General features: G+C 69.9%; 48 protein-coding genes and 3 pseudogenes (2 of these 51 cut by a window edge). 32 read left to right on the top strand and 19 right to left on the bottom strand.

Annotated features, from left to right (window positions below):
* From ACGFSB_RS20290 to ACGFSB_RS20270, 5 genes are all read right to left on the bottom strand, one after another.
* On the bottom strand, nt 1-1,082 hold the 5' portion of the coding sequence (locus tag ACGFSB_RS20290) for an LLM class flavin-dependent oxidoreductase (RefSeq protein ID WP_393400901.1). 127 nt of this gene lie to the left of the window's left edge; the window shows 1,082 of its 1,209 coding nt (coding positions 1-1,082); its start codon is at nt 1,080-1,082; its stop codon lies beyond the left edge, outside the window.
* Nucleotides 1,083-1,084: 2 nt separating this feature from the next.
* Nucleotides 1,085-2,125: an ABC transporter substrate-binding protein gene (locus ACGFSB_RS20285; protein WP_393400898.1), complete on the bottom strand. Its 1,041-nt coding sequence runs from the start codon at nt 2,123-2,125 to the stop codon at nt 1,085-1,087.
* Between the two features lie 45 nt (nt 2,126-2,170).
* Nucleotides 2,171-2,959, bottom strand: coding sequence for an ABC transporter ATP-binding protein (locus ACGFSB_RS20280; RefSeq protein ID WP_393400895.1), 789 nt, complete (start codon nt 2,957-2,959; stop codon nt 2,171-2,173).
* Nucleotides 2,932-3,828, bottom strand: a complete 897-nt coding sequence (locus ACGFSB_RS20275; RefSeq protein WP_393400893.1) for an ABC transporter permease — start codon at nt 3,826-3,828, stop codon at nt 2,932-2,934. Before ACGFSB_RS20275 ends, ACGFSB_RS20280 begins: the two co-directional genes overlap by 28 nt.
* Nucleotides 3,829-3,959: 131 nt before the next feature.
* On the bottom strand, nt 3,960-4,046 hold the full coding sequence (locus tag ACGFSB_RS20270; protein WP_393401191.1) for a putative leader peptide: 87 nt from the start codon (nt 4,044-4,046) through the stop codon (nt 3,960-3,962).
* 101 nt (nt 4,047-4,147) lie between these two features.
* On the opposite strand from ACGFSB_RS20270, the gene ACGFSB_RS20265 reads away from it, so the two are divergent.
* Nucleotides 4,148-4,570: a secondary thiamine-phosphate synthase enzyme YjbQ gene (locus ACGFSB_RS20265; RefSeq protein ID WP_393400891.1), complete on the top strand. Its 423-nt coding sequence runs from the start codon at nt 4,148-4,150 to the stop codon at nt 4,568-4,570.
* A gap of 308 nt (nt 4,571-4,878) precedes the next feature.
* Here ACGFSB_RS20265 and ACGFSB_RS20260 read toward each other — a convergent pair whose 3' ends face one another.
* On the bottom strand, nt 4,879-5,784 hold the full coding sequence (locus ACGFSB_RS20260) for an NADP-dependent oxidoreductase (protein WP_393401189.1): 906 nt from the start codon (nt 5,782-5,784) through the stop codon (nt 4,879-4,881).
* Between the two features lie 263 nt (nt 5,785-6,047).
* On the opposite strand from ACGFSB_RS20260, the gene ACGFSB_RS20255 reads away from it, so the two are divergent.
* A complete protein-coding gene (locus tag ACGFSB_RS20255; RefSeq protein WP_393400889.1) occupies nt 6,048-6,404 on the top strand; it encodes a MerR family transcriptional regulator in 357 nt (118 codons plus the stop codon).
* Between the two features lie 474 nt (nt 6,405-6,878).
* Nucleotides 6,879-8,351 carry a hypothetical protein gene (locus ACGFSB_RS20250; protein ID WP_393401186.1) on the top strand — a complete coding sequence of 491 codons (1,473 nt, stop codon included), beginning with the start codon at nt 6,879-6,881 and terminating at the stop codon, nt 8,349-8,351.
* Here the strand turns inward: ACGFSB_RS20250 and ACGFSB_RS20245 are convergent.
* Nucleotides 8,332-10,794, bottom strand: a complete 2,463-nt coding sequence (locus ACGFSB_RS20245; RefSeq protein WP_393400887.1) for a tetratricopeptide repeat protein — start codon at nt 10,792-10,794, stop codon at nt 8,332-8,334. The genes ACGFSB_RS20250 and ACGFSB_RS20245 overlap by 20 nt on opposite strands.
* A gap of 181 nt (nt 10,795-10,975) precedes the next feature.
* On the opposite strand from ACGFSB_RS20245, the gene ACGFSB_RS20240 reads away from it, so the two are divergent.
* Complete coding sequence (locus ACGFSB_RS20240) at nt 10,976-11,431, top strand: carboxymuconolactone decarboxylase family protein (RefSeq protein WP_393400884.1); 456 nt, start codon at nt 10,976-10,978, stop codon at nt 11,429-11,431.
* Nucleotides 11,432-11,504: 73 nt separating this feature from the next.
* On the opposite strand, the gene ACGFSB_RS20235 is transcribed toward ACGFSB_RS20240, so the two are convergent.
* Entirely contained in the window at nt 11,505-12,968 is a 1,464-nt protein-coding gene (locus ACGFSB_RS20235) for an NCS2 family permease (protein ID WP_393400882.1), read from the bottom strand.
* 345 nt (nt 12,969-13,313) lie between these two features.
* Between ACGFSB_RS20235 and ACGFSB_RS20230 the strand changes: the two genes are divergently transcribed.
* The 4 genes from ACGFSB_RS20230 (at nt 13,314) to ACGFSB_RS20215 (ending at nt 18,397) form a co-directional block, all read left to right on the top strand.
* Entirely contained in the window at nt 13,314-14,009 is a 696-nt protein-coding gene (locus ACGFSB_RS20230; protein ID WP_393400880.1) for a helix-turn-helix domain-containing protein, read from the top strand.
* Between the two features lie 153 nt (nt 14,010-14,162).
* Complete coding sequence (locus ACGFSB_RS20225; RefSeq protein WP_393400877.1) at nt 14,163-15,947, top strand: bifunctional metallophosphatase/5'-nucleotidase; 1,785 nt, start codon at nt 14,163-14,165, stop codon at nt 15,945-15,947.
* 103 nt (nt 15,948-16,050) lie between these two features.
* On the top strand, nt 16,051-16,608 hold the full coding sequence (locus ACGFSB_RS20220; RefSeq protein ID WP_393400875.1) for a PadR family transcriptional regulator: 558 nt from the start codon (nt 16,051-16,053) through the stop codon (nt 16,606-16,608).
* Nucleotides 16,609-16,675: 67 nt separating this feature from the next.
* Nucleotides 16,676-18,397, top strand: coding sequence for an acyl-CoA dehydrogenase family protein (locus tag ACGFSB_RS20215; RefSeq protein ID WP_393400872.1), 1,722 nt, complete (start codon nt 16,676-16,678; stop codon nt 18,395-18,397).
* Nucleotides 18,398-18,489: 92 nt separating this feature from the next.
* On the opposite strand, the gene ACGFSB_RS20210 is transcribed toward ACGFSB_RS20215, so the two are convergent.
* Nucleotides 18,490-18,906: a Fur family transcriptional regulator gene (locus ACGFSB_RS20210; RefSeq protein ID WP_393400869.1), complete on the bottom strand. Its 417-nt coding sequence runs from the start codon at nt 18,904-18,906 to the stop codon at nt 18,490-18,492.
* A 271-nt stretch (nt 18,907-19,177) separates the two neighbouring features.
* On the opposite strand from ACGFSB_RS20210, the gene katG reads away from it, so the two are divergent.
* The gene (gene katG / locus ACGFSB_RS20205) at nt 19,178-21,391 is read left to right on the top strand and encodes a catalase/peroxidase HPI (RefSeq protein WP_393400867.1); all 2,214 of its coding nucleotides are present in this window, start codon (nt 19,178-19,180) and stop codon (nt 21,389-21,391) included.
* 54 nt (nt 21,392-21,445) lie between these two features.
* Here katG and ACGFSB_RS20200 read toward each other — a convergent pair whose 3' ends face one another.
* Nucleotides 21,446-21,766: a hypothetical protein gene (locus ACGFSB_RS20200; protein ID WP_393400865.1), complete on the bottom strand. Its 321-nt coding sequence runs from the start codon at nt 21,764-21,766 to the stop codon at nt 21,446-21,448.
* Nucleotides 21,767-21,872: 106 nt separating this feature from the next.
* Here ACGFSB_RS20200 and ACGFSB_RS20195 point away from each other — a divergent pair.
* From ACGFSB_RS20195 to ACGFSB_RS20180, 4 genes and pseudogenes are all read left to right on the top strand, one after another.
* Nucleotides 21,873-22,130 (top strand): annotated as a pseudogene (locus tag ACGFSB_RS20195) (Gfo/Idh/MocA family oxidoreductase); the annotation flags it as partial.
* Nucleotides 22,121-22,267 (top strand): annotated as a pseudogene (locus ACGFSB_RS20190) (DUF6807 family protein); the annotation flags it as partial. The pseudogenes ACGFSB_RS20195 and ACGFSB_RS20190, both read left to right, overlap by 10 nt.
* Nucleotides 22,261-23,007, top strand: a complete 747-nt coding sequence (locus tag ACGFSB_RS20185) for a cupin domain-containing protein (protein ID WP_393400863.1) — start codon at nt 22,261-22,263, stop codon at nt 23,005-23,007. The pseudogene ACGFSB_RS20190 and the gene ACGFSB_RS20185, both read left to right, overlap by 7 nt.
* A gap of 122 nt (nt 23,008-23,129) precedes the next feature.
* Nucleotides 23,130-23,267, top strand: coding sequence for a hypothetical protein (locus ACGFSB_RS20180; protein ID WP_393400861.1), 138 nt, complete (start codon nt 23,130-23,132; stop codon nt 23,265-23,267).
* On the opposite strand, the gene ACGFSB_RS20175 is transcribed toward ACGFSB_RS20180, so the two are convergent.
* Together ACGFSB_RS20175 and ACGFSB_RS20170 are read right to left on the bottom strand one after the other, a co-directional pair.
* The gene (locus ACGFSB_RS20175; RefSeq protein WP_393400858.1) at nt 23,268-24,002 is read right to left on the bottom strand and encodes a class I SAM-dependent methyltransferase; all 735 of its coding nucleotides are present in this window, start codon (nt 24,000-24,002) and stop codon (nt 23,268-23,270) included. It lies immediately after the preceding gene.
* A 53-nt stretch (nt 24,003-24,055) separates the two neighbouring features.
* Nucleotides 24,056-26,755 carry a discoidin domain-containing protein gene (locus ACGFSB_RS20170; RefSeq protein ID WP_393400855.1) on the bottom strand — a complete coding sequence of 900 codons (2,700 nt, stop codon included), beginning with the start codon at nt 26,753-26,755 and terminating at the stop codon, nt 24,056-24,058.
* A gap of 175 nt (nt 26,756-26,930) precedes the next feature.
* Between ACGFSB_RS20170 and ACGFSB_RS20165 the strand changes: the two are divergent.
* Both ACGFSB_RS20165 and ACGFSB_RS20160 read left to right on the top strand, forming a co-directional pair.
* A pseudogene (locus tag ACGFSB_RS20165) lies at nt 26,931-27,291 on the top strand (helix-turn-helix transcriptional regulator); the annotation flags it as partial.
* 75 nt (nt 27,292-27,366) lie between these two features.
* Complete coding sequence (locus ACGFSB_RS20160) at nt 27,367-28,626, top strand: PucR family transcriptional regulator (RefSeq protein WP_393400852.1); 1,260 nt, start codon at nt 27,367-27,369, stop codon at nt 28,624-28,626.
* A 17-nt stretch (nt 28,627-28,643) separates the two neighbouring features.
* Here ACGFSB_RS20160 and ACGFSB_RS20155 read toward each other — a convergent pair whose 3' ends face one another.
* Nucleotides 28,644-30,089 (bottom strand): serine/threonine-protein kinase, encoded by a 1,446-nt coding sequence (locus ACGFSB_RS20155; protein ID WP_393400849.1) that lies wholly within the window; start codon nt 30,087-30,089, stop codon nt 28,644-28,646.
* Between the two features lie 228 nt (nt 30,090-30,317).
* Entirely contained in the window at nt 30,318-31,763 is a 1,446-nt protein-coding gene (locus tag ACGFSB_RS20150) for a glyceraldehyde-3-phosphate dehydrogenase (protein WP_393400846.1), read from the bottom strand.
* A 254-nt stretch (nt 31,764-32,017) separates the two neighbouring features.
* Here ACGFSB_RS20150 and ACGFSB_RS20145 point away from each other — a divergent pair, with 254 nt between their 5' ends.
* Together ACGFSB_RS20145 and ACGFSB_RS20140 are read left to right on the top strand one after the other, a co-directional pair.
* On the top strand, nt 32,018-33,382 hold the full coding sequence (locus ACGFSB_RS20145) for an FAD-dependent oxidoreductase (protein WP_393400843.1): 1,365 nt from the start codon (nt 32,018-32,020) through the stop codon (nt 33,380-33,382).
* A 297-nt stretch (nt 33,383-33,679) separates the two neighbouring features.
* Entirely contained in the window at nt 33,680-33,883 is a 204-nt protein-coding gene (locus ACGFSB_RS20140) for a hypothetical protein (RefSeq protein ID WP_393400840.1), read from the top strand.
* On the opposite strand, the gene ACGFSB_RS20135 is transcribed toward ACGFSB_RS20140, so the two are convergent.
* Nucleotides 33,864-34,331: a DUF1348 family protein gene (locus ACGFSB_RS20135; protein WP_393400837.1), complete on the bottom strand. Its 468-nt coding sequence runs from the start codon at nt 34,329-34,331 to the stop codon at nt 33,864-33,866. The two genes, ACGFSB_RS20140 and ACGFSB_RS20135, sit on opposite strands and share 20 nt — an antisense overlap.
* Before the next feature lie 184 nt (nt 34,332-34,515).
* On the opposite strand from ACGFSB_RS20135, the gene ACGFSB_RS20130 reads away from it, so the two are divergent.
* A complete protein-coding gene (locus tag ACGFSB_RS20130) occupies nt 34,516-35,067 on the top strand; it encodes a TetR/AcrR family transcriptional regulator (protein WP_393400834.1) in 552 nt (183 codons plus the stop codon).
* A 384-nt stretch (nt 35,068-35,451) separates the two neighbouring features.
* Here the strand turns inward: ACGFSB_RS20130 and ACGFSB_RS20125 are convergent, their stop codons facing one another.
* Nucleotides 35,452-36,093: an NAD(P)-dependent oxidoreductase gene (locus ACGFSB_RS20125; protein ID WP_393400831.1), complete on the bottom strand. Its 642-nt coding sequence runs from the start codon at nt 36,091-36,093 to the stop codon at nt 35,452-35,454.
* Nucleotides 36,090-37,046: an EamA family transporter gene (locus ACGFSB_RS20120; RefSeq protein WP_393400828.1), complete on the bottom strand. Its 957-nt coding sequence runs from the start codon at nt 37,044-37,046 to the stop codon at nt 36,090-36,092. The genes ACGFSB_RS20125 and ACGFSB_RS20120 overlap by 4 nt, the downstream gene beginning before the upstream one ends.
* A 78-nt stretch (nt 37,047-37,124) precedes the next feature.
* Between ACGFSB_RS20120 and ACGFSB_RS20115 the strand changes: the two genes are divergently transcribed.
* The gene (locus ACGFSB_RS20115; protein ID WP_393400825.1) at nt 37,125-38,015 is read left to right on the top strand and encodes a LysR family transcriptional regulator; all 891 of its coding nucleotides are present in this window, start codon (nt 37,125-37,127) and stop codon (nt 38,013-38,015) included.
* 33 nt (nt 38,016-38,048) lie between these two features.
* Here ACGFSB_RS20115 and ACGFSB_RS20110 read toward each other — a convergent pair whose 3' ends face one another.
* Nucleotides 38,049-39,428, bottom strand: coding sequence for an alpha-amylase family protein (locus tag ACGFSB_RS20110; protein ID WP_393400822.1), 1,380 nt, complete (start codon nt 39,426-39,428; stop codon nt 38,049-38,051).
* 325 nt (nt 39,429-39,753) lie between these two features.
* Here ACGFSB_RS20110 and ACGFSB_RS20105 point away from each other — a divergent pair, with 325 nt between their 5' ends.
* Nucleotides 39,754-40,668: a diiron oxygenase gene (locus ACGFSB_RS20105; protein WP_393400819.1), complete on the top strand. Its 915-nt coding sequence runs from the start codon at nt 39,754-39,756 to the stop codon at nt 40,666-40,668.
* Nucleotides 40,669-40,755: 87 nt separating this feature from the next.
* On the top strand, nt 40,756-42,321 hold the full coding sequence (locus ACGFSB_RS20100; protein WP_393400817.1) for an FAD-dependent oxidoreductase: 1,566 nt from the start codon (nt 40,756-40,758) through the stop codon (nt 42,319-42,321).
* A gap of 15 nt (nt 42,322-42,336) precedes the next feature.
* Here ACGFSB_RS20100 and ACGFSB_RS20095 read toward each other — a convergent pair whose 3' ends face one another.
* A complete protein-coding gene (locus ACGFSB_RS20095) occupies nt 42,337-42,549 on the bottom strand; it encodes a DUF4287 domain-containing protein (protein WP_393400814.1) in 213 nt (70 codons plus the stop codon).
* A 260-nt stretch (nt 42,550-42,809) separates the two neighbouring features.
* On the opposite strand from ACGFSB_RS20095, the gene ACGFSB_RS20090 reads away from it, so the two are divergent.
* From ACGFSB_RS20090 to ACGFSB_RS20040, 11 genes are all read left to right on the top strand, one after another.
* Entirely contained in the window at nt 42,810-44,354 is a 1,545-nt protein-coding gene (locus ACGFSB_RS20090; RefSeq protein ID WP_393401183.1) for an MFS transporter, read from the top strand.
* Nucleotides 44,355-44,543: 189 nt separating this feature from the next.
* On the top strand, nt 44,544-47,639 hold the full coding sequence (locus ACGFSB_RS20085; protein ID WP_393400811.1) for a BTAD domain-containing putative transcriptional regulator: 3,096 nt from the start codon (nt 44,544-44,546) through the stop codon (nt 47,637-47,639).
* Between the two features lie 357 nt (nt 47,640-47,996).
* On the top strand, nt 47,997-48,653 hold the full coding sequence (locus ACGFSB_RS20080; protein ID WP_393400808.1) for a M15 family metallopeptidase: 657 nt from the start codon (nt 47,997-47,999) through the stop codon (nt 48,651-48,653).
* A gap of 349 nt (nt 48,654-49,002) precedes the next feature.
* On the top strand, nt 49,003-50,001 hold the full coding sequence (locus tag ACGFSB_RS20075) for an alpha/beta hydrolase family esterase (protein WP_393400806.1): 999 nt from the start codon (nt 49,003-49,005) through the stop codon (nt 49,999-50,001).
* Between the two features lie 53 nt (nt 50,002-50,054).
* Nucleotides 50,055-51,497 (top strand): 3-hydroxybutyrate oligomer hydrolase family protein, encoded by a 1,443-nt coding sequence (locus tag ACGFSB_RS20070; RefSeq protein ID WP_393401180.1) that lies wholly within the window; start codon nt 50,055-50,057, stop codon nt 51,495-51,497.
* A 210-nt stretch (nt 51,498-51,707) separates the two neighbouring features.
* The gene (locus ACGFSB_RS20065) at nt 51,708-53,165 is read left to right on the top strand and encodes an ATP-binding protein (protein WP_393400804.1); all 1,458 of its coding nucleotides are present in this window, start codon (nt 51,708-51,710) and stop codon (nt 53,163-53,165) included.
* Nucleotides 53,162-53,608 (top strand): roadblock/LC7 domain-containing protein, encoded by a 447-nt coding sequence (locus ACGFSB_RS20060; protein ID WP_393400802.1) that lies wholly within the window; start codon nt 53,162-53,164, stop codon nt 53,606-53,608. Before ACGFSB_RS20065 ends, ACGFSB_RS20060 begins: the two co-directional genes overlap by 4 nt.
* On the top strand, nt 53,605-53,967 hold the full coding sequence (locus tag ACGFSB_RS20055) for a DUF742 domain-containing protein (protein WP_393400799.1): 363 nt from the start codon (nt 53,605-53,607) through the stop codon (nt 53,965-53,967). The genes ACGFSB_RS20060 and ACGFSB_RS20055 overlap by 4 nt, the downstream gene beginning before the upstream one ends.
* The gene (locus tag ACGFSB_RS20050) at nt 53,945-54,586 is read left to right on the top strand and encodes an ATP/GTP-binding protein (RefSeq protein ID WP_393400796.1); all 642 of its coding nucleotides are present in this window, start codon (nt 53,945-53,947) and stop codon (nt 54,584-54,586) included. The genes ACGFSB_RS20055 and ACGFSB_RS20050 overlap by 23 nt, the downstream gene beginning before the upstream one ends.
* Nucleotides 54,583-55,887 (top strand): cytochrome P450, encoded by a 1,305-nt coding sequence (locus ACGFSB_RS20045; protein WP_393400793.1) that lies wholly within the window; start codon nt 54,583-54,585, stop codon nt 55,885-55,887. Before ACGFSB_RS20050 ends, ACGFSB_RS20045 begins: the two co-directional genes overlap by 4 nt.
* A protein-coding gene (locus tag ACGFSB_RS20040) for a cytochrome P450 (RefSeq protein ID WP_393400790.1) crosses the window boundary here: on the top strand, nt 55,884-56,717 show its 5' portion. The gene runs 429 nt beyond the window's last position; the window shows 834 of its 1,263 coding nt (coding positions 1-834); its start codon is at nt 55,884-55,886; the stop codon falls past the right edge of the window. The genes ACGFSB_RS20045 and ACGFSB_RS20040 overlap by 4 nt, the downstream gene beginning before the upstream one ends.

Genomic DNA, 56,717 nt, shown 5'->3' with positions numbered 1-56,717 from the left:
GGGATCACGCCCTCGCCGAACCAGTACGCCTCCTCCAGATGGGGGTAGCCGGACAGGACGAAGTGCTCGACGCCGAGCGCGTGATACTCCTCGATGCGGTCGGCGACGTCCGCGTGGCTGCCGACGAGCGCGGTGCCCGCGCCACCCCGCACAAGACCGACACCCGCCCACAGATTCGGCGAGATCTCCAGGTCGTCGCGGGAACCGCCGTGCAGCGCCAGCATCCGCTGCTGGCCGACGGACTCGCTGCGGCCCAGCGCCTGCTGGGCGGCGGCGATGGTGTCCGGGTCGAGGTCGTCGAGCAGCCGGTTCGCGGTGGCCCACGCCTCGGCGGCGGAGTCGCGCGAGATCGTGTGCAGCCGGATCCCGAAACGCACCGTCCGCCCCTGCTCCTCGGCGAGCCCGCGAATCCAGTCGATCTTCTTCTTGACCTGCTCCGGCGGCTCACCCCAGGTCAGATACACATCCGCGTGCCGCGCCGCCACCGGCCCGGCCGCAGCCGACGAACCACCGAAGAAGACCTCGGGCAGCGGGTCCGGCGGCAGCGCGGTAAGACCGCCCTCGACGTTGTAGTGCTCGCCACGGAAGTCGAAGGGCTTTCCGCCCCACGCGCCCCGCACGACGGACAGGAACTCATCGGTACGTTCGTAACGGCGATCGTGATCGAGATGGTCGCCGAAGCGCCGCTGCTCGGTCGAGTCGCCGCCGGTGACGACGTTCAGGAGCAGCCGACCGCGCGTGATGCGCTGGTAAGTGGCCGCCATCTGCGCGGCGAGCACAGGGGAGATGACGCCCGGCCGGAACGCCACGAGGAACTTCAGCCGCTCCGTGTGCTGGGCGAGCGCGACCGTCGTCAGCCAGGCGTCCTCGCACCAGGTGCCGGTCGGGGTCAGCACGGCCTCGAAGCCCAACTGCTCGGCGGCCTTGGCGATCTGGATCAGATAGTCGATGTCGGGGGCCCGTATCCCGCTCACCGGCGTGACACGGGAGCGGGTGATGCCGCCGTCGGTGTAGGCGTGCCGGTCGACAAGGGTACGGCCGTCGCCGCCGGTCGGCAGGAACCAGTTGAGGTGGACGGTCATCGTCAGGACTCCTTGTTGTACGTACGCGGCTTGCTGGTCGAGGGCGGCAGGCTGCCGTTGAAGCGGGTGTCGACGAAGTCACCGAAGTCGATGCGGCGCGGAATCAGCTTCAGGCCGGTGAAGGTGTCCGCGATCTCCTGCTCGGACGTGACCGCGTTCTTGTCCACGGCCACCGGGACACGCGTGCCGTTGGTGCGCTTGACGGAGGCGAGGGCCACCTCGTAAGGCAGTCCGGTGTCCTTCGCCCAGACCTTCGCCCATGCCTCCGGGTGCTCGTAGACCCAGGCCTGTGCCTTGCGCAGCCGCCTGAGGTAGTCGTCGATCGCCGCGGACTTCTTCTTGTCCTTCAGCGCGTCCGGCGCCGCCACCTGGAAGCTGAGGCCGTTCACCACCCCGTCCCCATCGGTCAGGACGCGCCCCGTCTTCCCTTCGAGCACCTGCGAGGTGTATGGGTCCCAGACGGCCCAGGCGTCCACCTTGCCGCTGGTGAACGCGGCAAGCGCGTCAGCCGGCTGCAAATACTTGACCTTGACGTCCTTGAAGCTGAGCCCCGCCTTCTTGAGGGACGCGACCAGCTGGAAGTGCGCCGACGAACCCTGCGCGACGGCGACGGACTTGCCCTTGAGGTCCTTGGCCTTCTTCAGGGACGAGTCGTTCGGGACGAGGATCGCCTCGCCCGTCGCGGTGCCATGGCTCGCGGCCACCACGGAGATCTTCGAGTTCGCCCCGGCGGCGAAGACGGGCGGCGTGTTGCCGACCGCGCCGACGTCCACGGCCTTGGCGTTGACAGCCTCCAGGAGTGGCGGCCCGGAGGTGAAGGTGGACCACCGGATCTTGTACTTCAGGTCGTCGAGCTCCCCGGCCGCGCGCAGCACGGCCTCCGAACCACCCTTCTGGTCACCGACGTTGAGGGTCAGTGACCCCTTCCCGTCGGTCCGGCCACCACCGCCGGATGAGCTGTTGGCAGAGGAGGAGCCGGAGCAGGCGGCGAGGAGCAGGGCCAGGGGGAGGAGCAGGGCGGGGGCGGCGAGGTGTCGTCGCATGGAGAGTCCGATCGGTGTGGTCGTGCTGTTCAGGGGAGGGGGTTTTCAGGCGGCGGCGGGTGCGTCGCGTGTTGCGTCATGCGTGTCGGGCGGATCGACGCCGAGGCGCAGCAGAAGCTCGGCGCGCAGCTCTGCGAAGCGCGGATCGGAGATGTCGCGCGGCCGGTCGAGATCGATCTCGGTCTCGTACGCGATGCCCCCCTCGTCCATGACCAGCACGCGATCAGCGAGAAGTACGGCTTCCTCGACGTCATGTGTGACAAGCAGGACGGCGCACCCGCGCCGCTGCCACAGTTCATCGACAAGACGCTGGGCCTTGACGCGGGTGAGCGCGTCGAGCGCGCCGAACGGCTCGTCGAGCAGCAGCAGATCGGGCTCGCGCACCAGGGCGCGGGCCAGCGAGGCACGCTGGGCCTCTCCGCCGGAGAGTGTCTTGGGCCATGCGTTCGTACGATGCTTAAGACCGACCTCCTCCAACGCCCGCTCGGCGACGCCCCGTTCGGGCTTTCCCTGCAGGCCGAGCAGGACGTTGCGCCATACGCGCTTCCAGGGCATGAGCCGCGGCGCCTGGAACGCGACGGCCTTGCGGCGCGGCACGAGGACGGTGCCCTCGATGTCCCGGTCGAGCCCGGCCAGGATGCGCAGGAGGGTCGACTTCCCGCATCCGCTGCGTCCGAGCAACGCGACGAACTCACCCGGTTTCACATCGAGGTCGAGCTGGTCGATGACGGCGCGCCCGTCGAAGGAGCGGGTCAGGCCTTGGACGCGTACGGCCGAAGGGGTGCGCGTCGTGGACGTCTTGGGGGTCACCGGCCGGTGAACGTCGGTCGCCATTGCAGCAGCAGCCTTTCGAGGGTGCGGACGATGAAGTCGGCGATGAGGCCGAGGAAGGCGTAGACGATCAGGCAGACGACGATCACGTCGGTCCGCAGGAAGTCACGCGCCTGGACCATCAGGAAGCCGATCCCGGAGTCCGCGTTGATCTGCTCGGCGAAGACGAGGGCGAGCCAGGCGATGCCGAGGGAGTAACGCAGGCCGGTCATCGCCCCCGGCAGCGCGCCCGGCAGGATGACGTGCCGCACGAGCCCCCACCGGGAGAGCCCGAGGGACTCCCCGGCCTCGATGAGCTGCGAGTCGACCCCGCGGATGCCTGCGTAGACGTTCAGATAGAGCGGGAACGAGACACCCAGTGTGATGATGGCGATCTTGGGCGCCTCACCGATGCCGAACCAGATGATGAACAGCGGGATGAGCCCGACGAACGGCACGGTGCGAAGCATCTGCACGCTCGCGTCGACGAGGTCCTCGCCGACGCGAAAGAGCCCGGAGACCAGCGCGAGCGCTGTCCCGACGACGGTGCCGAGCAGCAGCCCCACCGCGACGCGCTGAAGCGACACGCCCATGGCGGAGGTCAGCGACCCGTCCCCGATGAGGTCACCCGCGACGCCTGCGATGGTCCCCGGGGAAGCGAGGACGTCCTTGGTCAACACCCCTGTGACGCTGAGGAGTTGCCACAGGGCGAGGAGTGCGAGAGGGCCTGAGGTGCGGCGGAGCCAGCGGGGGACGCGGGTGCGGCGGGTGGATGAGGGGACGATGGGGACGAGGTCGGACTCGATGGGTGGCTCGGTGCCCTTGGAGGGCGGGGATTTTGATATATCCGAAATGTCGGATTCGGTATCCGGCGGGGCATGACTAATGCTCATGGGCGCTCCACGGCAGGGGCGAGGGATGCCTGAAGGCCTACGCGCGGGACGGAGAGATCAACCGCGCGAAGGCGCAAGCAAGGCAGGGAAAAGCGAAGAGGGAGAGAAGGCTGAGGGGCCTGAGAGGGGCGTCAGCAGCAGCCGCGACGACACGCAGCGGAAGCCACCCGCAGCAGGTCGATGTGACCGCGCGTGGTGAGCAGAGCTGAACGCAACATGCCGCAGAACGTAGCCAGATCGCCCACGCATGGTCAATGGCGTCTCGAAAGGCGGACACCAAGTATCAGCACATGGGAGCGTGGTGAGGGACGATGGACGCATGTCCGACGCTTTCACCACCCGTGTCCTGAACGTCACCACTGGCTCGACCGAGACGATCGTCGACCTCACCCACGACTGTGAGACCTTCCTCCGGGAAGCGGCGAGCGGCCGCGACGGTCTGTTGAACGTCTTCGTCCCCCACGCGACCGCGGGCATCGCGATCCTGGAAACGGGCGCGGGCAGCGACGATGATCTGCTGGCCGCGCTGCACACCCTGCTCCCGGCCGACGACCGCTGGCAGCACCGCCACGGCACGCCCGGCCACGGCCGGGACCACGTCCTGCCCGCGCTGGTGGCGCCTCATGCGACGTTGCCGGTGCTGGGGGGTCGCCTTGAGTTGGGGACGTGGCAGTCGGTGTGTCTGGTGGATACGAACATCTCCAACACCGAGCGGCAGGTCCGGTTGAGCTTCCTCGGCTGAACGGAACCGAACCGTGGCGGTATTCGGCACATGGGTCGCCACAGTTTCACGATCACTCCTGCGTGATCATGAGCACCATTACGGGTCTGCCGCGTAGACACAGGCGTCCACGCGGCAGGCCCGTAACCGTGAGAGCAGGGCGTCATCGCGCGTGCACATGCACGGCACTTCACCGTTCGTGCGGTGTCAGTTGAAGTCGGCGCGGCGCTTCTCGCACCACCACGTGCGGTGGCCCGAGTGGGGGCGGCCTGCTTGACGAGGCGCCACGCAGGCCCGCACGGTGCGAGTTACCTACCCCGTGGGCCTGTTCAGACGCAGATCACGATCTTTCCTCGGGTGCGTCCGCGCTCGGCGTGCGCGTGGGCGTCGGCGATCCGCTCCAGGGGGTAGGCCTGTTCGATACGGGGTGTGTAGCGGCCTTGCCGGCCCAGTTCCGCGGCCGCGGACAGGAGGGTGGAATCGTTCTCCGCGTTGACCACATGCGTACCCAGGCGCTGCCCGCCCGCATGGTCGGCGACCGTCGCGACGCGCGTCGGGTCACCTGTGATCGCGACGAGGTCGTCCAGCGATCCGGAGGCCGCGGTGTCGAGCGCTGTGTCGACTCCGCGCGGGGCGAGAGTGGACAGACGCTGCGCGAGGCCGGGGCCGTAGGTGGTGGGAATGGCGCCGAGTGCGGTGAGGAACTCGTGGTTGCGTTCACTGGCTGTCCCGATCACAGTGGCACCTCGCGCTACCGCGATCTCGACCGCCGCGCTGCCCACGCCACCGGCGGCGCCCTCGACGAGAAGGGTGCGCCCCGCGAGGGAGCCGAGCGCGTTCAGGCCGCCCATCGCGGTCACTGACGCGAGACCGGCGCCCGCGGCCTGCTCGTCGTTCCACGTGTCGGGAGCGTGGGCCCAGGCCGAGAGGATGAACAGCTCCGCGGTGGCGCCGGTGACACCGCCCAGCCCGAAGACGCGGTCGCCGATGCTCACCCCCTGCACTCCGTCACCGATCTCGTCGACCACCCCGGCGGCGTCGCGCCCGGGAACGGCGGGTAGTTCCAGGGGAATCAGCTGCTGAAGGGCGCCGGCGCGCAGCTTCCAGTCGATGGGATTGACACTGGCCGCCGCGACGCGGACACGGATCTCACCAACTCCGGGGTGCGGGTCGGGGGCCTGCTCGATCACCAGGCTCTCCGCTCCGCCGTATTCGTGGAACCGGGCTGCGCGCATCATGGTCTGCCTTACTTTGACGGGCCGGAATGACGTGTTCATCCGACGCTCGTCACTCTAGAACCTGACGTTGACGTGAGGTGCAAGCCGCAACTGCCGCCCGGCCGGAGGAGGGTGGGCGCGGATGGGTGAGGTTGCCGAGCGGGCGGGGGTGAGCGGCGTGGGGGCCTGCGCCACTACGAGGCTGCCCCGGAGCCGGTACTGCTAGCCTAAAGAACCTGACGTCAACGTGAGGTATGAGCGGGAAGGGAGCGGCCGGCGTCATGCGCATCGGACAGCTTGCCAGGCGGTCAGGGGTCAGCGTGCGGGCCCTGCGCTACTACGAGGAGCAGCGGCTCCTTGAATCGGCGCGGACCTCCGGTGGGCAGCGTGACTATCCCGACGAAGCCCTGGAGCGGGTCCAGCTCATCCAGGACCTCTTCGCGGCAGGCCTCTCCAGTCGTACCGTCGTCGAACTCCTGCCGTGCGTGAGCACCGGCGTCGCGACCCCCGCCATGCTCGACCAGCTCGTCACCGAACACGACCGCATCGCCGCACGCATCGAGGACCTGACCCGGGCCAAGACCAAACTCGGCCGCGTGATCGAGAATGTGGCCGCGGCGAACGTGGCGCAGGACTGATCAACCCGTCGCGAGGGGTGGGGCCCCGACCTGTCCGGCAGCTACCGGGCACTGGCCGATCACGGGAAGCCCCAGTCGTATCCGGAGGCGTCGAAACAGCGTTCGTCGCTCTCGCTGCCCCGGACACACGCCGGGCAGCGGTGGGCAGGGCGGGCCAGCAGAGCAGGCCACGGCTGCGCGCTGCTCCGGATAGACGCAGATCTCCCCCTTGCCGGTGATGTCGTCGAGATGCTCGCCCGGCCGCATGGGCGGGGCCGGTGCCCAGGGGTGACGTGTTCGACGTGCCGGCCCTTGCCGATCTTCGTCCTGCGCTCCTGAAGAGAGCGGGTTACTTTGACCAGGTTTTCACCGATTTCGGTTCATCCACCCTACGCCCTGTAGGGCGACGAAGACCCTGCTGCTTGTGGGGGCGAAAGGTGGGCGATGGTCAAGACCTTGAGTGTCCCGCGCGTCGAAATGGAGCACGGCGGCCCGATGCCCGCCGTGCGCGCCCCGCGACGCACCGGAGGCCGACGCTGGCCGGCGGCCGTGGCGGCCGTCTTCGTGCTGGCCCAACTGGCACTCGTGCGGCCCGGGATGGGTCTCGGCTGGGATGAGGCGGTGTATGTCAGCCAGGTCAGTGGTCATGCCCCGTCGGCGTTCTTCAGCGCACCCCGCTCCCGTGGGATCTCCCTCCTTGTCGCGCCGATCGCCTCGTGGTCGTCGTCCACCTCCCTCCTGCGGATCTATCTCGCTCTGCTGTCCGGACTCGGCCTGTACCTGGCGCTGCGCGCCTGGCGCGGGCTGTTCCCCGTGCGGGTGGTGGCCCTCGGCGGCGCCCTGTTCGCGTCGCTCTGGGTGACCGTGTTCTACGGCCCGGAGGTCATGCCCAACTACTGGGTCGCGATCGGCGCCCTGACGGGTGTCGGCTACTTCCTGCGCGCCCATGCGGACCGCTTCGACCGGGCCGCGCTGTGGGGCGTGGGCGCGAGCGCGGCGTTGATGGCGTGGATGCGGCCCATCGACGCCGTCTGGGTGACCCTCCCGCTGCTCGCTCTGGTCGTGTGCGTCCGGCGATGGCGGCGAGCGCGGCTCCTTGCGGCGCTCTTCGCGGGGCTTGGGACGGGGGCTGTCGGCTGGGTCGCCGAGGCGTACGTCAGTTTCGGTGGTCTGGGCGCGCGACTGGCTGATGCCTCCCGGATCCAGGGCGGCCTCGGCTGGAACATCGCCATCGGCGACCAGCTGCGCAGCCTGGGCGGCACCACCCTGTGCCGGCCGTGCTCCAGTTCCCTTCCGGGGGTGGAAGTGGTCGCGTGGTGGGTAGCCCTGCCGTTGCTCGCCGCACTGGGGCTCGCGGTCGCGGTCAGGGCCCGGCGCACCGCGCACACACTCCTGCCGCTGGCCTGCGCCACGACGGCGAGCATCCCGTACCTGTTCATGATCGGATACGCCGCGCCGCGCTTCCTGCTGCCCTTCTACGCGCTGCTTGCCATCCCGGTCGCCGACGCCCTCGTCCACCTGGTCACCACCCCTCGCCCAGCGTGGCGACCGGTGGTCCTGACGCTGGTGGCGTTGGTCGGCGCCGGGCATCTGGCCGTGCAGTACGCCGTGTTGGAGAACGCCGTCGACCGCTCCACCAACGGCCGCAGGGACTGGGCCCGCACGGCATCCGAGCTCCATCGTCTCGGCGTACGGCCGCCGTGCCTGCTGACCGGGGACGAGGCCCTGCCGATCGCCTTCTACGCCGGGTGCTCCTCCGCTCAGACACAGGGCCACAACGCCAGCGCCACCCGGGCGGACATCCTGCGGACCGCACGGCACACGCCGACGGCCACCCTGGCCGCGGCGGAGGACGAGCCGCCGGAGTACGCCCGCGACTGGCCGTCCCACTGGTTCGGGGACCGGCGCATCCAGGTGAGCCCCGCGGCAGGCGCCCGGCCCGCCCGGCTCAGCGAACCGCGGGGCTGAGCTCCCGCAGGACCGCCTGTCCCGTCGCGCGGTGTTCGGCGGCCGCGGCCGGATCCGTCTCGTCGAGCACGGTCGCGACTCCCTCGTGGGCCAGCGCTTCCTCGTACCGGTAGCCAAGGCGCGGGGCAAGATCCAGGGTCTGCTGGTGCAGTCGCAGGGCCTCCTGGGGCAGTCCCGCGAGCCGGCAGGTCTCGGCGTACCCGTTGAGGAAGCGGACTTTCCAGTGTTCCTCGAACAGCTCGTCCAGGAGCGCGAACGCTTCCCGGTGGCTGGCCAGCGCCTCTTCGTAGCGGCCCATGTGCCTGAGCGCGACACCCAGGCAGTTGAGGCACCACGCCTCGTTGTTGAGGTGCCCGTCGTCGCGGGCATGGGCCAGCGCCTGCCGCAGGTGGTGTGCCGCCTCGTCGGGTTCCTCATGGGCGATGGCCACACCGAGGGTGATCCGCGCCGTCAGCGTGGGCGGCCAGGCGGGGTCGGTGTGGGGGACGGCAAGGACCTCCCGGGCCCGCTGTGCCGCCTCCTCACGGTGTCCCAACTGCAGCATCGCCCAGGCCTCCGAGGCGGCGGCGTAGGCCGAGCCCGTCGGGCAACCGGCCTGCTCATACAGCTTTCCCGCGAGCCTGAAGAGTTCGAGCGGCTCCTCGACGTGCCCCTCGTCCCACTTCAGATAGCCGCGACGCAGGGCCAGTTCCGCCGCCGACCCCACGTCCCCCGCCTGGGACAGCCGCGGCTGTGCAGCCTCGTACGCGGCGTCGGCCTCCGCCATCCGGCCCGCGTTGTAGCGCGCGAAGCCCAGGTCGCTGTGTGCGTCGGCCAGCTGGAGCGGATCGCCCAGGCGCTCGGCGGCGGCAAGCGACCGTTCGAAGAGGGCGTTGAGGTGCGTCGTGCCGCAGCGCCGCGCGAAGTACGCCCGCAGGAAGCGGGGCAGCTCACACACATGGGCGTCGGCCCCGATGGCGTCCGCGATCTCGAAGGCGGCCACCAGGTTCTCGTACTCCGCGACGAGCCAGGCGAACGCCGCGTTCTTGTCCGGGAACCGCGGCAGCGCGGCCGGAGCATGGCCCGCGGACGCCGGTCGGCCGGGGGACAGGAACGGCATCGCGGCGTCGGCGGCGGCCGCCGCGTGTACGTAATAGTCGAGGAAACGGCCGAGCGCACGCTCTCTCTCGGCCGGTGAGTCCTGTTCGGCGCAGGACCGCCGCGCGTGCTGGTGCACCAGATCGTGCAGCCGGTAGCGGCCCGCAGTCGACTCCTGTACGAGGTGCGTGTCGACCAGGTCCTCCAGCATCGCTCGCGCGCTGGGCAGCGGTACGTCCGCGAGCGCCGCCGCCAGGTACTCGTCGAACGAGCCCCCTGGGAGCAGACCGAGGAGCCGGAACAGGCGGGCCTGGGACCGGTCCAACTGCCGTACGGACATGGCGAACGCGGTGTCGAACTCGCTCGATCCCTCGGCCATCCGCTCGACGAGGATGCCCACGGTCCAGCCCGGCCGGTGCCGCAGCCGGGCCGCGGCAAGGCGCAGGGCCAGCGGCAGATGGCCGCAAAGGCGCAGCACCTCGGCGGCGGAATCCGGGTCGCGGGCCAGCCGTCCGTCAGGGCCGCTCGGTTCGCCGCTGGCACGGGCAAGGAGCTCCGCGCTCTCCTGCGGGCTCAGCACGTCGAGGGACACCGGGGGCACCTCGTCCAGCCCGATGAGCCGGTTGCGGCTGGTGATCAGGGCGACGGAGGGGCCTGCGCCGGGCAGCAGCGGCCGTACCTGGTCGGCGTCGGCGGCGTTGTCGATCACCACGACGACCCGGCGGCCCGCCAGCTCCGAGCGCCAGCAGGCAGCCAGTTGCTCTACGCCCTCCCGCGGCACCTTCTCGGACGGGACGTCGAGTGCACCGAGCAGCATCCGCAGCGCGGAGTCGGGGTCGAGGGGTTCGCGGCCCTCGGTGAACCCGTGCAGGTCCACATAGAGCTGGGCATCCGCGTCCGGACAGTCGGCGGCGAGCCGGTGCGCCGCGTGTATCGCGAGGCAGGTCTTGCCGACACCGGCCATGCCGTCGACGGCTACCACCCGGTGGCTGTCCACCGCGGCAAGTACGGCGGCGAGCTGGGCCTCGCGACCGGTGAAGTCGGCCACGTCGCGGGGCAGGTCGTTTCGGGGTGTCGGCCGTCCCTGGCGGCTGGACTTCGGGGGCGCGGGGAGCGGGCTGGCGGACCGCTCCCACAGGGGGCGCAGCGGACGGGGGTCGCGTTTGACGAGGCGACAGAGGGCGATCACCGCGGGCCACGGTGGCACGGTCCGGCCACTGAGGTAGCGCGAGAGCGACGAGGAGCTGAGGCCGGTGTCCCGCGCGAGGGCCCGTACGCCGAGCCCGGACAGCTCTTGGATCAGGCGCAGCCGTGCTGCCAGCTCGTTCTGCGGGTCTGCCGTAGCCGTCCGCTGTGGCCCATCCATCACGTGCCCACCCCCGTGTCCCGTCGCGGCAGAAACCTACCGGGCCATGTCGCCGCTGCTCAAGGCTGTTCCAGCTGTCCCACGGTGTCCCATCGCCGTGGTCGTGGCGAGCGTACTCGGCTGATATGGAGTCACACCCCGAGGGAACGGGGCACCGGACAACAACGAGGAGCGAACCGAGATGCAGTCCCGCATGAAGAACCCCGCCGCCGTCCTGCCCGACGCGATGCAGCCCATCCAGACACTCTTCAAGGCCGTGCACTCCGGTGGCGTCGACGCGCAGACGCTGGAGCTCGTGCACCTGCGGGTCAGCCAGATCAACGGCTGCAGCGCTTGTGTGGACGGCGGCGCGAAGTCGGCCCGCAAGGCGGGCGTGAGCGACGAGCGGCTCGCCACGGTCGCCGCCTGGCGCGAGGCGCCGTACTTCACCGAGCCGGAGCGGGCGGCGCTCGAGCTCGCCGAGGCCGCGACGCGGCTCGCGGACCGTCCCGACGCGGTGAACGACGAGGTGTGGGACGCGGCCGCGACCCACTTCGACGAGAAGCAGCTGGCCGCTCTCGTCCTGATGGTCGGCGTCACCAACCTGTTCAACCGGCTCAACGCCTCGACCCGCCAGATCGCGGGCGCGTGGGGATGAGGGCACGGTCTCTGGCCCCTTCGCACCTCACCTCGTGATCGGGCCCAGGGGTTCAACCCTGGGCCCGTGTGCGTTACTTGACGCCGAGGAGCTGCTCTATCGGGTCGATGGCGAAGTAGACGAGGAACAGCACCGAGACACCCCACAGCAGCCAGTGCACCTCGCGGGCCCTGCCGAGCGCGGTCTTGATGATGACGTACGCGAGGAATCCGGCGCCGATGCCGTTGGTGATGGAGTAGGTGAACGGCATGACGGCGATGGTCAGAAATGCCGGGATCGCGATGTCGTAGCGGTCCCAGTCGATGTGCTTGACCTGCGTCATCATCAGGAAGCCGACGGCGACGAGCGCGGGGGCCGCCGCTTGCAGAGGCACGATGGTCAGCACCGGGGTGAGAAACAGGGCGAGGGCGAACAGGCCGCCGGTGAACAGGTTGGCGAAGCCGGTACGGGCGCCTTCGCCGACGCCCGCCGCCGATTCGATGTACGTGGTCGCGGAGGAGGCCGAAGCGGCGCCGCCCGCCACGGCTGCCGCACCGTCGATGAGCAGAACCCGTCCCAGACCCGGGACTTGACCCTGCTCGTCGAGCAGGTCCGCCTCCGCCGTGACACCGACGACCGTGCCCATGGTGTCGAAGAAGTCGGACAGGATGAGCGTGAAGACGAGCAGCACCACCGTGATGACGCTGACCTGACCGAAGGCGCCGAAGAGGTCGAAGTGGCCGAGGAGTCCGAAGTCGGGGCTCTCCACGAGGGAGTCCGGCAGCGCGGGTGTGGTCAGGCCCCACGTCTTGATGTCGGCGGCCTTGTTCAGGATCAGGGCCAGGGCGGTCGTCACGACGATGCTGATGAGGATCGCGCCCTTGACCTTGCGGGCGAGCAGCACGATGGTCAGCACGAGCCCGAAGCAGAACACGAACATCGGCCAGCCGGTGAGGCTGCCGGTGCCGATCTGCACCGGCACGGTGGTGTTCGCGGCGTCGGGAATGCGGGTGACGAACCCGGCGTCGACAAAGCCGATGAACGCGATGAACAGGCCGATGCCGACGCTGATGGCCTGCTTGAGGGGCTGCGGGATGGCATGCATCACGGCCTCGCGCAGTCCGGTCACGACCAGCACGCAGATGATGAGGCCTTCGAGGACGATAAGCCCCATGGCGTCGTCCCACGTCATGATCGGGGCGAGCTGGAAGGCGACCACCGCGTTGAGACCGAGCCCGGCCGCGAGCGCGAGCGGCAGGTTGCCGCCGACGCCCATGATGACCGTCATCACCGCGGCCACGAGTGCGGTGGCGGTGACCAGCTGGGTCGGGTCGAGCTGGGCGCCGGTCTTGTCCTCGGCCCCGCCGAGGATGATCGGATTGAGCACGAGGATGTACGCCATCGTGAAGAACGTGGCGAATCCACCGCGTATCTCCCGGACGTACGTCGACCCGCGTTCACTGATGCGGAAGTAGCGGTCGAGGGGGCCACGGGGCACACGTGGTGCGCCGGATGCCGGCGACGCGTCGTGCGTGGCGCCGGTCGCGCTGTGATTCATCAACTCTCCAGGATCTGCGCATGACTGGGGGGCGCATGGAGCGTGCGCGGTGAACGCATCCGGAATCAGTGGACTGTTGGGGGAACATCCGAATCCGTCGTCGGCGGCGTCATGCGCGAACGCACATGCGAAGCGTCGTGGATCATACGGACGGAAGGTCGCCAGTGGGTGCTGGAAGGGCCTGAAGTGGCAATGGTTGCAAGGACGTTATGGAGATTCTGCGTCCTCGCTCCGCGCCGAGTCCCTGGATGCGCCCACGAAGGGCTCCTGGATGTATCCACGAAATGTAGGGTCAGTGAAACGCACAGTAGCCAGATCGATCTTCTGTCTCTATTATCGCGGGCTGTGCCTGGTCCCCCCTCACATGACCCGCCCCCGCCCTTCGACGCCGTCGCCGCGCGCCGCATCCGCGACTCTCTCGGCATGGCTCCTGGCCATGTCGCGCACGGCTTGCGCGTCTCGTTCGGCATGGGGCACGTCACCGCCGACACGATCACGGCCTGGGAACGCGGCTTGGCCGCACCCAGTCCAGGTGAACTTGCCGCCCTCGCGGCAGTGTTGTGGTGCGAGCCGACCCAACTCATCGGCGTGCCGAGGGGGTTGAGGGAGTACCGTCTGGTCCGCGGTTACGCCGCTGCCGATGTCGCCCGTTCGATCGGCATGGACGCCGCCGAGTACGAGACCGCCGAGCGCACGGGCGTGTGGACGGGGGACGCTCGTCAGTCGGGAGCACTGGTGTCCGTACTCGGGCTCTCGGTGCGCGACCGGATGACGGTCACCGGTGCGAACGCCGAACTCGCCGAACTGCTCGGCGAGGCTGTGAGCACCCGCTGGCAGGCTCATGCCCGAACCCTCGCGAAACTGACCGGCCTTGACCGCCGAACGCTTCAGGTCCCGCTGCGGACGATGCACCAGGAGTACCAGAACCTGATGACGGCGACCCTGAGCAGGGCCGGCGGCAGCGCCGCCTCCGGCGAGCAGGGCCGGGCCTATCTGGAGCGCATCGTCGACCGCTTCTGGTCCCTGCTGGCCGACGTGTGACGGAGCCCGGGTGCCTTCCGGGTTCAGGGCAAAGCCGGGTTCAGGGCAGAGCCGGGATCAGGGCAGAGCCGGGATCAGGTCCCCTTGGGTGATCATGGGCGATACCGGGTGTGTCCGGCACCTTCCTGCCCCGTGACTTCGTAGCGTCGCCGCGTGACCGAAACTTCTGTTCCCCTCTCACGTCCCCCCACCTCACTCCTGAAGCGCACCGCGATCACCGGCGCGGTCGCCGCTCTGGTGCTCACCCTCGGAGCCCCGGCCGGTCCTGCCACGGCCTCCGCCACCGACCCCGCACCCGCCCCGCGAGGCGGAGTGCCGGTGCAGCTCCTCGCCCTCAACGACCTGCACGGCAATCTGGATCCTGTCGAGGGCGCGGCAGGACGCGTGCGGCGCGGCGGCGGGGGAGACGTACAAGCAGGCGGGCTGCCCCAGCTGGCCACGCTCATGGACAAGGCCAGGACCGGACCGAACTCACTGAACGTGGCAGCCGGCGACATGATCGGCGGAAGCCCGCTGCTGTCCGCGCTCTTCCACGACGAGCCGACGATCCACGCCCTTGAGAAGCTCGGCCTCGATGTCGCGTCGGTGGGCAACCACGAGTTCGACGAAGGGCCGCGGGAGCTGGGCCGCATCGACCGTGGAGGCTGTCACCCGGAGGACGGCTGTGCTCCCGGCGGCGACTACGACGGCACGGACTTCCCCTACCTCGCCGCCAACGTGACCCGGAAGGGCGACACGTCACCGCTGTTGCGCCCCTACCTGGTCAAGACGCTGCCCGGCGGGCAGCGGATCGGGTTCATCGGCCTCGTCACCAAGAACGCACCCGAGGCGATCAACGCCTCCCAGGTCCGCGACCTGGAGTTCCACGACGAACTGCCGGTCATCAAGCGCTACTCGAAGGAGCTCGCCGGACGCGGAGTCGACGCCCAGGTCCTCCTGATCCACGAGGGCGAGTCCACGAACGGGGTGGCAGGCGCCGGGAACTGCGACGCCGAAGGGCCCGGGTCCCGGCTGCGCGGCCGGATCAAGGGCATCGCCGAAGGGGCGCCGAGCGCGGTCGACGTCGTCGTCACCGGCCATTCGCACGACTCGTACGAGTGTCATGTCACCGACCCCGCGGGCCGGTCCCGGATGGTGACGCAGGCCGACTCCTTCGGCCGCTCCTTCACCGATCTGACCTTCCGCCTCGACAAGGCCGGCGACGTCATCCGCCGCTCGGTGCGGGCCAAGAACCACGTCGTACCCGTCGACACCCCGAAGCAGCCCGCGATGACGCGGCTCGTGGAGACCTGGCGCAAGCGCTCCGATGCCGCGGCGAACCGGAACGTCGGCTACATCTCCGCCGACTTGCCAGGCCGCGGCTCGCCCGAGTCCGAGACCCCGCTCGGCAGCCTGCTCACCGACGCGCAGGTGCAGGCCACCCAGGGCTATGAGGCCGACCTGGCCTTCCTGAACCCCGGCGGTATGCGCGCCGACCTGGTGCACAAGGGCGACGGGAAGGTCACCTACGCCGACGCGTACCGCACCCAGCCCTTCGACAACCCGCTGTGGACGATGACGCTCACCGGCGAGCAGCTGATCACCGTCCTGCGGGAGCAGCTCACCGGCACCAACGCCGACGAGCCGCGCTTCCTGCAGCTCTCCAAGGCCCTGCGCTACTCGGTCGACCTGAGCCGCAAGGGCGCCGACCGGCTGCTCACGGACACGGTGCGGGTGAAGGGCAAGGCGGTGCGGCCCACCGACACGTTCCGCGTGACCGTCAACGACTTCCTGGCCAACGGCGGAAACGGCTTCACGACGTTCACCAAGGGCACCGACCGCGACGGCGGCGACGTGACCGACCTCGAAGCGCTGGTGGAGTACCTGGGCGACAAGTCGAGCCCGGAGGCCCCGATCGGCCCGCCGGCGCCCGGCAGGATCACCTTCGTCGGCAGGTAGGCGAGCCGGTACGCACACAATGAACGATGCCGCCCTGGTGAGCCGTGTCTCACCAGGGCGGCATCGCTTGTTTATGCAACGAGTTGCATAGCAGGATCGGCACATGGCGCTAGAGCACGCGATCCTCGTCTCGCTCCTTGAGAAGCCGGGCTCCGGCTATGAGCTGGCCCGGCGGTTCGAGCGGTCCATCGGCTACTTCTGGACCGCCACCCACCAGCAGATCTACCGCGTGCTCAAACGCATGGAGAGCGACGGCTGGGTCGAGGTCCGCGAGGTGCCGCAGCAGGCACGGCCGGACAAGAAGGAGTACTCCGTCGCCGCCCTCGGGCGTACGGCGCTCTCCCAGTGGCTGCACGAGCCCATCGAGCCCGAGAGCGTCCGGCACGAGCTCGCCGTGAAGATCCGCGGCGCGGCCTTCGACGACCCGGTTGCGCTGATCCGTGAGGTCGAGCGGCACCGCCAGGCGCACACCGACCGCCTCGCGCGCTATCTCGCGGGGGAGTCGCGGGACTTCACCGAGGCCGAGGCGCCCCGGACGCCCGATGCCGGGCGGGAGCTCCAGCACGTCGTGCTGCGCGGCGGCATCGCGTACGAACGGATGACGCTCGACTGGCTCGACGACGTGATCGCGACCCTCCACCGGCTCGGTCCCGAGGACTGAACCGGCCAAGCGCTCCACCCCACCAGCCTCACCACCCTCACCTCCCGAGCCGGAAAGGCGAACACCCATGGCCGACCCGCTGCTGTTCAACCCGCGCACCTACGACCCGAAGCACTTCGACCCCGAGACCCGCAGGCTGCTGCGCGCCACCGTGGACTGGTTCGAGGCCCGTGGCAAGCGCAAGCTGATCGAGGACTACCGGACCCGCGCCTGGCTGGCGGACTTCCTCGAGTTCTCCGCCAAGGAGGGCCTTTTCGCGACCTTCCTCACCCCGGCCTCCGCCGCCGAGGGGAAGCCGGACGCGCGCTGGGACACCGCCCGGATCGCCGCCCTCAACGAGATCTTCGGCTTCTACGGGCTCGACTACTGGTACGCGTGGCAGGTCACCATCCTCGGCCTCGGCCCGGTCTGGCAGAGCGACAACGCGGCTGCTCGGACGCGCGCCGCGGAACTCCTCTCCCAGGGCGAGGTGTTCGCCTTCGGCCTGTCCGAGAAGACCCACGGCGCCGACATCTACTCCACCGACATGCTCCTCGAGCCCGACGGCAACGGCGGCTTCCGGGCCAGCGGCTCCAAGTACTACATCGGCAACGGCAATGAAGCCGGGCTCGTCTCCGTCTTCGGCCGCCGCACCGACATAGAGGGCCCGGACGGCTATGTCTTCTTCGCCGCCGACAGCCGCCACGAGGCGTACCACCTCGTCAAGAACGTCGTCGACTCCTCCAAGTACGTCAGCGAGTTCCGTCTCGACGACTACCCGGTCGGTCCCGACGACGTACTGCACACCGGCCGTGCCGCCTTCGACGCCGCCCTCAACACCGTCAACGTCGGCAAGTTCAACCTCTGCACCGCCTCGATCGGCATCTGCGAGCACGCGATGTACGAGGCCGTCACCCACGCACAGAACCGGATCCTCTACGGCCGACCCGTCACCGCCTTCCCGCATGTGCGCCGCGAGCTGACGGACGCGTACGTCCGTCTCGTCGGGATGAAGCTGTTCAGCGACCGCGCCGTCGACTACTTCCGCTCCGCGGGCCCCGACGACCGCCGCTACCTCCTCTTCAACCCCATGACGAAGATGAAGGTGACCACGGAGGGCGAGAAGGTCATCGACCTGATGTGGGACGTCATCGCGGCCAAGGGCTTCGAGAAGGACACCTACTTCGCCCAGGCCGCCGTCGAGATCCGCGGGCTGCCGAAGCTGGAGGGCACGGTCCACGTCAACCTCGCGCTGATCCTCAAGTTCATGGGCAACCACCTCCTGAACCCGGCCGAGTACGCGCCGGTGCCCACCCGCCTGGACGCGGCCGACGACGACTTCCTCTTCCGGCAGGGACCGGCCCGCGGCCTGGGCGCCATCCGCTTCCACGACTGGCGTGCCGCCTACGACGCGTATGCCGAGGTTCCCAACGTCGCCCGCTTCCGGGAGCAGGCGGACGCCCTGTGCGAGTTCGTCACCACCGCTGCTCCCGATGAGGAGCAGAGCCGCGACCTCGATCTCCTCCTCGCTGTCGGCCAGCTCTTCGCCCTGGTCGTGCACGGCCAGCTGATCCTGGAACAGGCGCGCCTGACGGGACTTGAGCAGGACGTGCTCGACGAGCTCTTCGCCGTCCTCGTACGCGACTTCTCCTCGCACGCCGTCGAACTGCACGGCAAGGACTCCGCCACCGCGGAACAGCAGAGCTGGGCCCTGGGCGCGGTGCGGCGGCCGGTCGTCGACGACGCTCGCTCGGCGCGTGTGTGGGAGACCGTCGAGTCACTGGCCGGGGCGTACGAAATGGCTCCGTAGCACTGATCCACAGCGCGACGCAGGCCCTCGGTCCGATTTCCGGCCGGGGGCTTGTCGCGTTGCTCCGCCGTGGGTGAGCCGTGCGCTTCTGGCTACGCGTGGGCGCATTCGGGGCAAAGGCCCCGGTAAGTCACCTCGACGTCGGAGACGGTGAAGCCGAACCGCTCCGCGGGCGGCAGCTCGGCCAGCAGGTCGCCGCCGGGGTGGACATCCCGGATGGCGCCGCAGCCCGAACACACCAAGTGCTGGTGGGGGTGGTGGGCGTTCGGGTCGTACCGCTTGGCGCGGCCCTCGGTGGCCACCTCTATCACCTCGCCGAGTGAGACGAGCTCGCCGAGGGTGTTGTAGACGGTGGCGCGCGAGATCTCCGGCAGCCGTTCGGTGGCGCGCGCGAGCACCTCGTCGGCGGTGAAGTGGACGTGTTCACCGGTGAGTACCTCGGCGACCACGCGGCGCTGAGCGGTCATGCGCCAGCCACGTCCGCGAAGTCGTTCGAGCAGGTCACTCATGCCGGCCAGCCTAACTGTGCATCGTTTTGACGAATGTAGACGAAAGAATCCGTACGGACCTGTCTGTCGTATTGACTTGGATTAGGTCCATCGTAGGATCAGTTCCGGTCGATAGCCAAGGGGCAGGGCAACAGCAGGGAAGAGCACGTGACTTCAGGAGCAGGCGAGCGTCGTCGGCCCGGTGCTGATCCGCGACCTCGCCGGGGCCACCGACCGTTCCCCCGCCCGCAGTTCCACAGCACCGTGATCCGCCCCGTCCGGAAGGATTTCCATGACTGAGAACCACGACGCGATCGTCACAGACCCGAAGCCGGAGGAGGCAACCGGCTGCCCGGTCGCGCACGGTCGCGCGCCGCACCCCACCCAGGGCGGTGGAAACCGTCAGTGGTGGCCGGAGCGGCTGAACCTGAAGATCCTCGCCAAGAACCCCGCCGTGGCCAACCCCCTCGGTGAGGAGTTCGACTACGCCGAGGCGTTCAAGACCCTCGACCTGCCGGCGGTGAAGCGCGACATCGCCGAGGTCCTCACGACCTCGCAGGACTGGTGGCCCGCCGACTTCGGCAACTATGGCCCGCTCATGATCCGCATGGCGTGGCACAGCGCGGGCACGTACCGCATCAGCGACGGCCGCGGCGGCGCCGGTGCCGGGCAGCAGCGCTTCGCCCCGCTCAACAGCTGGCCGGACAACGTCAGCCTCGACAAGGCCCGTCGGCTGCTGTGGCCGGTGAAGAAGAAGTACGGCCAGAACCTCTCCTGGGCCGACCTCATGGTCCTCACCGGAAACGTCGCCCTGGAGACGATGGGCTTCGAGACCTTCGGCTTCGCCGGCGGCCGCGCCGACGTCTGGGAGCCCGACGAGGACGTGTACTGGGGCCCCGAGACCACCTGGCTCGACGACGAGCGCTACACCGGCGACCGTGAGCTGGAGAACCCGCTCGGCGCGGTCCAGATGGGTCTCATCTACGTCAACCCCGAGGGCCCCAACGGCAACCCGGACCCGGTCGCCGCGGCCCGCGACATCCGTGAGACGTTCCGCCGCATGGCGATGAACGACGAGGAGACCGTCGCGCTCATCGCCGGTGGTCACACCTTCGGCAAGACCCACGGCGCAGGGCCGAGCGAGAGCATCGGCGACGACCCCGAGGCCGCGTCCATGGAGCAGCAGGGCTTCGGCTGGAAGAACTCCCACGGCACCGGCGTGGGTGCCGACGCCACCACCAGCGGTCTCGAGGTCATCTGGACCACCACCCCCGCGCAGTGGGGCCACGACTTCTTCAAGCACCTCTTCGAGTACGACTACGAGCTCACCCAGAGCCCGGCGGGTGCGAACCAGTGGGTGGCGACGAACGCCGAGGCGATCATCCCCGACGCCTTCGACGCGTCGAAGAAGCGCCTCCCGATGATGCTCACCACCGACCTGTCGCTGCGCTTCGACCCGGTCTACGAGCAGATCTCGAGGCGTTTCTACGAGAACCCGGACCAGTTCGCGGACGCGTTCGCCCGCGCCTGGTACAAGCTGACGCACCGTGACATGGGTCCGATCGTGCGCTACCTCGGCCCGGAGGTGCCCGCCGAGGTGCTGCTGTGGCAGGACCCGCTGCCGGCGGCCGAGGGCGAGCCGGTCGACGCCTCGGACATCGCATCGCTCAAGGAGCAGATCCTGGGCTCGGACCTCACCACCGAGCAGCTGGTATCCGCTGCCTGGGCAGCGGCGTCCTCCTTCCGCGGCAGCGACAAGCGCGGTGGCGCCAACGGCGGACGTATCCGCCTGGAGCCGCAGCGCAGCTGGGAGGCGAACAACCCGGACGCCCTCGCGCAGGTCCTTCGCACGCTGGAAGGCATCCGGTCGTCCTTCAACTCCGGCGCCAAGAAGGTCTCGCTGGCCGACCTGGTCGTCCTCGGCGGCTCCGCGGCGGTCGAGAAGGCGGCCAAGGACGCGGGTGTCCAGGTCGAGGTGCCGTTCACGCCGGGCCGTGTCGACGCCGCACAGGAGCAGACGGACGTCGAGTCGTTCGCCGCGCTCGAGCCGACCAACGACGGCTTCCGCAACTTCGTCGGCAAGGGCAACCGTCTGCCGGCCGAGTTCCTGCTGATCGACAAGGCGAACCTGCTGACCCTGAGCGCGCCCGAGCTGACGGTCCTCGTCGGCGGTCTGCGCGTCCTGGGCGCCAACCACGCCGGGTCGAAGCACGGCGTGTTCACGGACAAGCCGGGCACCCTGTCGAACGACTTCTTCGTCAACCTGCTCGACATGGGCACGACCTGGAAGTCGACGTCCACAGCGCAGGACGAGTTCGAGGGCCGTGACGCGAGCGGCGCGGTCAAGTGGACCGGCACCCGCGCCGACCTCGTCTTCGGCTCGAACTCCGAGCTGCGCGCGCTCGCGGAGGTCTACGCGAGCGATGACGCCAAGGAGAAGTTCGTGAAGGACTTCGTCGCGGCCTGGGACAAGGTCATGAACCTCGACCGGTTCGACCTGGTCTGAGTTCTCTGATCGCGACGTCAGGGCCGGCCCGCGCGGGCCGGCCCTGACGTCTTTTCAGGTCCCCATGAGGTCCCGGGCATCGACCGGGCGCCCCGTGACGAAGGACTGGTTCGCGGCCAGGCCTGTGGCCAGCGAACGGGCGCCGTCGCCGGCGTCCGCCGCGCGGCCCAGGGAGTCCGCCCCGCCGGGGGCCCGCTCGCCGAAGAGATCGGCCAGCATCCGCACGTCCCCGCCGCCGTGCCCGCCCACGCCTGAGGGCACCTTCACCTCGCGCGGGCGGCGTCGCCGACTTGGGGGATCTCCACCGGCGCCGATGAAGATCCTGGTCGGAGCGGGGGTGGTGGGCAGCGTGCGGGCAACGTTCGCTGTCCACATATTGAGTCGTTTCAGTTTTCGGCCCCGAGGTCTTGTCCTGACTTTCCTGCGATGCCTAGGGTCGGCCCCAGCGCAAGCGCTTTCTAAGTCTGTTCGAGGAGACCGTATGTCCTCCACCCTCACTCGCCTGCGTGCCGCCGTCGTCGGCACCGGCGGCATCGTCACCGGCAGTCATCTGCCCGCCCTGCGGGCCCACTCCGACCGGATCGAGCGCAGAGCCGCCGTCGATGTCGACCCGGCCGGGCTCGACGCCTTCCGCACCGCGGCCGGGGCGATGGACATGGATGTCGAGGGGTACGCCGCCTTCGCTGCGATGCTCGAGGCCGTCCGGCCCGACCTGGTCCTGATCGGCACCCCGCCGTCGCCTTCTCCTGGGCGTTCTTCGAGGAGTTCGAGCTCGCCCCCGGCGCGTCGTTCGCCTACCGCTACCGGGTCGTGGTCGCCGACGGAGCCTGGGACCGCGACCGCGTCGCCACGCACCTGAAGGGACTGACATGGTGAGCCTGCCGCAGCCGCTGCCCGGAGCCATCGGCCTCTCGCATCTGACCGCGTACGACTGGGAGGCCGCCGACGGAGTGTGCGGCGGCAGCCCGCATCTGCACCTGGTGTGCACGGAGGCGTACGTCGTCACCGGTGGCCGTGGCGCTGTCCAGACGCTCAGCCCCGACGGCCACCGCGAAGTGCCCCTGGAAGCGGGCTCGGTCGCGTGGTTCACACCCGGCACCGTGCACCGCATGATCCAGGGCGGCGACCTGCGGATCACGGTCCTGATGCAGAACAGCGGCCTGCCCGAGGCCGGGGACGCCGTCTTCACCTTCCCGCCCGACGTGCTCGCCGACCCCGAGCGGTACGCCGCCGCGGCGAAGCTCCCCGCGAAGGAAGGGCCGGAGGCGGAAGCCGCCGCCCGCAAGCGCCGAGATCTGGCCGTCGAGGGATACCTGCCGCTGCGCGAAGCGCTCGAAGCCGGGGACAACGGCCCCTACCTGGAATTCCAGCAGGCCGCGGCCCGGTTCGTGCGGGACAAGGTCCCCACGTGGCGTGAGCTGTGGCGGGCAGGTGCACTGGCCACCGCCGAGCGCACGGGCGCGGAGCTCGACGCGCTCGAGTCCGGCAGCCCCGACTACCTCGCGGGGTCGGGCTCGTACGACAGCCGTCCTTCCCGCATCGGTGGCTACGGCATGTGCGGGCGCCGCGACGAGTACGAACTTCCGGGCACCACGCTTCCGTACAACGGCGAGTAACCGCCCCCGTCGCAAGACCTCATAAGAAGAGCCCATCAAGAATCCAGAGAGGAGAGGTGTCATCGGCAGGCCCGGAAACAGGACAAGGTGGTCCTGCGCAACGGCCGCGGTGCTCACGCTCAGTGCTGCTCACCGGCTGCGGCGGCTCGGACGCCTGGATGATGCTGCCGCTGGCGCTCCTCGTGCCGGGGCCGCTGGCCCTGGCGCTCACCGCCATCGATGTACGCAACGTACGTGTGCCCCAGGGGAAGACGGCGTGATTACGGGCGGCGGGCGAAGAAGACGAACTCCCTGCCGGGTCGGTCCGGGGCATCGCGGACCTCGTCCACGACATAGCCGTGGGCGGTCAACGTGGCCGTCACCTCGGCACGCTCGCGGAAGCGGAGGGTCGAGTCGGAGGTGAGGGTCTCGCCCGTCGCCTTGCGGACTACGCTGCTCCGGAAGGCCACCAGCGGCCAGCTGGTGTCGGTCGCGTCAGTGACGTCCACCCAGGCCTCGACCTCGCCGACGCCTTCGACGGTGACCGTGCGGTGGGTGGCGGCGCGGTTCCACTCCTCCCACGCCCGCCGGGCCGGATCCCGGGTCTCGAAGACGAGGTGACCGCCGGGGCGCAGGGCGGCATGGATCCCGCGCAGTGTGCCTTCCCACACCTCCGGGTCCGCGATCGCCTGGGCCACGTTGGCGGTCATGGTGGCCAGGTCCACCCGCATCTCGGGGAGCGCCGTCGCGTCGCCGTGGATCCACCGCACACGCTCGCTGCCGGGCTTCGCGCGGGCGACGTCGAGCGAGGCTGCGGCGGGTTCGACGCCGGTCACCCGTAGCCCGCGGTCGGCGAGGAGCAGCGCGAACGTGCCCGTACCGCATCCGACGTCGAGCACCTGACGTGCCCTCAGTTCCGCTGCCACGTCGGCGTAGACGTCCAGATCACTGCGGTCGGCGTCGAGCGGATCGTAGAGCGCCGCAAGCTTCGGGTTCTCGTACAACTCGTCTGCCACGCCCGGCAGGCTATCAACGGGCGTGGCAGACGCGATCGCGTGGCAGAGGCGGCCTACCGGCCGACGGTCAACTCCTCGATGCCCGCGGGCTTTTTCGCACTCTCCGAGGTGAAGTTCACCCGGACGTAGCGGGCCACGCCACCGCCCGGCTCGGCAGCCTTCCAGTGCTGCCCGTCCAGCGACGTCCGCACCGTGTGCTTCGTCGGCTTCACGTCCGTCCAGTGCGGGGTGATCTTGGAGATCCGGGTGGCCTTGCCGAGGTCCGCGGTGAGGCCGGCGCGGGCGGTGCCGGGGACCCAGGCGGTGGCGGTGTTGCCGTCGAGTGCGGCGTCCGCGTACTGGCCCGGCTGCTCCGAAGTCGCCTTCGCCGTACGGCACCTGGCGAGGTTGTCGGTGGGCTCGAGGTCCGGGCGGCGGGTCTTGATGTGCGCGGGAGCGCCCTGGCTGACGATCTGCTTGCCCTGCGGGGTCTCGATCTCGAAGGGGGCGCCGTGGGTGAGCCGCACGCTGGTGTCATGCGCGCCGATGGCGATGTCGTACGTACGGCCCTGCCAGTGCAGTCCGTTGAGCTTGACGCCCTGGGACAGCTGCGGAGGCAGCATCGGGTCGAGGTGCACGCTGTTCTCGCGCATCCGCTGCCCGGTCAGGCCGTTGGTGAAGACCTGGAGGAAGCCGCCCTGGCCGGTGGTGAAGTTCTGTGCCGGGGAGCCCGACAGGGGGTCGGTGGCCCCTGCTTTGTCGCCGCGCGCCTCCGAGAAGAGGTTGAACGGGCCGCGTGCGAAGGGCCGGATGGAGCGCTCCAGGTAGGTGTACGCGGAGCAGCCCGGCTCACCGATCGAGGCGGCGTCGATGGCGTGCACCGAGTCGGTCATGGCGGGACCGTCGGGGTCGGTGCGGGCCGCGTAGTAGTCGAGGGTGTTGGTGGCGGCCTGCTTCGACATCGGCCACTCCAGCGGGTACATCAGGAGCACGGTGTCCGCCTGCTTGATCACCGAGCCCTTGTAGCCGTCGTACTGCTGGAAGACCTGCTTCTTCTTGTCGTAGGGGATGCGCAGCTTGTCGGCGACGGTGCCCCAGCTCGCCGGGGCGTCCTTGCCGAGGATCTTCGCTGCGTGGGCGGCGGTGCGCAGGGTGGTGGCGGCGCCCGCGTTGGTGAAGACTCCGTCGTCGACGCCGTTGCTGTACTCGTCAGGTCCCGCGACGTCCTTGATGGAGTAGCTGCCGTCGGTGTTGCGCGTGGCGCGGTGGGTCCAGAACTCTGCGATCCCCTGGATCACCGGCCAGCCGCGGGTGCGCAGCCAGTGGGTGTCCTTGGTCGCGAGGTAGTACTGCCAGGCGGCCAGGGCCACATCGCTCTGCAGGTGGTTCTGGGTGCGGCAGTGCGGCGGGTCGACACTGTGGCACTCGGACTTGAGGTCGCCCTTGCTCGCGCTGGTCCAGGGGTAGAAGAGGCCGGGGTGGCCCAGCTTCTCGGCGTTGGCGCGGGCGGCGGCCCGGGTGCGGTAGCGGTACTCCACGACGGTCTTGGCGAGGTCGGGGTGGGCGGCGAGCAGCCCGGGGTACATCCACGTCTCCGCGTCCCAGAAGACGAGCCCCGCGTAGTTGTCGCTGCTCAGGCCGGTGGGGGAGATGCTGTTGGCCGAGCCGGTGCGGGTGCTGGAAAGCAGCCCGTACTGGGCGGACCGTACGGACGGCTGGAGTTCGCCATGCCCTGGCACCTCGATGTCGCTGCGCCAGAGCTTGCGCCAGGAGGCGGTGTGGGAGGCGAACAGGGCGTCCCAGCCGCGACCGGCCGCCCGCTGCGAGGCCGCGACGGCGTCGCGCTCGGGGGAGCGGGAGGTCAGTGCGGTGTCGACGCCTACGTACTTGGTGAGCTCGTAGGTCCGGCCGGACGTGACGGGGATTCCGGTGGACTGATGGGCGCTCAACTTGCGTGCGGTAGCTGAGGTTTGTTCATTTCCTGTACGTACGCCATGCCCCGCCCGGAGCGTCGATGCGACCGCCCCTTCGGTTTTCGTACCGTCCGTGCGGAACCCGACGGCCATGGTCTGCCCTCCGGAGCGGGCGCCGCCGCCGGTGGGCGTCATGCGCCGGGCACCGCGTCCGTCGATGCGGTCGGTGACTTTCGCGTCGCCGTTCCAGTGGGGAGTCATCCGCAGTCGTACGGCGCCGACGTGCGGGTCGTCGCGGTCCGCGAGGACGTCGTAGACGAGGTCGGTGGCCCGGCCGTCGGTGGCCGTCCAGGTGAGCTCGGTCCGCACGAGGCCGCGGCGCAGGTCGAGGCTCTGCCGGTAGTGCGAGATACGGGCGGCCGGTGTCGCCGAGGTGAAGGTCTCGGACGCGGGCCCGCCGGTCGACACCGTGAGCGGGGTCCACGTCGGGATGGCGGCCGCGACCTGGCGGTTCTCGGTGGTGTCCTTGTTGTGCGCGTAGAGCCCGGAGACGAAGGAGCCGTCGTATCGGGGAGTGAACAGGGGCCATCCGGTCTTGGCGTCGGCGGCGGCGTAGCCGGTCCCGTTGGGTGCGACCCGCTGGCCGAGATAGCCGTTGCCGACGAAGGCGTGGTACGTGTCCTTCGGATCGAGGCGGGTCGAAGTCAGCGTCCAGCCGGACCCGGGGGAAGTCGCGGGCGACGCCGGAAGCGCAGCGCCCGGGGTCGCGATATCGGCCGCTGCGGTGGGGGGAACGGCCGCCGCGAGCGCGCCCACGAGGAGGGGCGCGATGAGCCGGGCCGTGCGGGGGAGGGGCCTCATTGTGCTCCGTTGCAGGATCGCCGGGGAAGGTCAGGCGACCATAAAGAGGTGAACGATCCGCGTCAATGAGTCGCGCAGTGTGTTGAAGAATCAAACGAACTGGCGAGTAGGTCCTACTCCTTGACACCCCGGGCCCACAGCCCTTCGTGGCCTGCGCAACCCGGCCCGAGTGGTTCGCCGGCGTACCCGCGAGGCGCGCGGCCCGTGCGTGACGCGCTGGTCGCCTTCGAACGGGTGCGGGAGTGCTCGCGGCACTGACGCCGCAACAGCAGCGCATCGCCCGCCACGTGGCGGAAGGCGCCACCAACCGCGAGGTGGCGGTGCGGCTTTGGGTGAGCCATCGCACCGTCGACCATCACCTGCGCAATGTGTTCGCCGCCGTCGGCGTACGCTCCCGCGTCGAACTGTCGCGGCTGCTCGCCCGTGGCGGCGGTTTGCCGGACAGGCGTCAGGGGGTACAGGACCGCGATCAGGGGTTGCCGGACCGCGATCGGAGGTTGCCGGACCGTGATGAGGAGATTGCCGCACACCTCTAGGTACCGACCGGGCGGTATGCCATTCTTCGGGCGTCAGGAAGATCCGGCAGTGCGCACACTCCCCGTGGAGGCCCCATGCCACACGTCCTGCGGTCACGGGTCGGGCCCCTGCACGAAGTGCCCGCCCTCACCCCTCTCGCACCGGGTGCACGCTCCCTCCTCGACGCCGAGACCGTCACCGTGCTGCATCGCGCGGCCCGCGCCCTGCTCGGCGACCTGGCCACGATGACCGACCGTCTCGTCGCGGCCCTGCGTGAGCAGGAACCCGCCTACCGCGCGGCCATCGAGGCCCACCCCACCGAAGTGTGGCAGGAGGTGCACCGCTCATTGCGGCACAGCGTCACCTCGCTCCTCCAGCCGGGGGAGACCAGGGAGGCGGCCCATCGCACCTCCCGCCAGATCGCGGTACTGCGCGCCGAACGGGGCCTGCCGCTCGACGCGTTGCTGCACGCCTTCCGGCTCGGCGGGGCGATGGTGTGGCAGGGCCTCGTCGAGGAGGTCGCGCGCGGCAACCCCGACGACATGGGGCTGCTCATCCATGTCGCCACGGATGTGTGGAACTTCGTCGACGAACACTGCGGCGTCGTCGCCGATTCCTACCGCCGCACCGAGCGCCGCCTCGCCTGGCAGCACGAGGACCGGCTGCGGCTGCTGACCGCGGGCCTCCTCGACGGGAGCGCCCGCCTCACCGACCTGCCCACCGCCGCGGACGTCCTCGGGCTGCCCGAGGACGGATGGTACGCCGTGATCGCCCTCGCGGGGGAGGAGAGCAGCCTCACGCTGCCGACGGGTACGCGGATGCTGCGCCATGCCGCTGCCGGGGTCCAGTACGTCCTCGTCCTGCTCGGCGACACCGATGCCGACCCGGCCGCCGAACTGGCCGCGCTCGCCGCGGGACTCGACCTGGCTGCCGGGGCCCGCGCGGGCATCGGGTCGCCGGTGGCGGGTCTCGCCGCCGTCCCGCACGCCCGTCGGCTCGCCGATACGTCGCTGCGCACCTGCCCCCGCAGCGGCGGCGCCGTACTCCTGGACGAACGTCTGCCCGACGCCCTCGTCGTGTCGTCGCCCGAGCTCGCCGAGGCGCTCACGGAACGCGTCCTCGGCCCGCTGCGCGCCCTCGACCCCGCCGACCGGGACCTCCTCCTCGCCACGCTCGCCGTCTGGCTGGAGACCGACGGCTCCGCGCAGCGCGCCGGCGCCCGCCTCTACTGCCATCGCAACACCGTCCTCAACCGGCTGCGGCGCGTCGAGCAGTTGACCGGCCGGAGTCTCACCCGGGTCGGCGACATGGTGGAGTTCTCGCTCGCCCTCGGTGCCAGCAGGCTGCTCGGCTGAAGGCGCAGGACCTCCCGCTATCGGTGAGGTTCGACGCACAGCTCCCAGGGGCGGCCGTCCGAGCCCTGGAACCGTACGGTCTGGAAGGTGTTCGAAGGGGTCTTCCACGCCGGGTAGTTGGAGCATCCGGTGCCGCCCGAGCCGGGCAGGCCGCTGGAACCGGTCGTGCCCGTCGCGGCGGTCGTGGCCTGCACCCGATAGGTGACCTTCGACTTGGTGGCGCCGGACCAGCAGGGGACCTGGACCCACTCGCCCGCGACCCAGTCGCCGTCCTTCTTCTCGGGCTCGACGTAGTGGACGCAGTCCTCGGGCTCGGCGGCGGAGACACTGCCGTTGAGGCCTGCGCTGACCCAGTTGGAGAAGCCTTCGTTCTCGGCGTAGAGAAGGCCGAAACCGACGGCGGCGGCGAGGAGCCAGCCGAAGACGGCCGCCGGGTTGGTCGATTCCGCGGGCTTCGGGGTCGTCGGGGCCGAAGGCTTCGGCGTGCTCGGCGGCTTCGGGCGGGCCACGGGAGTGGCCTGGACGGCGGTCCGGGTCTTGGCCTTGTCCTTGGCCGTGGCGGTGGGCTGTGACCCGGGCTTGGGCTTGGTCTTGGGCTGCGGCTTTGGCTGCGACTTCGGCTTGGGTTTCGGTTTGGGCTCCTGCGCCGGGGACTTGAGCAGGTCAAGGGCTTCGGGGATCGAGGGGCGATCCGCCGGGTTCTTCTCCAGAAGGGCCTTGACCAAGGGCTCCAGGCGGTCGGCACGCCGCATCGGAGGGGCCTTCTCGTACGCGACAGCGTGGAGCGATCCGGCGGGGTTGTCCCGGTGGAAAGGGGAGACGCCCTCGACGGCCTCGAACAGCGTCGTACCCAACGAGAACAGGTCGCTCGCCGCCCCCGCCCTCTCGCCGCGGGCCCGCTCCGGGGAGAGGTATGCCAGCGAGCCGATGACCAGGCCGGTCGCGGTCAGGTGGGAGTCGGCCTGGTTCACCGCGATGCCGAAGTCGGTGAGCAGGATTCTGCGGTCCTCGGTCACCATGACGTTGGCGGGTTTGATGTCGCGGTGCACGATGCCCTGCTTGTGGGCCGCATCGAGGGCTTCCAGGAGAGCCTGGGCGAGCCTCTCGGTGGCGTCCACCGAGAGGTGGTTCTTCCTCTCGAGGCGCTCCTGAAGGGTCCCTCCGGTCACCAGCTGCATGATGATCCAGGGCGCCTCGTCGACGATCACGACGTCATGGACGCTGACGATGCGCGGATGGTCCCGCAGCTTCGCCGCGTTGCGCGCCTCGCGTCTGGCCCGGCGTAAGCGGTCCGCACGCTCGACGGGTGGCAGCGCCGCGTCGAGGATCAACTCCTTGACGGCGACGTCGGTTTGGAGCGTCTCGTCACGCGCGTGCCAGACCCGGCCGAAGCCTCCGGATCCGATGATGCGGTCGAGCCGGTACCGGCCACCGACCAGCAGGCCTTGCGTCCCCCGTGTCACGGCTCCCCCTCGTTCCACTCTTCCGCCAAGCGTGCCACTTCTGCTCGGTAGTGGTGACGATGTTGTCAGGGGTGGTGGTTTCGTGGCCGCGCACTCAGTTGTCCCGTCCGGTCCGGTCCGGTCTAGTCCGTCCGTCCGTCCGGTCCGTCCGGGGCGGGACGGCGGAGGGGGCCGCAACCCGATGCCGACCGGCATCGGGTTGCGGCCCCCTCCCAGAACCTGCCGGGATCAGACCGTCGGCACCGGGTACGTCGGGTACTCAACGCCGGAGACGTGCTGGACCACGCGGATGACCTGGCACGAGTAGCCGAACTCGTTGTCGTACCAGAGGTAGAGGATCGCGTTGTCGCCGTCGACCCTGGTGGGACCCGCGTCGATGATCGAGGCGTGGCGCGAGCCGATGAAGTCGCTCGACACCGCGTCGGGGGCGGTGGTGAAGTCGATCTGGCGCTTGAGCGGCGAGGTCAGCGACACGCCCCGGAGGTAGTCGAGGACTTCCTCGCGGTTGGTCTCGCGGCCGAGCCGCAGGCTGAGGATCGCGATCGAGACGTCCGGCACCGGGACGCGGATCGAGCTGCCGGTGATGGTCGCATCGAGGTCGGGCAGCGCCTTGGCGACGGCGGATGCGGCACCGGTCTCGGTGATGACCATGTTGAGCGGCGCCGAGCGGCCGCGACGGTCGGCCTTGTGGAAGTTGTCCAGGAGATTCTGGTCGTTGGTGAACGAGTGGACGGTCTCCACGTGCCCGCGCACGACGCCGTACTCGTCCGCCATCGCCTTGAGCGGCGGCACGATCGCGTTCGTGGTGCAGGAGGCGCAGGACAGGATCTGCTCGTCCGGCTTGATCATGTCGTGGTTGACGCCGTGCACGATGTTCGGGACGTCGCCCTTGCCCGGCGCGGTCAGGACGACCTTGTCGACACCGGGGCGCAGGTGCTTGGAGAGTCCCTCGCGGTCGCGCCACTTGCCGGTGTTGTCGATGAGGATGGCGTCCTTGATGCCGTACGCCGTGTAGTCGACCTCGGAGGGGTCGTTGGCGTAGATCACCTTGATCTCGTTGCCGTTGGCGATGATCGTGCTGTTCGCCTCGTCGACGGTGATCGTGCCCTGGAACTGGCCGTGGATGGAGTCACGGCGAAGCAGCGAGGCGCGCTTGACGATGTCCTGCTCGCCGCCCTTGCGGACGACGACGGCGCGCAGACGCAGTCCGTTGCCGGAGCCGGCCTTCTCGATGAGCAGGCGGGCCACGAGGCGGCCGATGCGGCCGAAGCCGTAGAGGACGACGTCGCGTCCCTCGCGGCACTCGATCTTGTTGGCGCCGGTGGCACCGGCGACGGCCTCGGCGGTGAACTCCGCCACCGGCAGACCGCGGTCGTCGGACTTGTACGTCGCGGCGAGCATCCCGATGTCGATCTGGGAAGGACCGAGATCGAGCGTGGTGAGAGCCCGTAGGAACGGCAGGGTCTCGGTGACGGAGAGTTCCTCACCGGCTATCTGCCGGGCGAATCGGTGGGTCTTGAGGAGGCTGACCACCGACTTGTTCACCAAGGAGCGGCTGTGGAGGAGGACGGTGACGTCCCGCTCCCGATGCAGCTTCCCGATGATCGGGATCATCGACTCCGCGATCTCTTCGCGGTGCTTCCAGTTGGTGAACGAGTCGTCATTGACAGTCACAGGTTTATCTTTCGAGCTAGGCGGCGCTCATATGCTAACCCGGCGCCACTTTGATCATGCAATCGGTGTCGCCCATGCCCGGTGGGCGGCCATGGCGGGGGAGTCCCGGCCGTCCGGGCCCAAACTCATCCCTGGGGTTCTCATAAGGCAGCCTTATGAGTCCATAGATCGAACCCGGCTACTAACTTAGGTTTGCCTTAGTTTAGGCTTCCGGGGTGAGCTCCCCCTGCCACCGCTCGAAGGGAAACCTGAACATGCCTCGCCCTCTGCGGGTAGCCATTGTCGGAGCCGGCCCCGCCGGCATCTACGCCGCCGACGCGCTGCTGAAATCCGCGGTGGCGGTCGAGCCCGGTGTGTCGATCGACCTCTTCGAGCGGATGCCGGCCCCCTTCGGCCTGATCCGCTACGGCGTCGCCCCCGACCACCCGCGAATCAAGGGCATCGTCACGGCCCTGCACCAGGTCCTTGACAAGCCGCAGATCCGCTTCTTCGGCAACGTCGACTACCCGGGCGACATCAGCCTGGACGACCTGCGCACCTTCTACGACGCGGTGATCTTCTCCACCGGGGCGACGGCCGACCGGGCGCTCGACATACCGGGCATGGAGCTCGAAGGGTCGCACGGAGCCGCGGACTTCGTCTCCTGGTACGACGGGCACCCTGACGTGCCGCGGTCCTGGCCGCTCGACGCGGAGAAGGTCGCCGTCCTCGGCGTCGGCAACGTCGCGCTCGACGTGGCCCGAGTCCTGGCCAAGACGGCCGAGGAACTGCTGCCGACCGAGATCCCGGCGAACGTCCACGAGGGCCTGAAGGCCAACAAGGCCCTCGAGGTCCACGTCTTCGGCCGCCGTGGCCCTGCGCAGGCGAAGTTCAGCCCGATGGAGCTGCGGGAGCTCGACCACTCCCCGAACATCGAGGTCATCGTCGACCCCGAGGACATCGACTACGACGACGGCTCCATCGCGACCCGGCGCGGCAACAAGCAGGCCGACATGGTCGCCAAGACCTTGGAGAACTGGGCCATCCGCGACGCCGGCGACCGCCCGCACAAGCTGTTCCTGCACTTCTTCGAGTCGCCGACCGAGATCATCGGCGACGACGGCAAGGTCGTCGGCCTGCGCACCGAACGCACCGCCCTCGACGGCACGGGCAACGTCAAGGGAACCGGCGAGTTCAAGGAGTGGGACCTCGGCGCGGTCTACCGCGCAGTCGGCTACCTCTCCGACGAACTGCCCAAGCTGCCCTGGGACGTCGAGTCGGGCACGGTCCCGGACAAGGGCGGCCGGGTCATCGAGGAGACCGGGGAGCACCTGCAGTCCACGTACGTCACCGGCTGGATCCGACGCGGCCCCGTGGGCCTCATCGGCCACACCAAGGGCGACGCCAACGAGACAGTCGCCAGCCTCTTGGACGACCACGTGAACGCTCGCCTCCACACGCCTGCCCTGCCCGATCCGGCGGCCGTGGACACGTTCCTCGGTGAGCGGAACGTTCGCTTCACGACGTGGGACGGCTGGTACCGCCTCGACGCCGCGGAGAAGGCGCTTGGCGCGGCCGAGGACCGCGAGCGCGTGAAGATCGTCGAGCGCGAGGACATGCTCAAGGCCAGCGGCGCCTGAGCCGGCCGCCCAGGCCGGGAACCGGAAGAGACCCGCAGTCGACCCCTGGTGCGCACGTCCCGTACACCCGCAGCTCCTGAATCCGCGGGCGTACGGGCCACGACGGCCCACTGGATCGAGGTTGCGGCATCATGCACTGGTACGAGGACGACGGATTCTGGTCCGATTTCTCCGAGACGATGTTCTCGGAGCGGCGGCGGGCGCCGGGCTCCTGAAGCGGGCCCGCGCCACCTGCGAGGAAGCCTCGGCCGAAGTCCGGCTCGTCCAGGCGGACATGCCTCCCGCGCACCCGCCGTCGTGTTCGGCCGCCAACGGCTCGCGGTCGGTATCGGCGCCTTCGCGAGCGGTGTCGCCGGAGGCGAGGGCTACCAGCTGGCCGAACGGACCGGCCACGCCGGTCTCTTCTGGGCCGCGGTCGCCGCGCAGTGCGCCCTGCTGCCGCTGCTCCTCGGCAGGGCCCTGCACCGCCCGAGCCGCTCGCTCACAGTCCGAGGTCGCTGAGGCCGGGGTGGTCGTCGGGGCGACGGCCGAGCGGCCAGTGGTACCTGCGGTCGGACTCCTGGATGGGGAGGTCGTTGATGCAGGCGTGGCGGACGCGCATCAGGCCGTCGTCGTCGAACTCCCAGTTCTCATTGCCGTACGAGCGGAACCAGTGGCCGGAGTCGTCGTGCCATTCGTAGGCGAAGCGCACCGCGATGCGGTTGCCGTCGTGTGTCCACAGTTCCTTGATGAGGCGATAGTCGAGCTCCCGGTCCCACTTACGGGAGAGCAAGGCGACGATCGCATCGCGCCCGGTGACGAACTCCGCGCGGTTCCGCCAGCGGGAATCCTCGCTGTAGGCGAGTGCCACCTTCTCGGGATCGCGGGTGTTCCAGCCGTCCTCGGCCAGGCGGACCTTCTCGGCCGCGGTCTCCCGGGTGAACGGCGGAACGGGGGGTCGTGCGGCCATGTCGCTCTCCTGAGGCTGAGGCTGAGGCTGAGGTGATGTCGGTGTGGTGACCGCGAGAACGATCGTTCTCCGTTCGGGGTCGCCCACGATAGGAGAACGAACGTTCTCGCGCAATGGTGCGACCGCGTCCCGGCCCGTAGTACTCTCGAAGAACGCACGTTCTCTTCTCTTGGATGGGGCTTCCATGGATCACGCCGAAGCGGAAGTCAGACTCCTTGACGCCGCCGATGAGCTCTTCTACGAGCGCGGCGTGCAGGCCGTGGGTATGGACCAGGTGCGTGCCCGCTCTGGCGTCTCGCTGAAGCGGCTCTATCAGGTCTACCCGTCGAAGTCGGAGCTCCTCCTGGCCTGCCTCGAGCGCCGCGACCGCCGCTGGCGGGCACGGCTCGCCGAGTACGCGGACGGCCGCCCGGAAGGCGTGGAGCGTGTTCTCGCGGTCTACGACTGGCTGTACGAATGGTTCTGTGAACCCGACTTCCGGGGCTGCGCCTTCATCAACTCGTTCGGCGAGCTGGGGGCCGTCGACCCGGCGGTGGCCGACACCGTCCGGGCCCACAAGAGCGCCTTCCACGACTACCTGGCCGGACTTGTGGCCGCGGCGGGCGCACCGGGAGAGACTGCCGGACCGTTGGTCCTGCTCGCGGAGGGGGCCATGACCGCTGCCGCGATCTCAGGGTCACCGGAGCCGGCGCGCCAAGCCCGTCAGGGCGCGGCTCAGTTGCTGGCCGCGCGGTAGCCGCCGGCCGCTTTACGGGAAGGGGACTGATGGCCAAGACGTATCGCATCGGATTCGGCACACGCCTGATCAACGACGTGTTCCGGACGATGACCCGGTTCGGCATCGGCAAGGGCTACCGGTACATCCTGACCGTGCGCGGCCGGAAGTCGGGCCGCCTCTTCTCCACCCCGCGCGGCCGGGCAGATCGACCTCAGCAGGGGCGGCACGTCGCAGACCGTGCGCGTGATCGAGCTCGGGCCCGAGGAGAGCGTGCCCGTGCTGCGCCAGTACTGGCGGGAAGTGCCCGTCACCCGGCCCTACTTCGACGTCCGACTCGACGTCCGACTCGACGGACGACGAGTTCGCCGCCGAGTCGGTATGTCATCCGGTGTTCCGTCTTGTCTAGTGCAGGTGGTGGCCGACGGTGAAGTGCTTGTCCTCGCCCGGGTTCTCGAGTTCGTCGATGACGGCTACGGCGAGGTCTTCGACCGAGATACGGGACGTGCCGTCGGCGCTCGCGATGAGTGTGGTGGTGCCACGTCGGTACTTCGCGGTGCGACGTCCGGGTTCGAGGGCGGCGGGTGGACTGAGATAGACCCAGTTGGCCGGGTGCTCCCGGCAGGTGTCCAGCTGCGCGGCGCTTGCGGCGGCGAGGGTGCGCCATTGCTGCGGCACGTATTCGGGGCTGTCGACAACGAGCCGGTCGGGGTGGCCCGGGATCTGGAGGGGGGCGGCGCCGCCGACGACGAGGATGCGCGTCCGGGCCTTCGCCGCCGCGTCGAGCAGTGCCCTCGTGGTCGCGGTGAAGGTGTGTTCGTGCCCAGGGGCAGGACGGGTCGCGGCCACGACCGCGTCGGTGCCGTCGAACAGTCTGCTCATGCGGTCGAGGTCGTTCGCGTCGCCCTCGACGACCCGCACTCCGGGCGGCAGGATGGCCGACCGCTCTTTGCGGAACACCGCGATCAGGTCATGGCTCCGGCTTGCGGCTTCCTTGATGACCCGTGAGCCGACCATGCCTGCGGCTCCGACGACGGCGATCTTCATCGAGATGTCCCTTCCGGTGCGGGTGTTGAAGCGGAGTTGCGCGAGCGGGTGGGCGAAGGCAGCTGCCCCGCGATGATCGCCGCGAGTGAGAGTCCGAACCCCAGGAGCTGGATCGGGCCGAGTGTCTGGCCGAGCAGGACGGCGCCGAGAACGGCGGCGACCAGCGGTGAGAACAGGCCGAGAACCGCGACAGAGGTGACGGGCAGAGTGGTGATGCCGCGGAACCACAGGACGTAGGCGATCAGACCTCCGGCCAGGCCCAGCCAGAGGTAGCCGAAGGCGGCCGTCGCGTCGATCGCGGGAGGCGGACCCTCGACAAGGAAGGTGAGGGGCAGCAGGAAGAGGCCTCCCGCGGTGAGTTGCCAGCCGGCGAACGCGGTGAGGCCGACCCCGGCGGGCCGTCCCCAGCGTTTGGTGAGTGTCACGCCGAGCGCCATCCCGGCCGCACCGGTGAGGCCCGCCACGATCCCGGCGGTGTCGAGCGCCGCGTGCGGCCCGATCACCACGAGGCCGACGCCCGCGACGCCGATCACGCCCCAGACGAAGCGCCGGGCGGACGGCCTCTCGTGGAGGACGGTCACGGCCAGGACGGCGACCATGAGGGGCTGGGCCGCCGCCACGGTGGCCGCGACGCCCCCCGGTAGGCGTTCGGCCGCGATGAAGAGCATCGGGAAGAGCAGACCGATGTTCAGCACGCCGAGCACCGCGGCCTTCCCCCACCACGTGCCGCGCGGCAATGTCCGGGTGAGCACAAGCGCGATCAGACCGGCGGGCAACGCGCGCAGGAGTCCTGCGAACAGGGGGTGTCCCGCGGGGAGAAGTTCGGTGGTGACGACATAGGTCGTGCCCCAGGCCAAGGGAGCGAGCGCCGTCAGGGCGGTGCGGGGCAGATTCCCACGGGGAGCGCCTCTGGCGGCTCCGGGGGAAGCCTTCAGTGCTGCTGGACTTGTCATGCTCGAAGTCTCATGTGGCGCTATCAATGAGTCCAACACATGTTTGTCAGCTCATCGATCGCGATACAAGATGGATCCATGGAGCTCCAGCAGATGCGTTACGTCGTCGCCGTCGCCGAGGCGAACAGCTTCACCCGGGCTGCCGAACGGTGTCTGGTCGTCCAGTCCGCCCTCAGTCACCAAATCGCCCGCCTTGAACGGGAGTTGGGTGCGAGGCTCTTCGAACGCACCAGCCGCCGGGTGCGGCTGACGCCGGCCGGTGAGGCGTTCCTGCCGGCCGCCCGGCAGTGTCTGGACGCTGCCGAGCGTGCGTCCGCCGAGGTCGCCGCCGCTGTCGGGGAGGTGCGCGGACGGCTCGCCGTGGGGCTGATTCCCACGGTCGCCGCTGTCGATGTCCCGGGTGCGCTGCGCGACTTCCGCGAGCGGTACCCGCAGGTGCGCATCAGTCTGCGGGTGGGCGCGAGCGAGGAGCTCGCCGAGCAGGTCAGGCAAGGAACCATCGACATGGCCTTCCTCGGACTGCCGACCACCGCGCGGCCCCAAGGTGTCGCCGCCCATGAACTCGGCCGCGACCGCCTTGTCGCCGTGGTCGCGCCGGACCATCCACTCGCCGACGAGTCGGCGGTCACCCTGCGCAGGCTCTCCTCCGAGGTGTTCGTGGACCTCCCGGCAGGGACAGCGGGACGTATTCAGTCCGACCAGGCCTTCGCGGCCGCCGGTCTCGCCCGTGATGTCGCCTTCGAAGTGACCTCCGCGGACTTCATCGCCCGGCTGGTCGGTCCCGGCCTCGGCGTGGCCATGCTCCCTTCCGCGTACGCGCCTCAACTCGCCGGTGTGGTCGCCGTCGAGGTCGCCGATGCCCCGGCCCGAGTCGAGTACGTCGTCTGGTCCCGCCTCGGCCGCACCCCGGCGGCGACCGCCTTCCTCGCCGTTCTCGACATCCCGGCAGAGGTGCGAGGCGACGAGTGAGGCGCCCAGGTGCGTCCGCCCCGCCGGTCCCGGTCAGCCGGCCTGTGCCCCGGTGTGCAGGGCCAGTGCGCCGCGGGCGGGCAGGGTGGTCTCGAACTTCCCGTCGTCGCCGACGGTGACCGTGTTGCCGTCGCAGTTGTCCGGGGATGCCTTGGCGACATTGCAGTAGGTGCCGCCAGGCAGGGACGTCGCGAACGTCTGGGTCAGCTCGCCTTCGCCGTTGTTGAGGGCGACGAACCCCTTGTCACCGCGGCCGAAGGCGAGGGCGCTGCCGCCGTTGTCCCACCAGTCGGTCAGCTCGGCGGAGCCCACCTCGTTGCGGAACCCGACCAGGCCGGTGATCGCCTGCTGTGCATGGGCGTTCGTCCAGCCGTCCGTGCCGCTGGGCGGACCCGCGTCCTTGTCGGACCACTCGTAGCCGGAGTACACGTTCGGCGAGCCGTAGGGGGACGCGAGCATGAAGACGTTGGCGAGGGTGTAGGCCGCGCCGTCCTTGTAGGTGAGCGTCGAGCCGTTTCGCTCGGTGTCCCAGTTGTCGACGAACGTACGCGCCGAGCCGCTGCCCAGTTTGCCGTCCGCGACCGACTTCAGCTGTGCGATGTCGCCGCCCTGGAAGGCGCTCTTGAGATGCCCGCCGTAGCGGAACTCGTCGACGTCCCCGATGCCGGTGTATTCGTCGGGCTGTACGGCCTCTCCGCCTCCGCGGATGACCTCCGACACCCAGAAGCCGGGATCGCTCATCTTGCCCTTGACGGCGGCGACGTCGGCGGCGGCCATGTGCTTGGCGGCGTCGATGCGGAAGCCGTCCGCGCCCAGTGACCGCAGGTCGTCGAGGTACGCGGCGATGGTGCCGCGCACCGCGTCGCTGCCGGTGTCGAGGTCGGAAAGGCCGACCAGTTCGCAGTTCTGGACGTTGTCCCTGTTGGCGTAGTCGTTGATGTCCGTGCGGCAGGTGTGGAAGTCCGCGTCCTGGAAGAAGCCGGGGTAGTTGTACTTGGTGTACGCGGTGCCGCCCGTGCCGGTGCCCGAACCGGCCGCCATGTGGTTGATGACGGCGTCCGCTATCACCTTGACGCCTGCCTTGTGGCAGGCGGCGGCCATGCTCTTGAAGGAATCCCGGTCGCCGAGGCGGCCCGCGATCTTATAGCTGACGGGCTGGTACGAGGTCCACCACTGCCCGCCCTGGACATGCTCGGAGGCGGGCGACACCTCGACATAGCCGTATCCGGCGGGGCCGAGCTCGTCGGTGCAGGCCTTGGCGACATCGGCGTACTGCCGCTCGAACATGGTGACGGTGACGGTCTTCTCGCCGGGTGGTGTCGCCTGCGACTGCCAGGGCGTGAACACCGCGAGACCGGCCGCGGCGAGTACCCCGGCCGATGTCGCGCCGAGAAGGCGGGAACGGTGCTGCATGTGCGGCTCCTTCGGGACTGGGCACAGCCGTGCCCGCGGAAGGCAACTGCTCGTGGGGGAAGCTGCCGTGGGGGGTTCCGCAGGGGAGCCTGCCGCTCACTCATGTACGCGTCAAGGCTTTGTGGAAGGGTTTTCAGTTCCTTGCGCAAGCCGTCCGGTCGCCAACGGCGGGCTGATTTCTGGTTCTTACTCAGGGGTAGGCCTGCCGGAATCCTTGTTATACATTCCGTCTAACAAGCGGGCCGCGGCGCGTTGCGGGACGGCGCCCCGACCCGTTGCCCGAGCGAACGAGCGAACGTACGCAGTAGAGTCAAGGAGCCGCAGCATGGCAAGCAGCACTGTTCGGCCGAAGGGCCGGAGCCACCCCGAAGAGGACGATGTGGCCCGGCGGTTGCTCGACTCGGCCGCCGTGTCGGGCTACGACCCGGCCACCGAGGTGGACTGGGAAACCCCGCTCGACCGGGACTTCCACGGCGCGAGCCCGGAGTGGTGCTCCCTGTACGGCACCGCGTACTGGCAGGAGCTCACCGAAGCCCAACGCAAGGAACTGACGCGGCAGGAAGCCGCATCGGTGGCCAGCACGGGCATCTGGTTCGAGATGATCCTCCAGCAGATGGTGCTGCGCGATGTGTACGCGAAGGACCCGGCGAGCGCTGAGGTGCAGTGGGCGCTCACGGAGATCGCCGAGGAGTGCCGCCACTCGATCATGTTCGCCCGCGGCGCCGAGAAGCTGGGCGCGCCCGCCTACCGGCCCAAGCGGTTCGCGATGGAGCTCGGCCGGGTGTTCAAGACGGTTGCTTTCGGAGAAGCGGCCTATGCCGCGATCCTCGTGGCCGAGGAAGTGCTCGACGTGATGCAGCGCGACTGGATGCGCGACGAGCGCGTCGTGCCGTTCGTCCGCACGATCAACAACATCCATGTCGTCGAGGAGTCGCGGCACATGAAGTTCGCCCGCGACCAGACGCGCAAGCGTCTCGCCGGGTCGGGCCGACTGCGCCGCCAGATCAACGCGTTCGTCGTCGCGATCGCCTCGTACTACATCGTCACCAGCATGGTGAACCCCAAGGTGTACGCGAACGCCGGGCTCGACGAGAAGCGTGCCCTCGCTGAGGCGAAGGCGAACGAACACCACAAGTCCATGATGCGGTCCAGCTGTTCGGGCCTGATGGAGTTCCTGGCCTCCTCCCGCCTGCTCACCAAGCCGGCGCTCGCCTTCTACAAGCGCGCGCACCTCATCTGAGCCGTTCCGAGCCAGCAGATCCCAGCAGATCCGAGCTGATCCCAGCCGTTCCGAGTTGATCCGAGCCGAGCGAGTCGAGCCGACGACATGACCTACGCCATCACCCAGACCTGCTGCAGCGATGCCACCTGCGTGGCCGTGTGCCCGGTCAACTGCATCCACCCGACGCCCCAGGAGCGGGCGTTCGGCAGCACGGAGATGCTGCACATCGACCCGAAGACCTGCATCGACTGCGGCGCCTGCGCCGACGCCTGCCCCGTCGACGCGATCTTCCCGCTGGACAGCCTGCCTGTCGCGCAGCGGGAGTACGCGACGATCAACGCGGCGTACTACGAGGACCAGGCACCGGAACCGGCCAAGGAGGTCGAGGAGGCCCTGGATGTCGACGACGGGCCGAACTTCCATGTCTGGGACGAGCCGTCCTTCCCGCGCGTTCTGCCATCGGACTTCGTACCGCTGAAGGTCGCCGTCGTCGGCACCGGACCGGCCGGGATGTACGCGGTCCAGGATCTGCTCCTGCACACCAGCGCCGAAGTGACACTGATCGACCGGCTTCCGGTGGCCGGCGGTCTCGTGCGCTACGGCGTCGCTCCGGACCACCCCGCGACCAAGAAGGTCGGCGACACCTTCGCGCGCTTTCACACACATCCCCGGGTGCGCCTGCACCTCGGACTCGAAGTCGGCGCCGACATCACCCCGCAGGAACTCGCCGCGCACCATGACGCGGTCATCTACGCCGTGGGCGCCTCCGCCGACCGCACGCTGTCCATCCCCGGTGAGGAACTGCCCGGCAGCATCTCCGCGAGGAGCTTCGTCTCCTGGTACAACGGCCACCCCGACACGGCGCCGGACGCGATCGAGCTTTCCGCCGAGCGCGTGGTCGTCGTCGGCAACGGCAACGTCGCGCTCGACGTCGCCCGCATCCTCCTCGCCGACCCTGACAGCCTCGCCCACACCGAAATCGCCGACCATGCTCTGGAGGCGCTGCGGACCAGCAAGGTGCGCGAGGTGGTGCTGCTCGGACGCCGCGGACCCGAGGACGCCGCCTGCACCAGGTCCGAACTGCTCGCTCTTAAGCACCTTCCGGGCGTGGACCTGATCGTCGACGACCACGACCCCCGGACGGCGCGGGCCATCGAAGAGGCCGGCCCGAAGGACAAGGCAGCCGTCCTGCAAGGTGTTGTGCGGGACAGCGGCGACTGGGCACAGGCGCCCGCTCAGGGGCGGCGCATCGTGCTCCGCTTCCACTGCACCCCCGTGGAAATCCTCGGCGAGGAAGCCGTCGAGGCCGTGCGCGTCACGGAAGCGGCGGGGGAGTCGGGGGAATCGGGGGAGGGGACGATACGGGCGGACATGATGCTGCGCGCGATCGGCTACCGCGGGATGCCGGTCGCCGGACTGCCCTTCGACGAGACGACGGGCACCGTGCCGCACCAGGGAGGCAGGGTGACCGGACGGCCCGGGACCTACGTCGTGGGCTGGATCAAGCGGGGACCGAGGGGCGGCATCGGCGCCAACCGCAGATGCGCCGCCGAGACGGTCACCACGCTCCTGGCCGACGCGGTCGCCGGAGCCCTGCCCGCGCCGCGGTCCGCGCCGAAGGCCTTCCGCCGGTTGGCCCGGCGCCGCAACCGCAAGGCAGCACTGCGCTGAGCCGGCACCGGCGGCTCACTTGGCGCGGGTCTCCGCCAGGGTGTGGGCGACGAGGGCGTTGGCGTGTCCGTGGCCCAGGGCGTGTTCGGTCTTGAGCCAGCTGACCAGGTCCATGTGCTTGGTCAGGGGCGAGGAGTGGATGAGGTCTTTCCACTCCTCGATCGGACGGCCGTACTTCTTCTCGATCGAGGGGAAGTAGCTGGCAGGTCCCTTGGCGGCCTCGGTCATGGTGACGCAGTCCCGTCCGTCGGAGTGCTGTTGCCTGTAGGACGGTCGGGACTGGATCAAGTCATCGGCCGACCGGAGTGTCCTGGGTCACAGACGCCCGGCCTTCACCCGCGTCCCGCGATCGAATGGCGGGCCCGCGTGGCCGGGTCTAGCCTGGGCGTGTAGCAGTGAACGTACGAACGTACCTGTTCACCGTGCGCCTGACGCGCGAGCGCGGGCGACGCAATGACGGCGCGAGCAACGACGGCGCGAGCAATCCCATGACGGGCTCTCAGACGACACCCTCGGAGCCTGCCGCGTCCCCGGAGCGGGGAGGCGGCAGCGGTATCGCGCTTCTCGTCATCGCCTCGTGCCAGCTGATGGTGGTTCTCGACATCACCATCGTGAACATCGCCCTTCCGCACATCCAGACCTCGCTCGGCTTCTCGACCGAGACCCTCTCCTGGGTGATCAACGCCTACACACTGACCTTCGGCGGACTGCTCCTGCTCGGTGGGCGCCTCGGCGACATCCTCGGGCGCCGCAGGGTCTTCATGTTCGGCGTGCTGCTCTTCGTGTTCGCCTCGCTGCTCGGCGGACTCTCCCAGGAATCCTGGCAGTTGCTCGCCGCTCGCTCGCTGCAGGGTGTCGGTGGCGCCATCGCGTCGCCCACCGCCCTCTCGCTGATCACCACGACCTTCCGCGAAGGGCCCGAGCGGAACAGGGCGTTCGGTGTGTTCGCCGCCGTCTCGGCAGGAGGCAGCGCGATCGGGCTGCTCGCGGGCGGGCTCCTCGTGGAGTGGCTCGACTGGCGCTGGGTCCTGTTCGTGAACATCCCCATCGGCCTGCTGATCGCCGCCGCGACACCCCGCTACATCCGCGAGTCCGAGCGCCACCCCGGGCACTTCGACATCCTGGGCGCCCTCACCTCCACGGCGGGCATGGTGCTGCTCGTCTACGGCTTCATCCGTGCCTCCAAGGACGGCTGGAGCGACAGCGTGACCATCGCGGCCTTCGCGGCGGCCGTCGTGCTCCTCGCCCTGTTCCTCACCGTCGAGCGGCGGTCGAAGCAGCCCATCACCCCGCTGTGGATGTTCCGCGACCGCAATCGCGCCGGTGTCTACGGGATGATGCTGTGCCTGGCCGCGGCGATGTTCGGGATGTTCTTCTTCCTGACGCTGTTCGTGCAGAACATCCTGGGCTTCAGCCCGCTGCGTGCCGGGCTCGGCTTCCTGCCGGTGAGCGCGATCATCGCGGTGGGTGCGGGACTCGCCTCGCAACTGCTGCCCAGGTGGGGGCCCAAGCCGTTCATGGTGGTCGGCGCGACCCTCGCGGCCGTGGGGCTCGGCTGGCTGACGCTGACCGACGTCGACAGCACGTACATGGGAAGCCTGCTCGGACCCATACTGGTCTTCGGCTTCGGCATGGGTATGCAGTTCGTGTCGCTGACGCTGATGGCGGTGTCGGGTGTCGCGCCGCAGGAAGCGGGAGCGGCCTCCGGCATCCTCAACGCCACCCAGCAGGTGGGCGGTTCACTCGGCCTGTCCGTCCTCGTCACCATCTTCGGTACGGCGAGCCGCAACGAGGCCACTGACCAGATCCCGCGCTTCCTGAAGAAGGCGAGCCCTGCCGAGCTTGTGGAGTTCCGCAGGACCGGCCAACTCCCGGGACGCTGGGGCGAACAGGTCCTCGCATCGGGCATCTCGAGCTCCTTCATCGCCGCTGCCGTCTTCGCCATCGTCGCCGCGCTGATCGCCCTGGTGGTCATCCAGGTGCGGCCCGCCGACCTGGAGCGTCTGCAGGGCAACGGCGACGGGCACGTGTGAGGTGCCACCTCCTGGGGGCTGAGCAGCATGAACGCGTGCCTGGTACCGGATGGCTTGATTCCTCTGGTACGCACGCGAGTTGAGGCCGCGCGGACGTAGTATGACCAGCCGATCGGTAGGGCTGAGGGCTGAGGGCTGAGGGCTGAGGGCTGTGGGGGCTGCGCGGGGCAAGAACCCATGGAGATGGGCGTGGACACGGACACGGACTACCGCTTACTCGGGCCTGTCGAAGCTTGGCGCGCGGGCCGCAGACTCACTCTCGGTGGCCCCAAGCCCCGGGCGCTGCTCGCGGCGCTGCTCCTGGAACCGGGGCGCGTGGTGTCCGTCGAGGCTCTCATCGACGCCATCTGGGGCGAGAGGCCGCCGGACACGGCGCGTTCCCTGATCCAGTCGTACGTCTCCGCGCTGCGCCGTGCGCTGTCCACCGACGCCATCGAGACCCGGCCGCCCGGCTATCTGATCCACGCGGATGCCACTCTCGTCGACCGCGCGGCATTCGAGCGCCTGACCGCCCAGGGGCGGCAGGCCGCCGCCGACGGCGATCACCCCGCGGCGGCCCGGCTGTTGGGGGACGCACTCGCGCTGTGGCGCGGGCCCGCGCTCGGGGGCATCGGCGAAACACTGCGGGCCATGGCCGACCAGCTGGACGAGGCGCGGCAGGCGGCCCTGGAGGAGCGGATCGCCGCGGAACTCGTACAGACGGGCCGCGAGACGGAACTGGTCGCCGAACTCACCGCGCTGGTCGCCCAGCATCCCACCCGGGAGCGACTGAGAGGCCAACTGATGCTGGCCCTCTACCGGTTGGGGCGCCAGGCGGACGCCCTCGCGGTGTACACCGAGGGGCGTGACGTACTCGCCGACGAGCTGGGGATCGATCCGGGCCCCGACCTCAGAGCGATGTACGAGGCGATCCTGCGGGCGGAGGAGGGGCTGCTGCCCGCTCCGGCGGACGGAGCCGACTCCGGGGGCTCCGGGGGCTCGGGGGGTGCCCCTGCGCAGCCGACCCTCGTGCAGCCCGCCCTTCTGCCTCCCACCATCGGCGACTTCACCGGACGTGAGGCTCAGCTCTCCGGCGTACGGGCCGCTCTGTCGGGACCCCGCGAGGCCATGCCGGTCGTCGTCGTGTCGGGGCCCGGTGGCGTCGGCAAGTCCACCCTGGGTGTCAGGGCGGCGCACCAGGTCGCCGACGCGTATCCGGACGGGCAGCTGTACGCCGAGCTGCGGGGCACCGCCGATCCCGTGGCGCCCGGTGAAGTGCTCGGACGGCTGCTTTACGCCCTGGGAGCGGATCCGCCCGACGGGGACGCCGAGCGGCGTGACCTCTTCCGCAGTCTGGTCGCGGGGCGCCATATCCTGCTGGTGCTCGACGACGCGGGCAGCGAGTCCCAGGTGCGTCCCCTGCTTCCCGGAAGCGCCACCTGCGGGGTCCTGATCACCGCACGGGCCCGCCTCGGGGCCCTGCCCTGCACCCACCGCGCCGATGTCGACGTGCTCGACACGGCGCCGGGGACCGAACTCCTCGGCCGGGTCGCGGGGGAGAGGCATGTGCGGGACGAGCCGGCTGCGGCCCGGCGCATCGTCGAGCTGTGCGGCGGCCTTCCGCTGGCCATCAGGATCGCCGGGGCCCGCCTGGCGACCCGTAGGCACTGGACGGCACGCATACTCGCCGACCGGCTCGCCGATGAACACCACCGCCTCGATGAACTCTCCGTCGGCGACCTGGAGGTACGGGCGGGCCTCGGTCTGAGCTACCGGGCCCTGGACGCCCCCGCCCGCACCGCTCTGCGCCGCCTCGGCCTGCTCGCCGCGCCCGATGTGGCCGCCTGGGTGGTGACCGCGCTGCTCGACGTGCCGGAGGCGGAGGCGGACCGCGTCGTGGAACAGCTCATCGACGCCCAGCTCCTGCACTGCACCGGCGTCGACCGCGCGGGCCAGCCGCGCTACCGGCCGCACGACCTGGTGCGGGTGTACGCCGCCGAACGCGCCGATGCCGAGGACCGGCCAGCCGAACGGGCCGCTGCCGTCGGCCGGGCGCTCGGCGCCTGGCTCTGGCTGACCGGCCGCGCCGCGTCCGCCACGCCGTCCGGCGCGGTCGAACTGCACCGGGGTCTCCTCGACCAGAGTGGCTCGACCGGTTCGGGGGGCCAGGACGGATCTCCTCGTGCCCCGCGTCAGGTCGTCAGGCCTGTCGGCCCGGAGGCCACCCGCCGAGCGCTCGCCGACCCGGCCGCGTGGTTCGAGGCCGAGGCCGACGCGATCGCCGCCGCCGTCGAGCGTGCTGCCGCCCTCGACCTGCACACCCTGGCCTGCGAGGCCGCGGCCGCCCTGTGCTCGTCCGCGTACACCGTCGGCAACCGTTTCGAGGCCTGGTGGCGCACGCACGACGCGGCACTGGCCGCCGCCCGCCGCGCCGAGAACCGGGCAGGCGAAGCCCTGTTGCTCATCGGCCTCGGCCAACTCCGTTACGAACAGGACCGATTCACCGAATCACAGGGCTACTTCAAGCAGGCGGCCGGGCTCTGTGCCGAACTCGGCGACGTGCGCGGCCGGGCCGCCGCGTACGCCGGGCTCGGCAGCGCCCTGCGGGAAGCGGGATGGCTGCGGGCCGCGCAGGAGACACTCGTCCGGGCCGTCGACGGCTTCCGCGACCTCCAGGACGATCCGGGCGTCGGGCTCTCCTGCCGGTACGCAGGATCCGTCCAGCTCGAACTCGGCGAATTCGATGCCGCGCGCGCCCTCCTCGACGAGTCCCTGCTGGCCTACCGCAGGCTCGGCAGTCGCCGCGGCGAGTCCCTCACGCTGCGCTCGCTCGGCCTGGTGCACCGTGCGCTCGGCGAATACGCGGCGGCGGAGAAGCTCTGCGGCCGTGCGGTGGACCTCCTGAGCACTCTGGGGGACCCGCTCATGCTCGCGTACGCGAGGCAGGCACGGGCCAAGTGCCTGATCAGGCTCGGGCGTTCGGCGGAAGCGGCGACCGAGATCCGGGGCGTCCTCGACGTCTGCCGCGCCCAGCGCGACCGCTTCGGCGAAGCACTCGCCCTGCGCACCCTCGGCGAGTGCGAGCTCGCCGCGGGCCGCATCGACGCCGCCGAACAGCAGCTGACCGCGGCGGCCGTTCTCTGGAACAACCTGGAACTGCCGCTGCCCCGCGCCCGCACCCTGCGGGACCTCTCGGCGGCGCGGGAGGCCGCGGGGGACAGCGCGGCGGCACGGGCGCTGCGCGCCGAGGCGCGGGAGGTCTTCACGGCGTACGAGGCGCGGGAACGGGACGAGCCGGGCCTCTGAACCAGCTTCGAGCGCGCTTCCAGTGATCCTGTAATCGGCTTCCTGCAGATTTGCAGAGAACTTGCAGCGGCCTGCGTCACGCTCTGGATGTCGGCGGGTGAACGCGCCGCCGGCAACGGGGGATCGAAGGAAACAACGGGGGACTCAGCGGAATTCATCGGGGGAGCACGGGGGAAGGCCACTGATGCCTCGTACGGCCCACATGACCGACGATGTCGGTCATGTGGGCCGCTCGTCGCGCAGAGCTGTAGCGCTGTAGAGGCGTAGAGCCCCTGCCAGGGCCAGGAGGGGACTCCGGGGGCGGGCGGCAGCCCGCCCCCGGAGCTGTGCCCGCCACCGTCGCCATGAAGGGGCAGCATGTCGCCGATCATCCTCATGAACGATCCCAGAGTCGTCGGCATCCCGGTCCACGAGTGCGGTGAACCCCTCGTCGACCTGCGCCAACTGTCCTTCGTGGACGTCGACGACCGCCTGGCCGACCAGGACGGGGCCTACGCCCAGCTGCGCGAAGGCGTCGCCTGGCGCCTGGCCCGTGCCGCCCGGCTGCTGCCCGAAGGCCTGCGCCTCCTGGTCACCGAGGGGTACCGCCCGCTGGCCCTGCAGATCGAGTACTTCGACGAGTACACCGCCGAGCTCAAGAAGGCCAACCCCGACTGGTCGGACTCCCACCTGCACGACCAGGCGAGCCGCTCCCTCTCGCCGCCGGAGGTGGGCCCGCATGTCGCGGGTGCCGCGGTCGACCTCACCCTGTGCACCGCGTCCGGCACGGAGCTCGACCTCGGCACTCCGGTCAACGCCAGCCCGGAGGAGAGCGACGGCGCCTGCTACATGGACAGCGACCGCATCTCCACGACCGCCCGCGACAACCGCCGCACCCTCACCGCGGCCCTGGCCACGGCGGGCCTGGTCAACTACCCCACGGAGTGGTGGCACTGGTCCTACGGCGACCGCTACTGGGCCCTCGCGACCGACGCCCCCACGGCCCTGTACGGCCCGGTGACGCTCGACGTCTAGGCCGTGCCCAGCGGGACCCTCGCCCTCGCCCCTAACACGGGCCGGAGCTATGAGACAACAGCTCTGATACCAGCGGCAGTTGACGATGTTGTGGCGGCCATCGCCATTCTGCGCCGGTTCCGGTGGCTCCTACGGTTGCCCGCACCTCAGCGTCCCGGCCGACAGTAGGAGTGGGTGGGTTCTGGGGTCGCGTGATCCACCCCGGAGACCGCGTCACCGTCCGTCGGGAGCCGCCATGTCGTCGTACGAGAGTCATCTGAATCCGCAGGCGCACGAAGGAACAACTCGCCGAGAAGGAACACCTCCCCGAGCGGGACGGCGGGCGCGATGGCGTCGGGCCCTGGGACGGGTGACCGCCGTCGTGGGTCTTGTCGTGGCCGGAGCCGTATGCGCACCGGCGTCCGGGGCGCAGGCGGCTCCGACGGCCGTCGCGCTCGAGAAGATCGGTGACTTCGGCGCCGACCCCGGCAGTCTGAACATGTACGTGTACCGGCCGGCCACCCTGTCGGCCAGCCCCGCGGTGGTGGTGGCCATGCACGGCTGCAGCCAGAGCGCGCAGATCTACGCCGACAACTCCGGCCTCGTCAAGTTCGCCGACCAGCACGGCTTCCTGCTGGTCTTCCCCGAGCAGACGTCCGCCAACAACAGCAGCAAGTGCTTCAACTGGTTCCAGCCCGGCGACACCCGGCGCGGGCAGGGCGAGGCCGCGTCGGTCCGGCAGATGGTCGCTCATGCCGGTTCCGCGTACGGAGCCGACCCGGAACGGACCTACGTCACCGGTCTGTCGGCCGGTGGTGCCATGACCTCGGTGATGCTCGCCACCTACCCGGACGTGTTCAAGGCGGGTGCAGTGGTCGCGGGCCTCCCCTATGACTGTGCCGCTGACGTGGTGTCGGCGTACAGCTGCATGAACCCCGGCGTCGACCGCACCCCGTCGACCTGGGCACAAGGCGTCCGTGACGCGTACCCCGGCTATGCGGGGCCCTGGCCGCGGGTGGCGATCTGGCAGGGCGACAGCGACCCCACCGTAGCCAAGAAGAACGCCGACGAACTGCGTGACCAGTGGACCGCCGTGCACGGCCTGGACCAGAGCCCGGACCGCACCTCCAGCATCGGCCCCAACTCGACCCGCAGGGAGCAGTATCTGGGGGCGGACGGAAGTGTGGGAGTGGAAGTCGACCGGGTCCCCGCCATCGCCCACGGCACTCCGGTCGACCCGGGAACAGGCGCACAGGAGTGCGGCGCGACTGGGACCGCGAACTTCATCGACTCCATCTGCTCCAGCTACTGGATCACCGGCTTCTTCGGCCTGGACGGCTCAAATCTCCGGTCGGCCACTACGTCATAGCCGACGGCACGTGCCCCTGACGAACCAATCCACCGGAGGTACCCGTGCCCGCCATAGATCCACCCAGATACCTGCCGCACAAGGCATACGCTGTCCGGCCGCTCCGGAGCGCGCTCGCCCTGACGGCGCTGCTCGTCACACTCGCCGCGGTTCCGGCAGTCGCTCAACAGTCCGGTGGAACCCAGGGCGGCAGCACAGCGCACTGCGCGCGGTCGGCGGGGCTGAAGGTGCCCGGCGCCGAACGCCAAGAGATCTCCTGCCTGGCCGAGTTGACCACCGCGGGGACGGTCTCCTCCGGCCGCACCGACCCGGCCGACTGGGCGGGGCTGACCCCCGCCGGGCTCACCACACCACGTGGTGTACCCGGCATCCAGATCGACGGCTACTTCCCCGACACTTCGGCGACCAACACCAACCACGCCTGGAATCACGACGCGCAGTTCGTCGTCCGCCTGCCCGACCGATGGAACGGGGGCCTCGTGATCGCGGGCACACCCGGGGTCCGTGAGCAGTACGCCAACGACCGGGCGATCGGCGACTGGGTGCTCTCGAACGGTTACGCGTTCGCCTCGACCGACAAGGGCAACACCGGCGCCGCCTTCTACCGGGACGGGGCCGAGCCCGGCGACGCGATCGCCGAATGGAACGAGCGCGTCACTCAACTCACCCGTGCCGCGCGGGCGGTGGTCGCACAGCGATACCACCGGCCTCCCGGGCACACGCTGGCCACCGGCATGTCCAACGGCGGGTATCTGGTGCGCTGGCAGCTGGAGAACCATCCCGAGCTCTACGACGGGGGAGTCGACTGGGAGGGCACTCTGTGGCGGACCGAGGGCCCGAACCTGCTCGATTTCCTGCCGCCCGCGCTGCGCGCCTATCCGGTCTACGCGGCGGGTGGTGAAGGGGCCGACAGAGCCCGTCAGGAGATGGTCGCCGCCGGTTTCCCCGCCGGTTCGGAATTTCTGTGGCCCTATCACCACCAGGTCTACTGGGACCTGACCCAGCGCATCTATCGGGAGGAGCTCGACCCGGGTTTCGACGGTGCGGCGGAGGCTGGAACTCCCTTCTGTAGAGCGGGGACACCGCTATGCGACGCCGATTACGCGTACGCGTCCCGGCCGCAGGAGGTCCGTGACGCCGTGGCGAAGATCGCCCTGACCGGGCAGATCGGCAAACCCTTGATCACTGTGCACGGCACCCTCGATGTCCAGCTGCCCATCAGCAAGGACTCGGACGTCTACGCGAAGATGGTGCGCGGCGCGGGCCGCGGTCACCTGTTCCGCTACTACCGCGTCGAAGGCGGCACGCACGTCGATTCGCTCTTCGATACGTTCCCCGACACGTTGCGGCCTCTGGTGCCCTGCCACCGTTCCGCCTTCACGGCGATGGAGACGTGGATCGGCCGGGGGAAGCAGCCGCCGCCCAGCCGAACCGTGCCGCGTCCGCACTCGTCCGACCCGGCGACTCTGCTGTCCCGGTGCCCGCTTGCCGGGTAGCGGTTTCGGCCGAGGCCCGGGGTGCGAGACGGGTCCCGGAAGGCGGGCTTCCTCAACGGCGAGCCAAACATGCCGAGTTGACCTAGGATCGCCACGCTCCCCATTCGTAAGGGAGTTCGGTGCATACGGGGAGGGTTCGTTCGTCGTGGTGAAGGTGTCCGGGATCGCCGGGTCGAGTGCGCCGTGGTGATCCGTCTCAAGCGCGGGTCCGTGAGCCGCGAGACCGTGGTCTGGCTGATCGCCGGGGTGCTCGCCGCCGTGGGCGCGGTGCTTGCAGCACTGGACGCCGCGTCCGAGTGGCGGCGGATTCTGGCCGGCGGCTGCGCCGCGGTCGCGGTGCTGCTGCTCGCCTGGGTGCTCGTACTGATCCGGCAGTTGTCCACCGAGCGGGGCGACCGGGCCAGCCAGGAGCGGCTTGCCGCGGCCCGTGGAGCCGAGGTGGCACACCTCGCCGGTGTACGACTCCCCGCGATCGCGGAGCGGGTCCGTGCGGGGCAGCGACTCGAGGGTGTGCCGGGGCCGCTGGCCGCGGCGGGGGAGACCGGCGAGGAGTTCGAGCGGGCCCTCGCCGCCGTGGCAGTCGCCCTCGGGTCCGACGAGGCGGTGCGCCGCGAGCGCGGCCTGCGGGACTCGGTACAGGCCGCGTTCGAGTCCGTCGCGCGCACGATGCACGCGATGGCCACGGTGCAGCAGCAGGTACTCGACCGGGTCGAGCGCTCCATCGACGACCCGCACCTCATGGGCGACGTGATGAAGGCCGATCACGCTGCCGCACAGATGACCCGTAAGGCCCAGACGCTCCTGGTGATGTGCGGGATCTGGCCCGCCCGCCGCGAGACACGGCCGGTCTCGCTCTACGACTGCGTACGCGGCGCACAGTCGCGGATCGTGGAGTACAGCCGGATCGAGGTGCACGGCGGACAGACGCTGTACGCGGTGCCGCCCGCGGTGGAGGGGCTGATGCACGCCATCGCCGAACTCCTCGAGAACGCCACGGTGTTCTCGCCCTCGCGCTCTCAGGTCGTCGTCACCATTCGCGAGGTGGGGGCCGGAGCCGTCCTGGAGATCGATGACGCCGGACTCGGTATGCCGCCGGACGTGCTGCACCGCGCGGTGGGTCAGCTCCGCGACGACCAGGACCTGGCGCGCCTGGGCGCGGTGCCCCGCCTCGGCCTGGCCTGCGTGGGCCGTTGGAGCCGGGAGCTCGGCTTCAACGTGGAGCTGAGCGGGGCCTCGGCCTACGGCGGCACCCGTGCGGTCACGTTCGTACCGTTCCGGCTGCTGACCGAACCCCCCTCGAATGCCGCCCCCGTGGCAGTGCCTGTGCGGCAAGAGCAGCACGACCTGCACGAGCAACATGACTCCGCCGAGCACGCGGAGCTCTCCGCACGGACCCAACCGGTCGTTCCTCCCACGCACGAGACAGCGTCCGGCCTGCCACGGCGGCGCAACCGGCGGCAGGCTGCCTCGGCCGCCGCACACGGGCCGGGGCCGGCGCAACAGCCGGCGCCCGCTGCCGCGTCGGCGACCCCCTGGACACCGGAGGCGGCACGCGCATCGATCGCCAGCGTGGTGTCCGGCTCCCGGCGAGGCCGCGCCGCCCTCGACGCGGACCGGGCCACGCCTCAATCCCCCACCCCCGACGAGCACGACGGAGGCCGGCAGTGACCGGAATCATCACCCCCCTTCCCGACCTGGGCTGGATGCTCCGCCCGCTGATCGAGATCCCCGGGGTCCGGCACAGCGTGGTGGTCTCCGAGGACGGCCTGCGGCTCGGCCACGCGTCCGCGGAGAACCTCGTCGGACCGGTGTCCGACCTGAGCGTCGCCGAAGCCGAGTCCCTCTCCGCTGCCTGTGCGGCGATGACCATGACGGGCCGCTCCACGACCACCCTGCTGTTCGGCTCCGGCGCCGGCGTACGGCAGTTGATGCTGGAGTCCGACCACGGATTCGTGCTGTTCACGCACGCCGGTGTGGGCGCGCACCTGGGGGTCGCCACCGACCTGGACGCGGATGTCGGCCTGGTGGCCCAGCAGATGCAACTGCTCGTGGTGAAGATCGGCGCGCACCTGAGCAGCAAGCCGCGGGATCCGGCCGCCGCGGCGTCATGACGGACCCGCGGCCGGAGGAGCGGTCGGCATCGGCGATCCGCCCGTACGTGATCACTCGCGGGCGGGCGGCATCCGACACCGAGTCCCTGGCCTGGGAATCCCTGGTGATGGCGACGGACGCGGCATTTCCCGCCGCGCTCCAGCCCGAGCACCAGACGATCCTGGTGCACTGCCAGGGCCTCCTCTCGGTGGCCGAGGTGGCCGCCCACATCGGCCAGCCGCCCTCGGTCGTACAGGTGCTGCTCTGCGATCTCGTCGAATGGGGGCTCATCGTGACCCGGCCGCCTGTACCCCCGGCCGAACGCACCGATGTGACCATGCTCAGAAAGGTCCTCCATGGTCTCGAAAGCCGTCTCTGACGCGACGCAACCGGCCGCCCCTCAGCCGTCAGGCTCCGGTTCCGGTTCCGGCAAGTACCTCACCTCAAGCGTCGCGGGCGCCGCCAAGATCCTGGTCGTCGGCCCGCTGGGGGTCGGCAAGACCACCCTCATAGGCACCGTCTCGGAGATCAAACCCCTGTCCACCGAAGCCGTCATGACACAGGCGGGCGCCCGAGTCGACACTGCCGTGGCCGACGGCAAGACGACCACCACCGTGGCCCTCGACTTCGGCCGGATGACCATCGACGGTGAACTGGTGCTCTATCTGTTCGGCACCCCCGGGCAGCAGCGGTTCCTGCCCGCGTGGCGGGACCTGGCCAAGGGCGCACTCGGTGCCCTCGCCCTGGTGGACACGCGTGACCTGGAGGCGTCCTTCGACGCCCTGGGCAACCTGGAAGAACTCGGACTGCCCTTCGCGGTGGCCGTCAACGTATTCCCCGGCAGCCCCGGGCACCACGAGGACGACCTGCGAGCGGCCCTCGACCTGCTCCCCGACACCCCCGTGGTGACCTGCGACGCACGCGACCCGTCGTCCTCGGTGAGGGCGCTGATCGCCCTCGTCAGCCACCTCATTCGCGTCGCCACGGAGACCCCATGACCTCGCCACACGCGGCAGCCGGGCCGCAGGACCGCTGCCCGGTCACCGGAGCCCCGGCGCCGGCGACCGCACTGTACGGACCCGACATCGACGGCGACGCACTGCCCGCCCTGTACGAGCAACTGCGCGGCTCCCACGGACCGGTGGCGCCCGTCTCCATCGCCCCCGGTGTCGACGCCTGGCTCGTCATCGGCCACCGTGAACTGCTCCGACTGACCCGCGACGAGCAGGACTTCTCGCACGATCCGCGCCGCTGGAGCCTGCTGCGGGAAGGCCGGGTGCCCACCGACTCGCCGATCCTGCCCATGGTCGGCTGGCGTCCGGCGCTGCTCTTCGCCGACGGACAGCAGCACCGCCGGATGCGCGCCGCCGTCTCCGCCGCTCTTGCCGGGATCAACGGCCATGAACTGCGGCGCTCCGTGCGCGCCACCGCCGAGCAGGTGATCGTGTCGTTCGCCGAACGCCGGGAGGCCGACCTGGTGGCCGACTACGCGCGCAAGCTGCCGATGCGCGTCATCACCGCACTCCTCGGCGTGGACGAACGGACCGGCCGGGAGCTGGTGGAGGCCGTCGCGGGGACGGTCGCCGCCACCAGCGCCTCCGCGGACGCCAGCAGGCGCATGGGCGCCATCCTGCTCCAGCTGATCGAGGAGAAGCGGCGCCGACGCGGCAACGACATCACCTCGGTCCTGCTGCACCACCCGGCCCGGCTCACCGACGAAGAAGTCCTGCACAACCTCGTAGTGATGTTCGTCGCGGGCAACCAGACCACCGTCAACTGGATCGCCACCACCCTGCGCATCCTGCTCTGCGACCCGCAGTTCCGCTCCTCGCTGACCGGCGGCCAACTCAGTGTGGACGACGCGCTCGACCTGGTCCTGTGGCGTTTCCCGCCCACGCAGAACTTCCCCGCCCGCTACGCCACCCGCGACATGACCTTCGGCGGGCAGCACATCCGCACCGGCGACATGCTCATCCTCGGCCTCGCCGGAGCCAACGCGGACCCGCAGATCCTCCCCGACGACGGCATACCGGTCGTCGGCAACCGCTCCCACCTGGCCTTCGGCGCGGGCCCGCACATCTGCCCCGCCCAGGACCCGGCCCGGCTCATCACCCGTACCGCCGTGGACGCGATCCGTCACCGGCTGCCCGATCTCGAACTGGCCATCCCCGAAAGCGAACTGGAGTGGATCAAGTCGCCCTGGAGCAGGGGACTCGCCGCGCTCCCGGTCCGCTTCACCGCCCCTGTCCTGCCCCAGCCGCCCGTCCCGGCACCTTCTCGACCTGGAGAGCCCTCTTGAACACGTCACCGGAGAACGCCGCAGCCGGCCAGCCGCACCGCTTCGACCCGGCAGGCGGCTGCCCGCACGCGGACAACGCCCGGCTGCTCGCACGCGGCGCCGTCACGCCGGTGGTCCTGCCCGGTGACGTACAGGGCATGGCGGTCCTCGGCCATGACGCGCTCAAGGAGTTCCTCGCGCACCCCGATGTCGCCAAGAACGCACAGCACTTCGCCGCGTTGCAGGCAGGCGAGATAGCGGACGGCTGGCCGCTGAAGACCTTCGCGACGGTGCAGGGCATGACCACCGCCGACGGCGCCGACCACCGCAGGCTGCGGTCCCTGATGGGCAAGGCGTTCACCGCGCGCCGGGTGGCGGAACTCCAGCCGCGGATCACGGACCTGACGACCCAGCTGCTCGACGGTCTGGACAAGGCCGCCGCCGCGGGCGACGGCGTCGCGGATCTGCGCAGGCACTTCGCCCTGCCGCTGCCGATGGGGGTCATCTGCGAACTCCTGGGCGTGGACGCCGAGTACCACGACCGACTGCATCACCTGTCGAACCAGATCGTCGCCACCGACATCGGCCCCGAAGAGGCGATGGCCGCCAACAAGGAGATGGTCGAAGTCCTCGGTGCGGTCGCCGCCGCCCGCGCCGCGAGCCCGGGGGACGACCTCACCACCGCCCTCATCGCGGCCAGGGAGGAGAACGGCGACAAGCTGAGCCCGCACGAGCTGCTCGGCACCCTGATGCTCACGATCATCGCCGGGCACGAGACCACCCTGAACCTGATCACCAATGCCGTACGCGCCCTGTGCACCCACCGCGAGCAGCTCGCCCTGGCCAAGTCC

The organism is Streptomyces sp. NPDC048441 (genome assembly GCF_043200235.1).
In the GTDB taxonomy this organism is placed as follows: Bacteria; Actinomycetota; Actinomycetes; order Streptomycetales; family Streptomycetaceae; genus Streptomyces.
Note: the sequence above shows the minus strand (reverse complement) of the source record. Positions and strands in the feature narration are given on the sequence as shown.

Excerpts from the sequence above, each read along its gene's own strand:
- ACGFSB_RS20285 (WP_393400898.1), bottom strand. The coding sequence starts at position 2,125 with ATGCGACGACACCTCGCCGCCCCCGCCCTGCTCCTCCCCCTGGCCCTG.
- ACGFSB_RS20280 (WP_393400895.1), bottom strand. The coding sequence starts at position 2,959 with ATGGCGACCGACGTTCACCGGCCGGTGACCCCCAAGACGTCCACGACG.
- ACGFSB_RS20275 (WP_393400893.1), bottom strand. The coding sequence starts at position 3,828 with ATGAGCATTAGTCATGCCCCGCCGGATACCGAATCCGACATTTCGGAT.
- ACGFSB_RS20270 (WP_393401191.1), bottom strand. The coding sequence starts at position 4,046 with ATGTTGCGTTCAGCTCTGCTCACCACGCGCGGTCACATCGACCTGCTG.
- ACGFSB_RS20265 (WP_393400891.1), top strand. The coding sequence starts at position 4,148 with ATGTCCGACGCTTTCACCACCCGTGTCCTGAACGTCACCACTGGCTCG.
- ACGFSB_RS20260 (WP_393401189.1), bottom strand. The coding sequence starts at position 5,784 with ATGCGCGCAGCCCGGTTCCACGAATACGGCGGAGCGGAGAGCCTGGTG.
- ACGFSB_RS20255 (WP_393400889.1), top strand. The coding sequence starts at position 6,048 with ATGCGCATCGGACAGCTTGCCAGGCGGTCAGGGGTCAGCGTGCGGGCC.
- ACGFSB_RS20250 (WP_393401186.1), top strand. The coding sequence starts at position 6,879 with ATGCCCGCCGTGCGCGCCCCGCGACGCACCGGAGGCCGACGCTGGCCG.
- ACGFSB_RS20245 (WP_393400887.1), bottom strand. The coding sequence starts at position 10,794 with ATGGATGGGCCACAGCGGACGGCTACGGCAGACCCGCAGAACGAGCTG.
- ACGFSB_RS20240 (WP_393400884.1), top strand. The coding sequence starts at position 10,976 with ATGCAGTCCCGCATGAAGAACCCCGCCGCCGTCCTGCCCGACGCGATG.
- ACGFSB_RS20235 (WP_393400882.1), bottom strand. The coding sequence starts at position 12,968 with ATGAATCACAGCGCGACCGGCGCCACGCACGACGCGTCGCCGGCATCC.
- ACGFSB_RS20220 (WP_393400875.1), top strand. The coding sequence starts at position 16,051 with ATGGCGCTAGAGCACGCGATCCTCGTCTCGCTCCTTGAGAAGCCGGGC.
- ACGFSB_RS20215 (WP_393400872.1), top strand. The coding sequence starts at position 16,676 with ATGGCCGACCCGCTGCTGTTCAACCCGCGCACCTACGACCCGAAGCAC.
- ACGFSB_RS20210 (WP_393400869.1), bottom strand. The coding sequence starts at position 18,906 with ATGAGTGACCTGCTCGAACGACTTCGCGGACGTGGCTGGCGCATGACC.
- katG (WP_393400867.1), top strand. The coding sequence starts at position 19,178 with ATGACTGAGAACCACGACGCGATCGTCACAGACCCGAAGCCGGAGGAG.
- ACGFSB_RS20200 (WP_393400865.1), bottom strand. The coding sequence starts at position 21,766 with ATGTGGACAGCGAACGTTGCCCGCACGCTGCCCACCACCCCCGCTCCG.
- ACGFSB_RS20185 (WP_393400863.1), top strand. The coding sequence starts at position 22,261 with ATGGTGAGCCTGCCGCAGCCGCTGCCCGGAGCCATCGGCCTCTCGCAT.
- ACGFSB_RS20170 (WP_393400855.1), bottom strand. The coding sequence starts at position 26,755 with ATGAGGCCCCTCCCCCGCACGGCCCGGCTCATCGCGCCCCTCCTCGTG.
- ACGFSB_RS20160 (WP_393400852.1), top strand. The coding sequence starts at position 27,367 with ATGCCACACGTCCTGCGGTCACGGGTCGGGCCCCTGCACGAAGTGCCC.
- ACGFSB_RS20145 (WP_393400843.1), top strand. The coding sequence starts at position 32,018 with ATGCCTCGCCCTCTGCGGGTAGCCATTGTCGGAGCCGGCCCCGCCGGC.
- ACGFSB_RS20135 (WP_393400837.1), bottom strand. The coding sequence starts at position 34,331 with ATGGCCGCACGACCCCCCGTTCCGCCGTTCACCCGGGAGACCGCGGCC.
- ACGFSB_RS20130 (WP_393400834.1), top strand. The coding sequence starts at position 34,516 with ATGGATCACGCCGAAGCGGAAGTCAGACTCCTTGACGCCGCCGATGAG.
- ACGFSB_RS20125 (WP_393400831.1), bottom strand. The coding sequence starts at position 36,093 with ATGAAGATCGCCGTCGTCGGAGCCGCAGGCATGGTCGGCTCACGGGTC.
- ACGFSB_RS20120 (WP_393400828.1), bottom strand. The coding sequence starts at position 37,046 with ATGACAAGTCCAGCAGCACTGAAGGCTTCCCCCGGAGCCGCCAGAGGC.
- ACGFSB_RS20115 (WP_393400825.1), top strand. The coding sequence starts at position 37,125 with ATGGAGCTCCAGCAGATGCGTTACGTCGTCGCCGTCGCCGAGGCGAAC.
- ACGFSB_RS20110 (WP_393400822.1), bottom strand. The coding sequence starts at position 39,428 with ATGCAGCACCGTTCCCGCCTTCTCGGCGCGACATCGGCCGGGGTACTC.
- ACGFSB_RS20105 (WP_393400819.1), top strand. The coding sequence starts at position 39,754 with ATGGCAAGCAGCACTGTTCGGCCGAAGGGCCGGAGCCACCCCGAAGAG.
- ACGFSB_RS20100 (WP_393400817.1), top strand. The coding sequence starts at position 40,756 with ATGACCTACGCCATCACCCAGACCTGCTGCAGCGATGCCACCTGCGTG.
- ACGFSB_RS20095 (WP_393400814.1), bottom strand. The coding sequence starts at position 42,549 with ATGACCGAGGCCGCCAAGGGACCTGCCAGCTACTTCCCCTCGATCGAG.
- ACGFSB_RS20090 (WP_393401183.1), top strand. The coding sequence starts at position 42,810 with ATGACGGGCTCTCAGACGACACCCTCGGAGCCTGCCGCGTCCCCGGAG.
- ACGFSB_RS20080 (WP_393400808.1), top strand. The coding sequence starts at position 47,997 with ATGTCGCCGATCATCCTCATGAACGATCCCAGAGTCGTCGGCATCCCG.
- ACGFSB_RS20055 (WP_393400799.1), top strand. The coding sequence starts at position 53,605 with ATGACGGACCCGCGGCCGGAGGAGCGGTCGGCATCGGCGATCCGCCCG.
- ACGFSB_RS20050 (WP_393400796.1), top strand. The coding sequence starts at position 53,945 with ATGGTCTCGAAAGCCGTCTCTGACGCGACGCAACCGGCCGCCCCTCAG.
- ACGFSB_RS20045 (WP_393400793.1), top strand. The coding sequence starts at position 54,583 with ATGACCTCGCCACACGCGGCAGCCGGGCCGCAGGACCGCTGCCCGGTC.